Origin of the sequence: Vreelandella vilamensis (assembly GCF_031451755.1) — a bacterium.
Classification (GTDB): domain Bacteria; phylum Pseudomonadota; class Gammaproteobacteria; order Pseudomonadales; family Halomonadaceae; genus Vreelandella; species Vreelandella vilamensis.
This window is the reverse complement of record NZ_JARWAN010000008.1, coordinates 56,534-114,204: the sequence shown is the minus strand read 5'-3', so window position 1 is coordinate 114,204 and position 57,671 is coordinate 56,534. Positions and strand designations below refer to the sequence as shown.

The window sequence follows — 57,671 nt, the reverse complement described above, 5'->3', positions numbered from 1 at the left end:
TGGCTTTTCTCTACGCGGTTTTGCTGTTCTACAAGCGCTTGTTGAGCGCGTGTCAATGCGGCATCCAGCGACGCCAGAAACTGCTGATAATTGTACATGCTGGCGGGGTCAATGCCTTGCCGCATGGCCGTTTGAAGGCGCTCGCTATACTCCGCACGGTAGCGATGTAGCGCTTGTAGTTGCGCTTGCGTTTGCTGCTCGGTTTGGCGCTCCTTCGCCAGCACTTGCCCGGCTTGATCACGAGCATCTTTGGCGAGATTTGAAAGCATCTCGAGTTGCGATGTGCCTGTTTGGGACGTGCTCATGCTTGCCCTCCAGCGGCCTGTTTACCGGCCACGGCATCTAGTGCTTGCCGTGATGCCTGTATCGTCGCACATTCGTCAATATTCTGCTGTAAGAAGTGCTCAAGCTCAGGAAAACGCTTGACCGCTTCATCGAGTTGCGGGTCATGCCCCGGCGTATAGGCGCCAACGCTGATCAAGTCGCGGTTGCGCTGATAGCGCGAGAACAGGCGCTTAAAGTTCTGCGCATTACGTTGTTGCTGCGCATCGGTGATCGCGGTCATGGCGCGACTAATAGAGGCTTCTATGTCGATTGCCGGATAGTGACCCGCCTCAGCTAGTGTGCGTGATAGTACAATATGACCATCTAGAATAGCACGTGCTGAATCGGCGATGGGATCTTGTTGGTCGTCACCCTCGGTGAGTACCGTATAAAATGCGGTAATCGAGCCACCACCACGCTCCGCATTCCCCGCGCGTTCCACAAGGCTTGGCAGCTTGGCAAACACTGAAGGCGGGTAGCCTTTGGTGGCAGGGGGTTCGCCGATGGCAAGCGCTATCTCACGCTGCGCCATGGCATAGCGTGTTAACGAATCCATGATCAGCAGTACATTACGCCCTTGATCGCGAAATCCTTCGGCTAGGCGCGTGGCGTAGGCAGCACCCTGCAAACGCTGTAGCGGTGAGGTATCGGCGGGCGCGGCCACTACCACGGCACGCTGGCGTCCTTCGGGGCCGAGAATGTTATCGATAAAGTCTTGCACTTCGCGGCCACGCTCGCCAATCAACCCCACCACGATCACATCGGCTTGGGTATAGCGGGCCATCATGCCCAACAGCACGGATTTCCCCACACCGGAGCCGGCAAAAAGCCCCATGCGCTGGCCGCGACCGACGCTTAATAGCGCATTAATCGCACGGATGCCCACGTCGATTTGTTCATCGATCGGCGCGCGTGAAAGCGGGTTTAGTGGTGGGGTGCTTAGAGTGGCACGCGGCGCCTCTTCAGTATTTTCTTGACCATCCAACGGGTTGCCATTGCCATCAAGGACGCGCCCGAGAAGGCTTTCGCCTAGCGGAAAACGTCGTGCGCTGTTCCCGGCATCGCTTAGCGGCGAGACGCGTGCGCCAGGCATTAATCCGGATATTTCTTCCAGTGGCATTAAATAAAGCTTTTCACCGGCAAACCCGACGACTTCAGCTTCGGCATGATGTGCGCTCTGGCCGAGACGGCCATCGCTGCCGGGCAGTTCAATGTGACAAGCGCTGCCTACCGCCACTTTTAATCCCACTACCTCAATCACCATGCCAGTCGCGCGTACGACACGCCCGCTAACGCGATAGTGCGGTAGCTGGTCAACGCGTTTTAGCGTGCGTTGCAGTGCTGTTTGCCAACGCTGATGGTGGTGTGTAGCGGCAGTCGTCATGGTGTTACTCTTTCGCGTTCGCGTTATTCGACGATGCGTGATCGCTAGGCGTTAACGTATGACGCTGGCGCGTTTGCGACTGAATCGATCGCCAGCGACTTTCAAAGGTGGCATCAAGCTCACCTTGTGCGCTCGTTACACGGCAGCCGCCGCGAGCGAGTTGGTCATCGGGCTGTAGTTTCCAGTTGGCGGCACGCAGTTCGTCGCCTAGGTGTTGTTCCACAATCGCGTGGTCGTCCGGGTTTAACCACAGGCGTTGTTGACCCACTAACGGGGGCTCGGTGTGCAACAGTTGACGCACGGTATTGAGGATATGCTCGGGCGAGACATCTAACGCATCGCTAGCGAGCTTTTTTCCGGTAGCAAGGGCCAAGTCAACCAGGTCATGGGCCACGGTATCGTCGAGCAACGCAAGCGCCTCGTTAAATTCTTGGGTCAGCGTTGTCAGCGGCGTAATAGTCTGTTTTATCTGCTTCTCAAGCTCTTTGTTTGCTTGCTTGCGACCTTCTTCAAGCCCTCGCGTACGCCCCTCTTTCTGCCCGCGCTCAAAGCCGGCTTGGTAGCCTTCTTCTTCGGCCTGACGACGCACTTTATCGTAGAGGGTTTGGCGCTCTTGCTCTTCACGCTTGCGCGCGGCCTCTGCGGCTTTTTTAGCCGCTGCCACTTTGCGTTTATGCTCGGTGGCGGGCGATGCTGGCTCGCCGGACTGGCTCTTGCGCTGCGTGGGTTGACTTAGTTCGTCCATTTGCCAGCGCCGCCAATGGCCATGACGGTCAAATTCGGCGGATTGAAAATCAGACATACTCGTCGTCCCCGCCGGCTAAGACAATTTCGCCGGCATCGGCTAAGCGGCGTACCACCTGAAGAATGGCTTTTTGCTCGGTTTCCACTTGTGAAACACGGATGGGGCCGCGCGCCTCCATGTCCTCGCGTACCAAGTCTGCCGCGCGCTGCGACATGTTGCGCAAGAACTTGTCGATCAAGGCATCTTCTGCCCCTTTGAGCGCGACCACCAGTGAATTGGTATCCACTTCCTGAAGTACCATTTGAATCGCGCGGTTGTCGAGGTCGAGTAGGTTCTCGAACAGGAACATCTCGTCGATAATCTTTTGTGCCAAGTCTTCGTTGTGCGCGCGGACGGTTTCGATGGCGGTCTCTTCCTGAGAGGAGTTCATCAGGTTGAGAATCTCGGCAGCGGTTCTTACGCCGCCCATTTTGCTGCGCTTGAGGTTTTGGCCTTCCAGCATATTGCTGAGTACTTCAGTGAGCTCTTGCAGCGCGGCCGGCTGAACGCCGCTAAACGTCGCGATACGCAGAAGAACGTCATTGCGCAGTTTTTCGTCAAAAAGCTCTAAAATATCGGAGGCTTGGTGGCGTTCTAAGTGAACCAAAATAGTGGCGATAATCTGCGGGTGCTCATCGCGGATGAGTTCAGATACCATCGAGGCTTCCATCAGGTTGAGCGCATCAATGCCTGAGTTTTCGCCGGTGGTTTCGAGAATATCCTCAATCAAGCTAGACGCGCGCTCGCTGCCCAGCGCTTTGGTCAACACCGAGCGAATATGGTCGCTGGAGTTGAGGTTCAATGCGACGAACTCTTCTGTTTCCTCGTGGAACGCTTCAAGCACGGCTTTCATGTCTTCGTGAGAGACCTGTTGCAGCTTGGTCATTTCCATACTGATCTCTTGCACCTCGTTAGCGCCGAGGAACTTAAAGACTTCCGCGGCGCTGTCCTCGTCGAGGGCGAGAAGTAAGATGGCGCTTTTGCGCGCGCCGGTCATTTCTGCGACTGCACTGCTCATTTCGAATTCATCCAGCTGCGAATGATCATGGAGACCATGCGGGGGTCTTCTTGGGCCATTTCACGAAGATCATTGAGGTTGTGCTCATAAAGCGACGTTTTACGCTTACGTTTGGGCTTGCGGTACGTCTCATCCGCATCTTCACCACCTTCCGTGCTTTCCCCGCTTTCCTCATCGTCGTCTTTGCCCACGCTTGTGTGCAGCGTGCCGCCGCCTGGTGCTGCGGCCGCCATGACCGGCATCTGTGTGTAACGCTTGATTAACGGTCTCAAAATCAGCAAGTAGAGTAGCAATGCGGCAAGGGCGACAAGCAGATAACGGCCGAGAGTTGAGGCCATTTCCAGCATCTCGGGGCGCTGCCACCATTCTCTGATGTCTTCTTCTACACGCTCTTGGGCAAAAGGCGTGTTTACCACGTCAATGGCGTCGTCGCGCGCGGGTGAAAAGCCCATGGCTTGGCGAACCAGGCGCTCAATTTGCTGCACTTCCACGTCACTTAGCGCTACTTGCTCCCACTCGCCTTCTTCGTTCATCTCTTCACGATAGTTGACAACAACGGCGGCGGTTAAGCGCTCGATTTGCCCTAGACGGTGCTGTATATGCTCGACACTGCGATCGACTTCGTAATTAATAACGTCATCTTGGTTCAGACGGCGCAAATCGCCGGGGTTGTCGGCGTTTTCCTCGTCTTCGTTATCATCGGGTGCGTTGATAGGGGAAAACGCAACGCCTGGCGGCGTGTTGCTTAAGGCGCCAGGAATGCCGGTCGCGAGCGGGTCTTCGCCATCAAGGGAAAGGTTTGTCTGGCGGCTGCGCACAGCGGCTTCATTGGGCGGCTGGTTGGGCCCGTAAGTTTCGGAGGTTTGCTCGCGACGTGAAAAATCAATGGTTGCCGCGACCTGCGCGCGAACGTTGTCGCTCCCTAAGATAGGCGTCAGGATGTTCTCTATGCGCCGTTGGTAAGAGCGTTCAACTTCGGCGATGTACTCGAGTTGTGAGCCGTCCAAGTCGTTATTGCCGCCCGTATCCGCCGAGAGCAAACGACCGTCTTGGTTGACCACCGAGACATCTGCCGCCGCGAGTTCAGGCACGCTGCTTGATACCATGTGGACAATTGCGCTCACTTGGCCTTGGCCTAATACACGGCCAGGCAAAAGGGTGAGCACTACCGAGGCTTTGGCCGACTCACGATCACGGATAAACACCGATGGTTTCGCCATCGATAAATGAACACGCACATTTTCGACAGGCCCCAGCGATTCAATTGACTGGGCTAATTCACCCTCTAGACCGCGTTGGTAATTGACCTGTTCGGCAAATTGGCTAATACCGAACGCTTGGTCATCCATTAACTCCAAGCCAATATTGCCTCCTCGCGGTAGGCCTTGCTCAGCGAGCTGCAATCGTAACGTGTGCACATTTTCACTAGGCACTAGCAGGGCTTGTCCACCGTCGCTAAATTGGTATGGGACGCCGCGAGTGTCGAGCTCGGTAATAATGCGTCCACCATCGGCTTCACTGAGATTGCTGTAAAGCACGCGGTATTCAGGGCTACTTGCCCACATAAATAGCGCCGCGATAATTGCCACACTCGCCGCGCCTGCAATGAGAAGGACGACCAAGGGGTTGCCGCGAAGCTGTTGTGTGACGCGCTCAAACGCAGACGGGGCAGGCTTGTTGCTCGCCTGTGCCCCGTCTGGCTGGGAAGTTTGTGTCGTGCTATTTTGACGGCCCGTCGCTGTGGCGGTTTCGCTCATGCGCTCCTCCGAGAAGGCAAGCAAAACCGCTCACGACCCAGGCACATCACCAAAGAAGGCATAGGCTATATCCGTCAATCGCGATTGTCCGCTATTTTAGTCATGCGGAATTATGATGGACGCCATTATCCGGTGGCACGTCGAGCCTAAAGGAACGAAAAGCCTAGGTTTTTATACGCATTTGTTCGCATGAGGAAACTGACACCGGTGTTAGGCTTCATACATTATTTCATTTTTTAGCGCTTGAGGCATGTTTATGAGCTCACCGGCGATTCAATCTGCGTTGCAACAGATGCAACAGCTAGCCAGTCAGGCCAGTCAGCAACCCCTTCAGGGGTCGCAGCTTTCGACAGCGGCGGGGCAAGGGAGCTTCGGCAGTGAGCTTCAAGCGTCTATTCAGCGCATCAACCGTTTACAGCAAACGGCTAATAGCCAAGCCGTGGCGTTTCAGGCTGGCGATTCTGATTTAGCACTCAATGAAGTCATGGCGGACATGCAGAAAGCAAGCGTTGCTTTCCAAATGGGGATGCAGGTCCGTAACCGCGTGGTGTCCGCCTACAGGGATGTGATGAACATGCAGGTATAATGGCGCAATATTGGCCGTGTTATGCTTTCAAGTCCACCAGCCCGCCTTGTAACTCATTGAGGCGTTCGGCGATCCGTAATACTTCTTCTGCGGGAATTTGGCGAATCACTTCACCCGATTCACGGTCAACAACGCGTGTCACAACGCGTGTGTTCTCTTCGCTTAAATCAAATTCCAAGCCGCGTTGACTCATCACCTCGTTGATCCGTTGCAGCGGCTCAACCAGCGACGCCGGTGTTGTGACGGCGCTATTGCTTTCTGCTTGAGACAGCTGAGAGCCCGCTGCCGGTAGTTTATCCAAAGCGCTCTCAAGGCGTTGCCGAGGTGAGATATCGTGCAACGACGACGTCGAGAGCATATGAGTCGCGTCAATCAATGGTGAGCTCATATTAATTCCTCTTTTTAGTGCTCGTAGAGTGACTAGGTTAAGCACACCTTTTGAGCGTTTTTTATGAACTTTTTTTTGTGAACTGAAGTTACCTATCGGCAACATTTTTCAGATCTTTAAATTTACAAAACTTTAAATTTTGTCACATCATACAGAGTTTCAGCGCGTTTCTTCTGCACAGTCCTCCAATACAGCCTTCCAATACAGTTCTCCTGCACAGTCCTTGAAGCCATTCTCAAAACAGTATAGTGCTTAGCGCCAACGCTGCCAGGTAGTCACGCGTCTGGCTTGTGTTAATCGCTGGGTGGTGCTAGGCGCTGATGTGCATGGTGTAAATCGCCGTCAGGTAGAAAAGCAAAGGTGCTGTGGGCTAGACCATTGATTTCCGTATTAAGCGAGCTTGCCGATTGGTTATAACGCTGCATGCTGGCGGCGCTATCTTGGGTGGCGCGCTCGATTTCATTGATCGCTTGGCTGATTTGCTGAACACCGACATTCTGCTCTTGGGTCGCCGCGCTAATTTCACCCATGAGGTCGTTAACGCGGTAACTGGCTTCGCGAATACTGTCCATTACCGAGGCGGCTTCATCCGCGTTCGTGCAGCCGGTCGTGACGCTGGCTTGTGCTTGAGAAATCATGTCTTGCACTTGCTTTGCGGCCTTGGCGGATTGCTCGGCTAGTCCTCGTACTTCTTGGGCGACCACGGAAAACCCGCGCCCATGCACACCCGCGCGTGCGGCCTCAACCGATGCATTAAGGGCTAATAAGTTGGTCTGAAACGCGATTTTATCGATGGTGTCGACCATGCCGGCCATGTTTTGTGTTTGTTGCGTCATATTGGCAATGGCTTGGTTAAGCTTTGCCACGATGCGGTGGCCGTGTTCGACCTCTTCCACATTGCTGAGAGAGGCTTGGCTGGCAAGCTGAGCATTTTCTGCGCTCTGTGCCACGGTGGAAGATATCTGCTCGGCGCTGGCCGCGGTTTGTTGCACGGCGCTTGCTTGCTGTTCGATGCGACTCGCCATTGCGTGGTTGCTGTGGGTTAAATCGTCAACAGAGGGGCGTACCACCTCTACGCGGTGGCTGATTGAGGTAATGAGCGCTTCTAGCGATTGGCGCATAAAGCCCATGGTGGCCAGGGTGTGATTCATATCGCGGCGGTTGATATTACCCGGCTGAGCGGTGAGATTGCCTGCGGCGAGCTGTAATGAAAAATCGGCAGCAAGCTCCATAAAACGTGCTTGTCGCCGATGTGTTAGCCAGTGATGCACGCCAAGGACTGCCCCTGCCGCTACGCCGGTGGCCGCTATCCACCACGTTGAGTTTGTTTGCGTTATGTTGGCGCTGACGCCAATGGCCGCGACCGTCAGCGCAATGGCAATGCTGGTGATGGCGGCGCGTTGGTCTTGATTTCCGGGCGATGACCGGGCGGGCAGCAACCAGCGGTGCAAGCCCCGCCGGTAGGCAGTGCCGTGTTTGACCACGTAGCGCTTCTCCCCGCGCTGAAGGCTTTGGTATACCTGTGAGGCATGGGCGATTTCTGTTTCTTTAGCTTTTACACGAATGGAGACATAGCCTGTGATCGCTCCTTGGCTTCTGACCGGCACCACGTTCGCGCGTACCCAGTAGTAACTGCCATCTTTGCGCCGGTTTTTGACCACTCCCGTCCAATAGTGCCCATTTTGTAAATCGTGCCACATATCGGCGAAGACAATGGCCGGCATATCGGGATGACGCACAATGTTATGCAGTGAGCCGTGAAGCTCTGCATATGTGTAACCGGAAATGTCGATAAAGCGCTGATTGGCGTAGGTGATGCGACTAGTGAGGTCAGTTTTGGAGATAAGAACGTCGCCGTCCTGAATCTCTTGGAGCGCTGGGTCGGTGTTAAGCGTGTTAAGTGTGGGCATAAAATCTTCCTTGCGCGAACGGCTCGTCAAACTGAGAGAGCAAAATGAGTAAACGCGAATGACGAAAAGCTAGATAAAACCAATTGTTATATTTAGTAAATGACGTGACGTTTTGTACACGGCTGTTGAGGATTTATTCCGTTGAAAGGGCAGAAGCTTGATCTACGTCAGACTGAATTTGCGTGCGCGGGTGATGAATAGGCATCCGCCTAAGCGTGCTGAAGTTTTAAGCGAGAAATATTAAGTCAGCTATGCGTTAGGTATGACGGTTCTGGTATCCTGCAGCGCTCTGCATTAAGGCATTCACCTTAACCGCTAGAGGTATCGTTAAGGGATATATACGTAAGCGAGGCGAGGATGTCAGCGCAAGAAAATGAATATGAGCGGGTCGTAGGGCCGGTTGCAATTGAGTCATTGCTTGAGGGATTGATTGAAAGCGGTGGCGTTTCGCTATGCTTAGACGAGCCTGACGCGCGACCGGAGCCAATTGTGCTGATGGAACAGCATGCTGAAAAAGCATTGGTAATGGACCTTTCTTCGGTCGATCATTTGCTTGCTCGCTTGCAAAACGACACGCCCTTCTTTTTGCGCGGTCAAGCGCAAGGCAAAGTGGTGCGTACGCCGTTGCTTGAACTTACTGAAGCACGCCACGTAGGCGGGCGCTATTTATGCAGTAGCGAATATCCTAAATATCTTGATGTGTTGCAGCGCCGAGAAACCTTTCGTGCTGAGTTACGCATGGGGATGGAGGTGCCGGTCACGCTCTTTGGGCATGACAATTTGGCTGTCCAGGGTGAGCTTTGTGACTTATCCCAAGATGGCTGCCAAGTTGAGTTACCCATGACCGCCAGCGGTATTCTCGCGCAGGCGGGCGCGGAGCCGCTGAAAATGGGGTTTAAGTTCCCTGACGGCACTTATTTTGAAGTCCAGGGCGAAGTACGTCACCGCAAAACGGACCCTGACCATCAGTTGCTAAGGATTGGCTTTCGTTTTACGAATTGCAGCACTGAGCAAGAGCGGCAAATTTGGTATTTCGTCTGTGAAATTGAGCGTGAGGCGTCACGTTACAAGAAAGATAACCAGGCAGGGCGGCAGCCATCGCCTCTTTTTGAAGCGCCCAAAAAACGCAGCAGCAGCGGTAATATTGGTCAACGCGAGCTCAAAAACTACGCGACTCCGATGGCGCGTCGTCTGGCGAAAGTGGCCGCGTATCTCGATTCGCAAATGCTGCTATTACAAAACGGCAGCGACGTGAACTCTCGTCAGCTTTCTCACTACGCTGACCGGCTGCTGGTGCTGCATGAGGAAGACAGCGAAGCCTTGTTATTCGCCACCCGTTGCATGGCGCGCGAACCGCTTTTAGTGCGCCACAGTCTCTCCGTCGCCATTCACTTGTTGGATTTGGTCGGCACCAGTATTCCTCAGGACTTGCGTAAAGCGATCGCTGCTAGCGCCATGGTGCATGATTTGGGTAAAGCGCTCGTGCCACAAGTGCTTTTTCAGGCGCCTAAGTTTGAAGGGACGCATCGCAGCGTGATGAGCGAACATGTCGAATTGATTTTGTCGCGGCTAAATAACTGTCACTGGCTGTCAGCACGTATTGCCCAAGCCGTGATTGGTGGCATTAATGAGCGTATGGATGGAAGCGGCTACCCAAAAGGTCTAAGCGGCAGCCAGCTGCATGAGTTGGCAAAAGCCAGCGCGATCATCGATGTGGTCGAGGCGATGCGCCGTGACCGAGCCGATCGGCCTGCACGTACCGCCCAACAAATTTACCGTCACTTACTGCGCCATCCTCATCAGTTTGACCCGAGCTGGATGAAGCGTTACATCGAGCACTTCAAGGCCTTACCCATCGGCTCCTTGGTGCGTTTCTCAAGTGATCAGTTGGCTTGGGTGCTACGCTTAGATGCAAAAGGCAATGCGACTGAAGTGCAGATTGCAAAAGAAGCTGAACCCCCTTCTAACGAGAATTTAGGGGCGATCATCCGTGGAGATGTGACTGAAAGGCTAGGGCGACCTGTTAGCGAAGTGGCGGTGTCTACCTAATCTCGAGAGAATGCCAAAAATAAAAAATCGAGCGTCGCATTAAAGTCACCGTAGGTGGCGTCGATATGATAGTTACCAGCGGTTTATTTTATGACAGGAGTTTGTGTTTATGACTTACTCACGTGGCGCCAATGCCTACGGGCGAGGAGCCAATGCGTATGCCAGAGTCGGTGTCGAGAGCGGTGTGATGTCGGCCGACCCGCATCAGCTAATTGTGATGCTCTTTGACGGCGCTCAAGCGGCTATCCGTGCGGCGCGTATCCATATGCAAGCAGGCAATATCGGCGAGAAAGGCAAATCTATCTCAAAGGCGCTCGACATTATCAATAATGGTCTCGCCGCGGCGCTCGACCAAGAAAAAGGCGGTGAAATTGCTGAGCGCTTGGGTTCACTATATGAATACATCGCACGGTTATTGCTGGCTGCCAACCTGCGCAATGATGAAGAAAGCCTAAATCAGGCGGAGCAGTTGCTTGAAGATATCGCCTCAGCGTGGCGAGAAATTGGCCAACAGCAAAGCGCATGAGGCATGCATGTCAGCGTCTAACTCCGTTCACGACCAGGTAACGCAGCAATCATTGCTCGATGCTTATGCTGCGCTGCTTGATAGTGCTGCCTACATGCATGAGCTTGCGAATGCGGAAGAATGGACAGCGCTTATCGAACAGCGCACCCATTATGTCATGCTGGTGGAAAAGTTAAGGCAGCTCGACAGCACTCTGACGTTAGATGAGCGGGCGCAGAGGAGTAAAGCCGAGCTGTTAGAGGCGATCCTTGAGCACGATGTCGAAATCCGCCGCCAACTTGTTGCACGTCGTGATGAGTTGGGAAAACTGATTGGTATCTCCCAACGCCAGCGTAACTTGCATCGTGCGTATGCACCGCAGCAAGGTAATTCGGATGCATTTTATGCGCTAGGCGAGGCGGATACGAAGAGGTCAACGTGAGCGGTATCACGCCGTTAATTGATACCTTAATGCACCAAGTGCTGGGCAAGCGCGGGGATTCCTCGCCGCGGGTCTTAAATGAGCCGGTGCGCCCTGTAGACTCGGGTGAGGGGCCTCGTGCGGTGCATAGCGACTCACGCCTGGATGCACGTGCTTCTGACCCGCGTTTAACCGATCTGCGTCGTTTACCACCTCAGTTGGATATGCCACGTCAAGGGGTTCGTGGCGAGTTGCCTCCCCAAGGCCCTGGGTCGACGCAAACGCATTTTAGCCCTGCCGCACGCAGCATCGCCGATGTTTTGCTGCGCTTTCCTGCTCCCCCCTCGGTGTTACGGCCTGAAGCGCCGTTAATGTCGACAGCTGAAACTTCCTCGCCGCAGTCTGTTGCCACACGGCTTGAGGCGAGCATTCGCGATAGCGGTCTGTTTTACGAATCACACCTTAAGCGCTGGTTTCAGGGCGAAGGGTCTCGGCAACAGTTATTACGTGAACCTCAGATGCAGCCGGGTGTCCGGCCCACGTCTTCACTGGCTAATTTGCCGTTGGGGAATGCTAGTGGTTCGGCGGCCGGTACCGGAAGCTCGGGGTGGGGCGCGATTAACAACTCACTTTCGCCCAACGGGGCGCCACTTTTGTTACCGTCGCCCGTTCCTTTTGTGGTGCCGGAAAGGTCAAACCTAAACCTGATGCTTCAAGGGCTTCTCGGCGGCCAACTGGGGCAGGGTGGCTCCAGCAGTCCCGGCGGAAACGCCTTCATTCAGCCCGGTAGCGTGCTATTGCCAGTAACGGGCAATGCCGAAGGGGCGGCGGGGAGGGGTATTAACCTGCCGGGTGGCGCCCCGCTAAATGGGACGCCCGACGCCGCACGAGGGGAGTTAGCAGGGGCGCGTGAGATGCTGGAAATGGGGGTGGCGCGGCAATCCAGAGACGTGGTGAATGAAGGCCTGCAAAGCCTAGTGCGCCAGCAGTTAGAGATGTTGGTGATGCCGACGATTCGCTGGGAAGGTGATGTGTGGGCGGGAATCTTCATGGCGTTGGTGGTCAATCTACCCGGTCGTGAAGAAGAGAAAAGCGGTGAAGAAAAAGGCAACGAAGAGGCAGACAGCTGGCGTTCGGAAATGCGCCTTGAAGTGCCTAATTTAGGCGAATTAGAGGTGGCTTTATCGTTCTACCGGGGGGTGTTAAACGTTGATCTCACCACTGCGAGTGAGGCGGTTTATCAACGCTTAGAGGAGGGGGTGCCTGCGCTTGAAAAGCGTCTATCCGCCTTGGATTTGCGTAAAGTGCAAGTGCACGCGCGCCACATAACGCCAGAGGACGCCAATGAACTCTCCGGGTGAGCGACGGCGTCAGGCGGTGGCGTTAGCGTATCAAAGTGATGATAGGGCGCCGCGTGTTGTTGCCAAGGGGTATGGTGAGCTGGCGGAGCGTATCATGGCGGAAGCCCAGCGCCAGGGAATTTATGTACACGATGCCCCAGAGTTGGTCGCACTTTTGATGCAGCTTGATATAGATGAAGAAATTCCTGCCAGCCTTTACCAAGTCGTAGCGGAGCTGCTTGTGTGGGTATTTGAGCTTTCTACAGAGGGGGTTCAACCGCGCGATGCGTCTGAGTAGCCAATATCGCCATTGTATGTAACCATGAGGCGAATAGAGGTTCCCTATAAAGGGGGCTACAGAACGGGTAAATCATGTTTTTACCGTGTCGTTTTCATAGGGCAGCATGAGCCAAACCAGCTTTCTCGACGAAATCCAGGAAATCAATTTAGCCTACTTGCTACTTGCTCAGCGGTTGCTGGGAGAAGATCGCGAGGTGGGGATGTTTCGTCTCAAAATTGACGCCGAGATGGCGGATCTTCTTTTGGCGCTCAATGCACGGCAGCTTACTCAGCTGGCGCGCACCAATCAGCTGTTATGCCGCCTGACGTCCGTCAGCGCCGAGCAGCTTCGCCAAGTAACACATAACCCGCGTGACCAGGGGCTCGCTGGGTTGCATACCTCGCTACTGTTAGCCGGTGAAACACCCGAGTCACTGCCTAAGCATTCAAAGGCGTCTTCTGCAAAAACATCCGGCTCAGGTGGGGAGACTCAGTGAGTCAAAAAAGCTTGGTGGATGAAATGCACCAGGTGCAGCTAGCGATTGAACTGATTGAGCTAGGTGCACGGTTGCAAGTATTGGAGACGGAAACGGAGCTAAGCCGCACGCGTTTAATTAAGCTCTATAAAGAAGTGCGCGGTATGTCACCGCCGAAAGGCATGCTGCCCTTCTCGGCTGACTGGTTTATTACCTGGCTTCCGAATATCCACTCGTCGCTTTTTTACAATATCTATACACGCTTGATGGAAAGCGGCGATTGCGAACGTATTGATGCGTTTGTGAAAGCCTATCGCTTATATGACGAGCAAATCACGCTAGAGGGTGTCGAGCCTGCGTTGGGATTGACCCGCGCCTGGACACTTGTGCGCTTTTTTGAAAGTGACCTGTTACAGCTGAATGCCTGCACTCGCTGCTGGGGCCGCTTTGTGACGCACGCGCATAGCCCCGCACAAGATTACGTGTGCGGTATATGCCAGCCACCCTCACGAGCGGGAAAAACCCGCAAAGCTTCCGCTAAAAAAGGGGCAAACTAGCGCCCCAACGTTTCCATTGCGATTCAAGTTGGACAAAAAAGTGCCGACTTTATAGATGCAACGCAGTGGTAATGGTACTTTTTCATCAGCGCTATTATTAAAGTATTGCGCGTTTATTCGCTGCCGAAAGGCTCTTCTGGCGACAAAAGAATAGCAAGGAAATTGCCTGTGCTTATTCCTCTAGGGTATTTAGTAGTTCTGTTATCCGTATTTGGCGGCTATGTTTTGGCGGGTGGCAGCCTCGGGCCGCTTTTTCAACCACTAGAACTTTTAATGATTGGTGGCGCAGGCGTCGGGGCATTCATTGCCGCCAACAACGGTAAAGCGTTAAAGGCTACCTTTAAAATTTTCCCCAAGCTAAAGCGCACAAAAAAATACAACAAAGCCATGTACATGGAATTAATGGCGCTGCAATTTAAGTTGTTGTCTAAAATTCGGCGCGAAGGGATGCTCGGGATCGAGCGAGATATTGATGATCCGCAAGAAAGCCCATTGTTTCAAGAGCATCCGGCTTTACTCGCTGACCCGCATATCATGAATTTCCTCACTGATTATCTGCGTTTGATGGTGAGTGGCGGCATGGAGCCCATGGAAATTGATGAACTCATGCTGCATGAAATTGAGGCATTTGAACAGGAGTCGCACATTCCCATTGACGCTATTGCCAAAGTAGGCGATGCCATGCCCGCGTTTGGTATTGTGGCGGCGGTGATGGGGGTGGTGAAAGCGTTAACGTACGCCGATGCTGGCCCCGAGCAAATGGGTGAAATGATTGCCCACGCGCTAGTGGGGACGTTTCTAGGGATTCTGCTCGGTTATGGTTTTGTGAATCCCGTCGCAAGTTACTTGGAGCGTCAAGCGAAAGAAGCGGAAAAAATGCTGCAATGCATCCGCGTGACGTTGCTGGCGAGTTTGCACGGCTATGCTCCCCAAATTGCCGTCGAGTTTGGCCGTAAGGCTTTGTTTACTGCAGAGCGGCCCAGCTTTAGTGAGCTGGAAGAATACGTGCGCGATGCTAAAAAGGCTGGCAGTGCATGAGTCAAGGTGGGGATCGGCGTCCAATTGTTATCCGACGCAAAAAGGTGGTACACGCTCACCACGGCGGGTCATGGAAAATTGCCTTAGCGGATTTCATGACGGCGCTCATGGCGCTCTTTCTGGTGATGTGGATATTATCCACCGCCAACGAAGAGGAGCTTCGTGGCGTTTCAGAGTACTTCAGTACGCCGCTAACCACTGCTATTACGGGAGGGAATCGCTCAGGCAGTACCAGTGCAATACCCGGTGGTGGCCCAGACCCTATGCATGCGGATGGTGAGCGCGCCCGGATCGATACCCTTCAGCACACCCGCCCTAGCATGGAAGAGCGGCGCTTTTTCCGTGATGTACAAGAACGTATCGAACAAGCCATTGCGCTAGACCCTGAGCTTAACGAAATGCGCAACCAGATGCGCTTTGACCTTACCCGTGAGGGGCTGCGTATTCAGCTACTCGATACCGAGCAGCGACCTATGTTTCAACTCGGCAGTGATCAAGTCGCGCCCTACATGCGTGACTTGTTAAGAACGATTGCGCCGCTGTTAAGCGAGCTACCCAATGATCTGAGTATCAGCGGCCATACCGATAGTGTTCCTTATGGTGGCGGATATCGCGGCTATAGCAATTGGGAGCTGTCAAATGACCGGGCAAATGCGTCGCGACGCGAACTTATTGCCGGCGGACTTGACCCGGGTCAATTGCTGCGGGTTTCAGGTTTTGCTGACCGCGTTACTCTACCCGGCACGGAATCGGATAACCCGGTCAATCGCCGCATTGAACTCGTGGTATTGCTGCCAGAGATCGCCGACGCCATCCGCAACCCCAGCGTAATGTCGGAGATGTCGTCGCCGATTCCCCAGCAGTTCCCCAGTTTAGAGATAGAAACTGGCACAGAAGTGGACGCTTTGAATGATAACTTTTCACAACCGCTAGAGACCGCTGAGTAGCTGGCTGTTGACATAAAAATACGACGTACAAGGTGGGATGGTGCATGGATATCACGGATTTTTTTGACACCTTTTTTGAAGAAGCCGAAGAGTTGCTTGCGGATATGGAGCAGCACTTGCTGGAGCTGGATGTCGAAGATCCGGACAGCGAACAGCTAAACGCCATTTTCCGCGCCGCCCACTCGATCAAAGGGGGCGCAGGCACGTTCGGCTTTACGGCGTTGCAAAAAACAACGCATATTTTTGAGAATCTGCTCGACCATGCGCGTAAAGGCGAGCTCGCGCTACGGGCTGACCTCGTTGATACGTTTTTAGAGGCAAAAGACATCATGCACGACCAACTTAATGCCTATCGAAGCGAGGAAGAACCCGATCAAGAAACCTTTGAGCGTATTTGCCAAACGCTTCAGCAGATTGCGTTAGAGGAAATTGGTAAAAGCCTCGAAGCGGCAGAAGGCGCACCGGTTGCCAATGCTGCTTCATCAAGTGACACTAAAGCGGCATCTTCCCAAAAGGCATCGGAGGAAGAGGCTGGCGGCGCAGGTGATTCGTCAGCAGCGTCTGGCGACATGCTTAAAGTCGCCTTGTTAAACGTAGGGGAAAAAGACCGCACCCTGCTGGTAGAAGAGCTGGAGCAGCTGGGCGATGTGCAGTCTCACTCGGGAGATGAATCGCGCTACGAAATATTTCTCCAAGGCAACACCAGCGCGGACGATATTGAAGCCGTGATGTGCTTTATTATCGAGCCAGAGCAAGTTGAAGTTACCGCTATCGAAAGCGAGGCACCGGCGCTCGCTGACACTCCAGAACCGGCGCAAGCGCCGGTGCAAGCGAAGTCGCAAGACCCTGCCCCAGAAAAACCGGCGGAAGCTGCCCCAAAAGCCGAGAAAAAGCCCGAGAAGAAAGCCGAAAAGCCGAAGTCTAAAAAAGCCGCCGCCGAGTCCTCTTCAATTCGTGTTTCCGTTGACAAGGTGGACCAGATTATCAATCTGGTGGGCGAGCTAATCATTACCCAGTCAATGCTCGATCAGACGGTGAGCGACCTTGAAGACGCTAATAGTTCACTGCAAAACGGCATGAGCCTATTACAGCGTAACGCGCGGGATCTGCAAGAGTCGGTGATGTCGATCCGTATGATCCCGATGGAGTTTGTTTTCAGCCGTTTCCCCCGCGTGGTGCGTGATACGGCAGGTAAGCTTGGCAAAGAGATCGAGCTTGTCACCGAAGGTAAGTCCACCGAGCTTGATAAGAGTCTTGTGGAGCGCATTACCGATCCGTTAACGCACTTGGTGCGCAATAGCCTCGATCACGGCATTGAAATGCCAGACGAGCGTGAGGCCGTGGGCAAGCCTAGAACCGGTAAGTTAACGCTTGCCGCGCGTCATCAGGGCGGCAATATTTTGATTGAAGTGAAAGACGACGGCGCGGGCATGGATCGTGAGCGGTTGTTGGCCAAAGCGCGGGAAAATGACCTGAACGTGTCCGACACGATGAGTGACGAGGACGTTTGGCAGTTAATTTTTGCTCCCGGCTTTTCCACTGCCAAAGAAGTGACCGATGTGTCCGGGCGTGGTGTGGGCATGGACGTGGTGAAGCGAAACATCCAAGGCATGGGTGGCCGCGTCGAGATTCAGTCGAAAAAAGGCGAAGGCACCAATACGCGCATTGTGCTGCCGTTGACGCTGGCGATTCTGGACGGCATGTCGATCAAAGTGGGCGCAGAGAAGTTTATCCTGCCGCTTTCTGCCGTGCTTGAGTCATTACAGCCGGCCAAGGGAGACATGTATGCCATGGCTGGTGATGATGTGGTGCTTAAAGTACGCGATGAGTATCTGCCGGTTATCGCCATCCATGAAGTGCTTGACGTCGAAAACGCCATTACCGACCCGACCAAAAGTATCGCTGTTATTGTGCAAGGCGAGGGGCGTCGCTATGCCATGCTCGTTGATGAGTTAGTCGGCCAGCAGCAAGTGGTGGTGAAAAACCTCGAAGATAATTATCGCAAAGTGCCAGGCATTTCAGCAGCGACCATCCTTGGTGATGGTAGCGTGTCGCTGATTCTGGATATTACAGGGCTGCATCGTTTAAGCCAGGCGAAAAAAGAGTCTGGTAGACCGGTCAGTCAGCAAAACCCGAAGTACTTTAAGGAGGCAGAGCCGTCATGAGCCAGGCTAACAACGATGCGGTGCTGGCCGCCGCAGAAGCAGATAACCGTGAATTCTTGGTTTTCTCGCTTGGGGACGAAGAGTATGCGATTGATATTCTCAAAGTCCAAGAGATTCGTGGTTACGAAAACGTCACGCGTATCGCCAATGCCCCCGACTTTATCAAAGGGGTCACCAACCTTCGCGGTGTGATCGTGCCGATTGTGGATCTTCGCATTAAGTTCCATTTGGATAGCGTTGAGTACGGTGGTCAAACGGTCGTGATCGTGGTCAACGTCGCTGATCGTATTGTCGGCATCGTGGTAGATGGCGTCTCGGATGTGATGACCCTTACGCCAGACCAAATTAAACCCGCTCCCGAATTTGGCGTGACGTTGTCTTCGGACTTCCTTAGCGGTCTGGGCAGTCTCGAAGATCGCATGCTGGTGTTGGTGGATATCGATAAGTTACTGACCAGCGAGGAAATGGCACTAGTGGATAGCACCAGCAACAAATAACCGCAGTGGTGACGCAGGGAAGCGTTAAACGAGTGATCAAGTTGCGTCGGTATTATCGCGCTCGCGCTAGGAATGAAAAGCCAACGTTAAGTATTTAACAGATAAGTATTTAACACGCAGAGAGCGGTGTGCGTGACACAGCTAATAAGGCAACTAATGCAAAACTTGACGGTTCGGCTCAGCTGGATCCTCATTTTATTGACGTTTTCCGTACTGGTGTTACTGGCGTGTGGCGCAGGTTTTTACGCGCTGCAGCAAGGGGCGGAGATCGTGGCTAACGGGGGTGACACCGCGGCACAGCAAGCCGCGTTTGCTGAGGTCTCTCAAGGGTTGCAGTGGATGTTGGTTGCGCTGGTGTTGATCACCGCGGGGACGGTCATCGCGGTAATGTGGGGAGTGGCGGCCAACGTGTTGCGGCCGTTGGATAACTATGCACACCTTGGTGGAAGCGGTGGAAGCGGTGGAAGCGGTGGAAGCGGTGGAGCGTGTCAGCGACATCATGGATGAAATTGCCACCGCATCTGAAGAGCAAAGTCACGGCATCGGCCAGGTCAATCAGGCGGTGACACAGATGGATCAGGTGGTCCAACAAAACGCTGAATTGATGCAGCAAGCCGCCCTTAGCGCCAATGAGCTGGAAAATGAAGCAGCGCGCCTGCGAGACGCTGTTGAACGTTTTACGCTTCAAGCAGAGCACCCCCTCAAGCTAACGTAAAGCGCCCCGGCTCCCGGCTAAAAACGACAATACCCTGACGAAAAAAACGAATAAGTAAGGCATAAAATGCGCAATAATCAACCGGTGACTCAACGCGAAGTTGAGCTTAATGATGACGATTTTCTGGTGTCCCGAACCGATTTAAAAGGCTGTCTGACTTACGCTAACCCGGCGTTTATTGAGATCAGTGGCTTTGCCCAAGATGAGTTAATCGGCTCCCCACATAACCTCATTCGCCACCCTGATATGCCGCCGGCTGCGTTTGAAAATCTCTGGCAAACGGTTAAAGCGGGGGAAACCTGGCGTGGTTTGGTAAAAAATCGGTGTAAAAATGGTGATCACTATTGGGTGGATGCCAGTGTGTCACCCATCACGGAAGGCGACGACGTCGTCGGTTATGCGTCTGTCAGGGTTAAGGCAAGCCGTGATGCTATCGATTATGCAGAGCGCGTTTACACTGAGATGCGCGAAAATCAAAAGCCGCGCGTGTACTTGGATAAAGGGCGCATTCGAAAACGCGGTATCGTCGCGCGTTTATCGCGGGTGCGTCTAGACACGATTCGCGCCAAGTTAACCGCCATGATCGTGGTGGCGGGCCTTTTGCTGCTCGTGAGTAGCGGGATGGGGTTATACGGTTTACAGGTAGCGGGTGAGCGTTTAGAGCGGGTTAACAATGACGGCCTACTGGATGTGATTCGCTTGCAGCAAATCGACCAGACCATCGCGCAGGCGCGACAGGCGATGATTGAACCAGAGCGGATGACGCTTATCGACCAGCGCTTTGATATAGGCGAGGCAATAGAAGCACAAGCGGCTGAAGTGGAAACCGCATGGGAGGCGTATTACGGTCGCGAGGTAAATAGTGGCGAGCTCTCGCGTGAATTTGATCAGCAACTGCAAACGTTTTTAGCCCAAGGAATGAACCGCGCGGCTAACGTGCTCCAGTCAGAAGATACTTACGACGCTTTCGTTGGGCTTGATGACGTGATTCGCGTGATGAACCGCGATGGTCAAACGATTTCAACGCTGGTCAATCAGCTGATTGAGCAAAAACAGCGTGCCGCAGAAGCCATGGCCACCGACGCGGAGGAAGGGCAAACCTTGATGCTTTCCGCGCAGGCGGTAGTGACGATTGTAGGCTTGTTATTACTGGGGTTGATCGGGGTGCTGACCCTGCGCGCGATTACCCGGCCTCTGAACAGTGCCGGACGCTTCACCCTGCAGATCGCGGGCGGCAATTTGGCGGCGCAAGTGCCGGCACAGCGTCGTGATGAAGTGGGCTATTTGATGGACGCGTTGAATACCATGCGCAAAAGCCTCGGGAGCATTATTGGCGATGTGAAAAACGGTATTGATGTCGTCACACCGTCAGCGCGTGAGATTGCCAACGGCAATGAAGAGCTGTCAGCGCGCACGGAGCAGCAGGCAGCGGCCTTGCAGCAAACAGCGTCGAGCATGGAAGAGATGACCACGACGGTGCGTCAGAATAGTGAAAACGCACAGGAAGCACGGCGTTTAGCCGAAAACAACAACGCCCAAGTGACCCAAACAAGTGACTTGATGGGGGAGCTTGTGGCGAACATGGAACGTATTACGCATAGCGCTAATAAGATGACCGAGATCATCGATGTGATCGATTCCATTGCCTTTCAGACCAATATCTTAGCGCTCAATGCGTCGGTAGAAGCCGCGCGGGCGGGCGAACACGGGCGCGGCTTTGCTGTTGTCGCTGATGAAGTACGAAAGCTTGCCGGACGTAGCGCGGACGCTTCGGGTGAAATTCGCCAGCTTATTGATGGTTCTAACCGCGATATCAACGCTGGCGCCGGTCTGGTGAAGAAAGCCGAAGGGGCGATTACCGAGGTGATTCAAGCGACGCAAAGCGTGACACAAATCATGCACGAAATTTCCTCCGCGTCTGAAGAGCAGAGCAGCGGCATTGAAGAAGTTAATCAAGCCGTGGTCGAGATGGATCAGGGGACACAGCAAAATGCGGTGCGCGTGCAGGAAACGGCGCGGGCAGCGGTGGCGCTAGAGCAGCAAGCATCTTTGTTGGCGTTATCAGTGGAAGCCTTCCGTTTGAAATCAAGCGGTTCGTTGCGTCCAGCTGCGTTGCAGCATACTGTTAATACAAGCGCACATTCGCCTGACAATTTGTCGGGTCGTCAACATGAAGGCGATGTGCGCGACGAAACTCGGCCAACATTGTCGAATAAACGACAACCGGCCGTTGTGGATGATTGGGAGGAGTTTTGACACAGCAACGTGAAGGAACGGACGCCGGCCAGTGGGCGTCGAGTAGCCAAATCGAACGCGATCTGGTGCTGACAGACGCTGACTTTACACGTATTCGCGAGCTGATTTATCAGCGTGCGGGTATCGTATTGGCGGAGCATAAGCGTGAAATGGTCTATAGCCGCTTGGCTAAGCGGCTGCGCCATCATGGCCTTACGCGCTTTACTGACTACCTTTCGCGTCTTGAGCGCCAGCCAGATGCGAAAGAGTGGGAGGCGTTCACCAACGCGTTGACCACCAACCTCACTGCGTTTTTTCGTGAGGCGCACCACTTCCCGCTATTAGCAGAGCACATTAAGCATCAAACTGGCCCCGTGACCATCTGGTGTGCGGCCGCGTCTACAGGTGAAGAACCCTACTCAATTGCCATGACGCTCCTGGAGACGCTAGGCCCCAAGGCCAGCCAATCCAAAGTGGTCGCAACCGATATCGACACCGAAGCGCTGCAAAAAGCGCGCACCGGTGTCTATCCGCTTGAGCAGGTTAATAAGCTTGATGAGGTGCGTGTTAAGCGCTTTTTCCAAAAGGGAACCGGTCGCCGTCTGGGGTTGGCGCGCATACGCCCGGAAGTGTCGGAACTGGTTGAGTTTCTGCCGCTGAACTTGCTAGCACCACAGTGGCCGATCAAAGGCCCGTTTGATGCGATATTTTGTCGCAACATCATGATTTATTTTGATAAAGATACGCAGGCAAAAATTCTTAAGCGCTTTGCACCGATGCTAAAACCTGACGGCATCTTGTTTGCCGGGCATTCGGAGAATTTTTCTTATATCAGCAGCGAATTCAAACTACGTGGGCAAACGGTGTATGCCTTAGCACCTAAATAACGTGAGCACCTAAATAACGCGTGTCCAAGTGGTAGATGTATTACAAACAGCGTAGGGGCGTGTCAACCGATGATGGTGGCCAGCTTAACTCTCGTATCAACACGAAAGGAGGCGTGCATTGAGCGCATCTAAAATTAAAGTCTTATGCGTCGACGATTCAGCACTCATTCGCGACTTACTGACCGAAATCATCAACACTCAGCCGGATATGGAAGTGGTGGCGGTAGCCCCCGACCCTATCGTGGCGCGGGATCTCATTAAGCAGCATAACCCGGACGTGCTCACGCTTGATGTGGAAATGCCGCGCATGGATGGCTTGGACTTTCTTGAACGCTTGATGCGCTTACGGCCCATGCCGGTGCTGATGGTCTCTTCACTGACCCAGGCAGGCTCCGAAATTACCCTGCGCGCACTGGAATTAGGCGCACTGGATTTTGTCGCCAAGCCGAGCTTGGGCATTCGCACCGGCATGATGGAGTATGCCAATGAGATCGCGGAAAAACTGCGCGCAGCCGCCCGTTCACGCCCCCGCCAGGCGCGGCACAAGAACACGCCACCGAAACAAGAGCTGAAGGCCCCGCTGGTCTCTAGTGAGAAGCTGATTATTATTGGTGCCTCTACCGGCGGTACTGAAGCCATTCGTTCGGTATTAGAGCCGCTGCCTGCCAATGCCCCCGCCATTTTGATTACCCAGCACATGCCCGGTGGCTTTACACGCTCCTTTGCTGAGCGGCTTGATCGTCTGTGCCGCATGACCGTGAAAGAGGTAACCGATGGCGAGCGCGTTCTCCCGGGCCATGCCTACATTGCCCCTGGGGATCAACATATGGAAGTCGCGCGCAGCGGCGCGAACTACGTGGCACGCTTAAACGATGGTCCGCCGGTCAACCGCCACCGTCCCTCGGTTGATGTGTTGTTTCACTCGGCTTCTAAGCAAGCCGGGAAAAACGCCATTGGGGTGATTTTGACCGGCATGGGTAAAGACGGCGCCGCCGGGCTTTTGGAAATGCGCCAGGCCGGGGCTGAGACGATTGCGCAAAATGAAGAGACGTGTGTCGTCTTTGGTATGCCACGCGAAGCAATCGCCCTGGGTGGGGCATCCGAAGTGGCCGCCCTGGATGATATTCCCGGCCGCTTGATGTCGCTAGTGGCTGCCTCCGGTCGCGCGCAGCGCGTTTAAGGATGATGTTTGTAATGAGTCAGTACGCCGCTTAACTGATATTATAGATGAGAATTTTGCTGCTTCCACGCAATACACCCACACCGTCGTCATCGCACGAGCATGATGAGTGGGAAGCATTTTAAAAGCTGATACTGATAGAGGATGACCCATGGCAGATAAGAACATGAGCTTTTTGGTAGTGGATGACTTTCCTACCATGCGCCGCATTGTACGCAGCCTACTCAAAGAGCTTGGCTTTACCAACGTGGAAGAAGCCGAAGACGGTCAAGATGCGCTCAACAAACTGCGTGCTGGCAGCTTTGAATTTGTGGTCTCTGACTGGAACATGCCCAACCTTGATGGGCTCGAAATGCTCAAAGAGATGCGCCAAGACGATGCGCTCAAAAACCTACCAGTGCTGATGGTGACCGCGGAAGCCAAAAAAGAGAACATTATCGCGGCCGCTCAGGCGGGTGCTAATGGCTACGTGGTGAAGCCCTTTACCGCCGCGACCCTTGAAGAGAAGTTAAACAAGATCTTCGAGAAAATGGGTAAGTGAGCAGTAGGACGGCACGGCGTCTGAATAACGAGGAGACAACACCATGAGTCAGAATGAGCAGGACGGCTCAGATCAGCTGTCTGAGGAGGCCTCTGAGGAGCTTATCCACCGCATTGGCAAGCTCACGCGGATGTTGCGTGAGAACATGCGCGAACTCGGCCTAGACAAGGAGATCGAGAAGGCCGCCGAGGCAATTCCTGATGCGCGTGATCGTTTGCACTATGTGGCGGCAATGACCGAGCAGGCAGCTGAGCGTGCGCTCAATGCCATCGACCGTGCCCAGCCGATGCAAGATCAGCTCACTGAGCGAGCCGAGGCGTTGGATAAGCGCTGGGCGGAGTGGTTCGAAGCACCGAAAGAACTTGATGATGCCAAGGCGTTGGTTAAAGATACGCGCGGTTATTTAAGCGACGTGCCGGACATGACTGCCGCGACCAGTAAAGAGCTTCTTGAAATCATGATGGCTCAGGATTTCCAAGACCTGACAGGCCAAGTGATCAAGAAAATGATGGACGTGATCCGTGAGATCGAACATCAGTTGGTGCAGGTACTGATCGATAACGTGCCCGAAGCGCAAGCGCGGCAAACCATGCAGCGTAAGGCCGAGGATCAGTGGCAAAGCGACAAAGCGCGCCGCAATGAGGAACTCCTCAACGGCCCACAAGTTAAAGAGGACGTGCCTGACACCGTCTCTGGACAAGACCAAGTGGATGATTTGCTTGATGAACTTGGCTTCTAGGCGCGCGATGAATTGATCGCATCTGTGCTCGACACATTGGTAACTGGGTTCAGCCGCCCCCGTGGGCGGCTGAGTCCGTCTACGCCTCGCCAAATGGTAGATACCTTGCATGGCAGAAAACGATAGCGACGAGGAAAAAACCGAAGAGGCCACGCCCCGACGCGAGGAAAAAGCGCGCGAGGACGGTCAGGTTCCTCGCTCGCGCGAACTGACCACGTTTTTGATGCTGCTGGGGGGTGTCATTGGCCTTTGGAGCATGGGCAAGATGTTGTATGACCAGTTGGGTATGGTCATGGAGCAAGCGTTCTTGTTCGAGCGCCGCGAGGCGCTGGAAACCACCCCCATGCTAGTCTCGGCGCTGGATTTAGGCGAACGTACACTGTACGCCATTTTGCCGCTTTTTTTGCTGTTGGTGATTATTGCGCTGGTGGCCCCCGCCCTTTTAGGGGGCTGGCTTATCTCTGCTAAATCAATGCAGCCCAAGATTTCCAAACTCAACCCAGTGAAAGGGCTGCAGCGTATTTTTGCCCTGCAGGCGCTGATTGAACTGGCCAAAGCGCTCGCTAAAACGGTGTTGGTCGGCGGTGTCGGCGCGGCATTTTTATATTTTAATATTAGCAAGTTTTTATCGCTGATGGATCAGCCGGTGCAGCAGGCGCTGACGAATGCTTTGAACATGGCAGCGCAGGCGGCTGGGTTGATGGTGTTGACGCTGATCGTGGTGATTTTGATTGATGTGCCGTTTCAGCTCTACAGCCATGCAAAAAAACTGCGCATGACCAAAGAAGAAGTTAAACGCGAGCATAAAGAATCAGAGGGTGACCCTCAGGTTAAAGCGCGCATTCGCCAGCAACAGCAAGCCATGGCGCGTGGGCGGATGATGAGCCAAGTACCCGACGCCGATGTTATCATTACCAACCCGAGCCATTATGCCGTCGCATTGGTTTACCAAGAGGGCTCGATGGGCGCACCGCGTCTAGTCGCCAAAGGGGCGGATGCCGTCGCGGCGAAAATTCGTGAAGTGGGCGAAGACGCTGGCGTGCCGCGCTTAGAAGCGCCCCCGCTGGCGCGAGCTTTGTATCATCATGTTGATCTGGAAGAAGAAATACCCGCCCAGCTGTACAGCGCTGTGGCAGAAGTCATGGCTTGGGCGTATCGCCTGAAGCATGTAACCGACCAAGGAGGCGAGGTGCCCCCCACCCCTGACAACCTTCCGGTACCGCCGGAATTGGATAGCCGCCCAAGTCGCGGCAACGAGACACCGTCATGAAAGGGCTGAGTCAACTGCTGAGCCAGCGTGATCGTCTAAGCGATGTACGCATGAAGATGCTCGCCGGGCCGATCTTGATCCTCATGATTCTTGGCATGATGATCCTGCCGCTGCCGCCGTTTGTGTTGGATTTACTTTTTACCTTTAACATTGCGCTGGCGATCATGGTGCTGCTGGTCAGCATGTTCACGCAAAAACCGCTCGACTTTGCCGCGTTTCCCGCGGTACTGCTGTTTACCACGTTACTGCGCCTTTCATTGAACGTGGCCTCCACCCGTGTGGTGCTGATGAACGGCCACGAAGGCGGCGACGCCGCGGGTAAAGTCATCGAGGCGTTTGGTACCTTCCTCGTCGGCGGTAACTTTGCCGTGGGCTTGGTGGTGTTCCTGATTCTGGTGGTGATCAACTTTATGGTAATCACCAAGGGCGCGGGGCGTATCGCCGAAGTGGGCGCGCGCTTTATGCTTGACGCCATGCCGGGTAAACAGATGGCGATTGATGCCGATTTGAACGCTGGGCTGATCGGCGAAGAGGATGCCAAGCAACGCCGTGCCGAAGTGTCCCAGGAAGCCGATTTTTACGGCTCCATGGACGGTGCCAGTAAGTTCGTGCGCGGCGACGCCATGGCGGGCCTGGTGATTATGGTGGTTAACATCATTGGCGGACTGCTGATTGGTATGATGCAGCACGACATGAGCTTTGCCGCTGCGGGGGAGACCTACACGTTGCTGACCATTGGCGATGGTTTGGTTGCGCAGATTCCCGCGCTGGTCATCTCCACCGCGGCAGGTGTTACCGTCTCGCGGGTAACGACCGACCAAGACGTTGGCCAGCAGATGCTGAGTCAGCTGTTCGTTAACCCGCAAGTATTGATTCTCGCCGCTGCGGTGATGGGGCTTCTGGGGATGGTTCCCGGCATGCCTAACCTAGTGTTTTTGATTTTCACTGCGCTGCTTGGTGGTTTGGCTTGGTTTTTGATTCGGCAAAAGAATCAGCTGTTGGTGAAAGAGGAAATCTCCGCGGAAGCGCCGCCGCCCTCCCAAGAGGCACCCGAAGCCAGTTGGGAAGATGTGCAGTTGGTCGATACGCTAGGCCTGGAAGTGGGCCACCGGTTGATTCCGCTGGTTGATTCGCGCCAGAAAGGCGAGCTTTTGGGGCGAATTAAAAGCGTGCGCAAAAAGTTTGCCCAAGAAGTCGGTTTCTTGCCGCCGGTGGTGCATATCCGCGATAACTTGGAGCTGTCGCCTAACGCTTATGTGCTGACCATGAAGGGGGCGGAAATTGGTCGTGCCGAAGCCCACCCAGGCAAGTGGCTGGCGATTGACCCTGGCCAAGTCTCGGGCGAGCTGCAAGGCACGCCGACACAAGACCCGGCGTTTGGCCTTCCCGCGGTCTGGATCGAAAGTAACCAGCGCGAACACGCTCAGGTGTATGGCTATACGGTGGTGGACGCCAGCACCGTGATCGCCACCCATCTCAACCATCTTCTGCACCGCCATTCACCCGAAATGCTCGGGCGTGCCGAGGTGCAGAAACTTCTCGACAAGCTCAGCGACGAACAGAAATCGCTGGTCGAAGAAGTGGTGCCCAAGGCGATTTCGCTGACGGTGCTGCAGCGTATTTTGCAGAACTTGCTCGACGAGGATGTCTCCATCCGCGATATGCGCACCATTCTCGACACCTTGGCCGAGTACGCGCCGCAACAGCAAGATGCCAACGAGCTCACTGCCCTGGTACGCGTGGCGCTTGGCCGTGCGATTACGCAGCAGTGGTTCTCCGGGCAAGACACACTCAACGTGATGGGGCTGGATGCGCAGCTTGAACAAGTGCTGATGCAGGCCATGAACGGCAGCGGCGCGCTGGAGCCGGGTCTTGCCGATACGCTGATGACGCAAGCCGAGCAGGCGCTGGAGCGCCACGAAGGCGCGGGAGAGCCGCCGGTACTGGTTGTGCAGCACTCGCTACGCGCGGTATTGGCGCGCTTCTTGCGCCGACGGTTACGCCACTTGGTGGTGATGTCGCAGGCAGAAATTCCCGATGATCGCACCCTACGGGTGATCACGCTGGTAGGCGGGCGTCAGTAATGGCGCTAACGTTTTTTATTCTACGGCCAGAGGGTGAAGCATGAGCGTAAGACGTTTCGTGGGCGCCAATAGCCGCGATGTAATGCGCCAGGTGCGCGAGTCGCTAGGCGACGACGCACTGATTGTCGCCAACCGCCGTACCGAAGGTGGGGTCGAAATTCTTGCCATGGCAGATTCGGCGGTGGATCATTTCGAGCCCGCGCCGGAAGAGCCCTCGACGGCGACGCCTGCGCCCGAGTCCTTCACCCCCGCGACGCCTCCGTCTGCCACGGCGACATCGCCGCCACCGTCTTCCGCCGCTGCTACTGCCCCCGACCCGCTGCAGGCGATGAGCGAGCGACTGCTCAAAGAGATGCAAGATATGCGCGCGCTGCTCGCCAGTAGCGGGCAGCCGGTCGAGGCGCATACGCCACCCAAAGGTTGGGCGCAGCGTCTGCACCAGTTGCTGTTTGAAGTGGGCTTTAGCGTTGAAATCGCCAATGAAGTGCTGGCGGGAATGCCGCCGGACTTCGCCGCGTTGGCAGAAGACAGCGAGCGCCCGCTGACGTGGCTGCGCGAGCAATTGATTAACCGGCTTTCGGTACTCAACGCGGAAAACGCCTTTTTTGATGAAACGGGTATCGTGGCCCTGGTGGGTCCCACCGGGGTAGGGAAAACCACCACCACGGCCAAGCTCGCCGCGCGCTTCGTGATGCGTCACGGCACGCGCCCGGTGGCGCTGGTCACCACCGATAGCTTTCGTATCGGCGCCCATGAGCAGCTACGCATCTACGCTCGGCTGCTGGATATCCCCATGTACGCGCTGGACGCTGAGCAACCCATCGATTCGCTTTTGGGGCGCCTGCAAGGCAAGCAATGGGTGATTATCGATACCGTGGGCATGAGCCAGCGCGATCAGCGTGTGATTGAGCAGATCGCCCACCTGCAAGGCGGCCGTTCGCGGGTACGGCTGGTGCTGCTGCTGAATGCCGCAAGCCAGCCGGAAACCCTTGAAGAAGTGGTGCTGCGCTATCGCCAAGCGGCCCGCGCGGCCGGGGCAGAGCTTGATGATTGTATTATCACCAAGCAAGACGAAGCGGGGCGTTTAGCGCCGGTGCTGGATATCATTATGCGCCACGGCATGCGCGTGCTGTTTGGTTCTCACGGCCAGCAGGTGCCAGAGGATATGAGCGTCGCCGAGGCTGATGGACTTATTGAGCAAGCGCTGAAAACGCGCACGCCGCGCTCCCCGTATGCCGACGACACGCCGAACGAGTCGTCGCTGGCGCTGCCGCGTTGGTCGCGAGATGTGCTGGGTCAAGGGCGGCGGCTGTCATCGCTGTTAAGCCGCTTGCGTCAGCGTGTTGGGGGCTTTGCCCACTTGGAAGCAAGCTGGGATTTGGCCGCACTGCCGGCGGCCGTGCAAGATCAACGTCTGGATCAGCTGCTTGCAGATTTCCCGCCCGCCGGTGCCACGTTGGGAATGCAGTGGTCACCGCGGCGCAACGAGCGTAATTGCGATTGGGCAATGCCGGATATCGGCCTCGACCCGGATGGCGCATGGCTTGCGCTGACGTGGTTACAACACCGTCACCCGGCGGGTTGGCAGCCACGCTTGGCGGCCCTCACGGCGCAAAGCGGTGTCGCGGTGCATCTGCTGCCGCTGTTGCCGGACGCCGCGACGCGCGAGTGGCTGAATGCCGAGCGCCTTACCTGGGTTAGCCAAGTGCGCGCCTCGCAGCGGGTTATCTGCCGGGGCGAGCGCACCACGGTAAAGCCGCTCTTTGCTGAAAGCACCTTAACCCATCGTGTGGATGTGCGTTTTCGCGGCCAGCCGCTGGAGCTGTGGGATGTTTACACCGAAGTAGAGAGCGACGACGGCGAGGCGCTTTTGGCGTGGTACGGGGAAGTCCGCGACCCGGAAAGCGCCAAGACCGTGGTGCGCCGCTACTGGCTAACGCCACGTCACTTAGGCGCCGATGTGCTGTCGCTATTGGTCACTCAGCTGCAAGGTGAGGGGTTGGCGCCGTTGACCCGTCGCGCCTGGCAGCAGCTCAAACAGGATGATGGCGGCGAAGTTAGCGCTGAAGTGCGCTTACTGATGGCAAGCGGCTGCGCCGCCGTGGCGGCGCACCTGGATGTGGCCACCGACGAAGCCGCGGCCTCACTACGCAGCGATTTGCTCGGCTTGCTTGGTGGTCGGCGTCGGCGGCGCGATACGGCGCTGTTGGATGCGCTGCTGTATGCGCTGATGGCCCGCGATGCGATTCGCCAGCTAGGGAGCGTTAATCGGGAGGGTGTCGTGTGACGGGCTCGCAAGATCAAGCGTCGGGGCTGCGTAAATGGGCCAACCTGCAGCGTCAACAGCAGTCGGATGCGGCCGGTGACGTGGTAGACGACCCGCAGGCGATCGAAGAGGAAGCGGTAGACAGTTCGGTCGAAAATGCCGAGATGCTGGGCGAAACCGAAACCGAAACCGAAACCGAAACCGAAACCGAAACCGAAACCGAAACCGAAACCGAAACCGAAACCGAAACCGAAACCGAAACCGAGTCGCGCGAGGAAAGTGCGCCGGACGAGCAAGCCGCGACTGCCGCGGCCGGCGCAGAGCCGGAAACGGTAGCGCCGCCAAAGCCCAAAACGGTGTTGATGGTGGTGGGCTTACCTTCCCCCAGCACGTTGCAAGCGAATCGCGTTAAGGCGCGGTTAGGGCAATGGTCAGCGCTGGGGCGGCGATGGGCCGGTGACCCGGATGACTGGGACGTGCGGGTCGTGATGCCCGATGATCCCGCCTTGCACCGCTTGGCACGCGAGCACTCGCGCTGGGCGCTTTGGGTGAGCAGCCACGCCGATGCCTTCGCGGATACCTACCGCACGTTGCGCCAACTGCGTCATGCCGGTGGCCCCAGGCGGCTTTTGGCGCTGCACGAACCTCACTTGCCGCGCGCCGGGCTGTTGGATAATTTGCACGCGGCCGCACAGACTTATTTAGGCGTTGAGCTGCTAATTTTGGCCCAATAGACGCCGTTTGGCGTAAGCTTAAGTGATGAGATAACGAAAACGAGGCAAACGCCATGCAACGACACCATGATAGGCAGCGTTGGGCAAGTATCTTTGCCTTGTGCGCAGTGCTGTTAACGGGTGTGGCCCAGGCCGCCCCGGGTAGCTGGGTGGCGCAGGTGCCGGGTATGATGGTGGCGATGAGCGACCGTCAAAGCACCTCTCAACACGCCGCGCCGTCGCCGGATGCCCCCGTTCAGGGCGGGGAAATCAACCGCATTCAATGGCGTTTTCAACACCCGCCGGGGCAGACGGTCAACGCTTGGCTGTGTCAATCTGAGCGCTGTACAGCGTTAACAGGAATGCGCGGAAGCACGCAGGCGTTTGCTGGCGAGCCCGCCGCGGCGCCGCTGCATTTTCGCTTCACATTGCCCGCGGGAACGCGGCCGGTGCGGGTGAGCGGCATGCAAGTTATCGTCAATTACCAGTGAAGGTGCCAGCCGCGAGGCGAAACGATGTACACAGCACAGGGTAGATTTGAACAGCAAGATCAACTGACTCAATACATGCCACTGGTGCGACGCCAGGCGTTAACACTGCAGGTGCGGCTGCCAGCGAGCATCGAACTTGATGACTTGATCCAAGCCGGCACGGTGGGGCTGTTAGAAGCATTAAGCCGTTTTGACGCCAGCCAGGGGGCCACCTTTGCCACGTTTGCCAGTCAGCGTATTCGTGGGGCGATGGTGGATGAGCTGCGTACCCGTGACTGGTTACCACGCAGTGTGCGCCGTTCCGCGCGGGCAGTGGATGGCGCCGTGCGTGAGTTAGAACAGCGTCTTGGACGCGCGCCGGAAGAGCACGAAATTGCCGCTGAGATGGAGATACCGCTTGGCGAGTATCAGCAGCTGCTTCACGACACCAATAGCGGGCAGCTGCTGCCGTTTGAGGCCCTAGTGGAAGAGAGCGGTGAACCCGCCGCCGGCGAAGGCGCGCAGCGCCAGCCGTTTGAACAGCTGCTCGACAGCCAGCAGCGCGAACGCCTCGTGGCCGCCATTGACATGCTGCCCGAGCGCGAAAAGCTCTTGATGGCGCTCTACTACCAAGAAGAGCTGAACTTAAAAGAGGTGGGAGCGGTGCTCGGCGTGACCGAGTCGCGGGTATCGCAACTGCACAGTCAGGCGGTGAGCCGTCTACGCGCAAAACTAAACGATTCCGCCTAAGCGGAGCCGATAATCATCCTCGCCGTGCCGAGGGTACGACATTTTTTGACTTCAAGTGACCGGCAAGGAGCCGTTGATGAACCCTTCAACGCTAATCGGTATGTTTGCCAGCATTGTCCTGCTGGTGAGTGTGCTTTTTTTTACCGCAGAGTCGCCCGAGAGCTTTCTCAATTTGCCGGGGCTGGCGATCGTGATTACCGGCACACTCGCCGCGACGTTTATCAGTTACCCCCTGCGCGAAGTGCTGCGCGTGGTGCGTTTGGTGGGGGTGGTTTTCCGGCGTGAAAATACCTACGTGCGTGACGACATCAAAGAGCTTGTGGACATGTCGCGGTTGTGGTTCAAAGGCGATGTTCGCGCGGTTGAAGAGGCGCTGGAGTACACTCGCAACCCCTTTTTGCGTACCGGGATTCAGCTCGTGATTGCCAATACCAAAGAAGACGAAATCTTCGATATGCTGCGCTGGCGGATCGCGCGGCTTAAGGCGCGCGAACACGCCGAGGCGCAAATCTTTCGCACCATGGCCACCTATGCCCCAGCGTTTGGGATGATCGGCACCTTGGTGGGGCTGGTAAATATGCTGGAAGTCATGGATGCCGGCGACTTAGAAATTATCGGACCGCGTATGGCCGTGGCGCTGTTGACCACCTTTTACGGCATTTTATTGGCCAACCTGATCTTTAAGCCCATCGCGGTGAAGCTTGAACGTCGCACGGAAGAACGCTTGATCACCATGAACATGGTGCTGGAAGGGATCTCGCTGATTACCAAGCGTCGGCTGCCCTCGTTTATTGAGGAGACGCTTAACTCGTTTATCGCGAACTATCACGATGAAATTCGCGACCCTAACGTGAAAACGCGTAAGAATAAGGGGTAGCGGCCATGTTGGACCGCGATACGCGCCGCACGTTGGAGCCGTCGCCCTCAGGAGATGGCGACGATGAAAGCTGGCTGACCAGCTACCTTGACGTGTTAACGCTTTTAATCACGCTGTTCGTTTTGCTGCTTGCACTCACCCCCCCAGGGGGCGGCGAAGCAAGCGATAGTGATCGTATGCGCCCGCCCAGTGCGATGCCCTCGATGTCGCTTGCGACCATGGCAACCGGGATACAGCCTCGCCACGATGGTTTGCAGCCGCAGTTTTCCGGCCTGACGGTGCCGGGCGTCAATGTTGAGCAGGGGCGTGAGGGCATTACCTTGCGTATTGATGACAGCCTGCTGTTTGCCAGCGGCGCTGCACAGCTGACGTCGCAGGGGCGCGGGGTGATTGACAGCTTGGTCGAGGTGTTAGAATCCTTTGACGGGCAAATTTCGATTGAAGGCCACACCGATAATATTCCCATTTCGACCGTACGTTTCCCTTCTAATTGGGAGCTTTCCGCGGCCCGGGCGATTGCCGTGCTACGCCATTTACAAGATGAGGGGCTTAACGCTTCTCGTATGCGGGCCGTTGGCTATGCTGACACCCAACCCATGGAAAGTAACGACACACCAGAAGGTCGCGCGGCTAATCGGCGTGTTGAACTACTACTGCGCCAACCGGTAGGTCGGTAATCTGTTTTCGAGGCAACGCTCTTGACGTCATTGTGTGCAAATAACTCGTCAGCCAATCCGTTCTCTACCCGCGCATTAGCTGCCCAAGCTGCCCAAATTCAGCCTTTTGGCGCGGTGGTAGCGGTGGATAGTGCGTGCCGTCAGGTGCACTCGGTAAGCGCGAACCTGGGCGCGTTACTCGACATTGCGTTGCCCGCGCCCGATACGCTTTCCTTGGCGTGTCTTCTAGGCAAGCGGTTGAGCCAGCGTTTGCGTCGTGCCATGCAAGGACGTGAGCATTTGCCGGCACCACTCACCTTTGTGCGCCAAACGCACGGGCGCAACAAACGCTACCAGGTTCATGCACTGCGCAGCGGTTCGCAGGTGTTGGTCGAAATCGAGCCGCTGCAACCGCTTGGCAAGTGGCGCTTGCTTGGGGCCGTTAATGAACGGCTGATGCAGCTCGCTGATGCCACACACCAGGAAGAGTTACTTGATAACCTGGTGAAGTCGATCCAAGAGTTAACCGGTTACGATCGGGTGGTGGTGTGCCATTTTGATAGCGATTGGCATGGCTTTATTCTTGCCGAGGCACTCGGGGGGCGGTTGCCTACGCTCCTGGGTCAGCGCTTTCCCGCCAGCGAATTCCCCGTTGGCTTGCGCCATGCCTACGAGCGCAACCCTATTCGCTATATTCAGGATATTGAGGCGCCTGCCGTGGGGTTTTTACCCAAGCCGACGGCGCCTTCACTGGAAGATAGCCTGTTACGTGCCCCTGCCGCGGATCGCGTGCGTTACTTACAAAAGCTGAATGTGCGCGGCTCACTAAGCCTCGCCATGCAAGGGGATGCCGGGCTTTGGGGGATGGTTGTTTGTCATGCGGCGACGCCTTACCCCACGCCACCGCCGGTGCGCGATGCCGTGCGGGCGCTGGTGCAGATGGCAACACAGCGCTTATTGCTGCTGCAGGCGCGGCAGGAAGCGCGCTACCTTCAGCGCGTGCAAGATAGCCTGGTACTCTCCAGCACTACCCGGAAAGAGCCGCAAAGCCCCGCGCAGCTATTGAAGGCGCAGGCCGAGACCTGGATGGCGCTTTTTCGCGCCCACGGCGTAGCGCTCTGGATTGACGGCAATACCTACCTAGCAGGAAGTGCCCCGGCGCCTACCATGATTAGCCAACTCGTCAAACGATTGGCGCGCACCCATGACCATGCTGGCCCCTGGTGCAGCCGTGAGTTGGCGAAAAACCCGCTGACCAGCTCCTTGGCGATGGGCGAGCATTGCGGTTTGCTGGCGGTGCCGTTACCGCTTAACTTGGAAGCGCGTGGTTGGTTGCTCTTTTTTCGTCCGCAGCAGGTTGAAGCGCTTTATTGGGCCATGCAGCTTTCGCCCCGTGACCCTAAGACTCATCACCCTAAGACCCATCACCCTCACCCTTCACCGAGCCAACCGTCTGTGCTGACGCTACCTTCGCCGTGTGCCGCCTGGTGCGAAGAAGTCATCGGCAAAAGCGAGGCGTGGCAGCGCGTTGAGCGGTTAGCCGCGATGGATTTGGGCGAAGACCTGACGCTGGCGATATCGGCGTATGAGATCAGCAAGCTAAACGGTTACTTAGAGCAAGAGCGTAAAGCCCTGGCAGACGCCAATCAGCGCCTAGAGCAGCTGGCACATTTTGACCCCTTAACGCAGGTATGGAACCGCTACCGTATTGAACAGGCCATCGACGCTGAGCTGGTGGCGGCGAAACGCTATGGAGCGCAATTTGGGCTGCTGTTGTTTGATGTGGATCACTTTAAAGAGATCAACGATACGCATGGCCATGCCTTGGGCGATGACGTGTTGATTGCCCTGGCGAGCTTGGTGGAGAACTCACTGCGTGGTTGCGACCATTTAGGCCGCTGGGGCGGTGAGGAGTTTGTTGTGCTCGCTAAGCATGCCGATATTGAGGCATTAATCGGCCTCGCAGAGCGCCTACGCGAGCTGATTACAACGCTCAACGTTGAGGGGCTGCACAAACCGCTAACGGTCAGTATCGGCGTGGCCGAATGGCAGCCGGATGATAGCTGCAAAAGCATGGTAGCGCGGGCGGATAAGGCGATGTACCGGGCCAAGCATGAGGGGCGAAATCGAGTGGAAGTTGCGACGAGGGAGGTGTCGTGACGTTACGCTCATTAATTGGAAACTGGATGTCACCACGGCGTGCCACTTGGAGCGCGGGGGTGATGTTTGTGGGCTTGTTGCTACTGGTAGTGTGGGAAATGCGCCACTTTTACCACAATCAGCAACAGCAAGCGCAGGCGCACACCGCCGCCAATGCCGAGATGGTCGCGCAATGGATGGAAAGCGTGCTTGATGCGTCGCGGCACTCGCTGCAAGGCGTGGCCGAGCTTTACCGCCTCAGGCAAAACCAAAGCCTAGCGCAGCAAGATCTAGCGAATCTGTTAAATCGCCGCCGCGATAGCCTGAGTGTGTGGCAAGACGTTGCCGTGCTGTTACCGGAAGGAGGTATCGTGGCAGCAACGGCGCCGGGGTCGTTTTCTTTTGACGACTCGCCATGGCTGCAAGCGCTGGCCTCCAATGATGCCGGGTCGGAAAGTGCGGTATCACCGCTTTACCGTGAGGCAGACAGTGGCACGCCGTATCTGCTTCACGCTCTGCGGATTGAAAACGGTGGCGGCGAATTGGAGGCCTTGGTGGTTGCCCGGCTATCGCCTGGCTATATCGTTCACGTGGTGAATCAGATGCCGGTGCGCCGCGGTGAAAGCGTAGCGATATTAGATATAACGGCGCGCGTAGTGATTCAGCGTAGCGATCAGCAGCGTGAGGCCGAAGCGCTACGGGGGAAAGCGGTTAGCACCGAGCAGCTGAACGCCTTTTTGGATTCCTCCGTTGTGAGTGATAGCTGGGTGCGTCAGTCACCGCTGGACGGGGATCAACGGATGTTCACCGGGCGCAAGTTGCAAGCGGCCCCGTGGCTTGTGATTGTCGGCGAAAATACCACCGTTTACCTGCACGACTGGTGGCGACGTTTTTGGGCGCTGTTGATCGGCATCCTCTTGCTGTTGGCACTGGGATCTCTCACGCTGCGCCACTACCGGCAACTTTATGTTGCCGAGCAAACCTTGCGCGAACACCGTAACCGGCTATCAGAGGAAGTCGCCGCGCGCAAAGAAATGCAGCAGGCCAGTGAGCTAAAAGCGGCACAGCTTAAAATCGCGGCCTTGGCGTTTGAAACACATTTGGGCATGTTCATCGCGGATGCCAATAATCGTATTGTGCAGGTCAATGATACGTTTAGCGAGATCACCGGTTATCGCGAAGAGGAAGTGCTCGGGCAGACGCCGGCGCTGTTAAATTCCGGGCGCCACGACGCCGATTTCTATCGCGCCATGTGGCAGCAACTTGACGAGTCTGGTCGCTGGCAAGGGGAAGTGTGGAACCAGCGCAAAAGCGGCGAGGTTTACCCGCAGTGGCTCACCATTAGCGTGGTGCGCAACGATGCCGGTGAGGTAACGCACTATGTGGCCACGCTTAGCGACATCACTCAGCGCAAAGCCGCTGAGAAAGAAATTCATCAACTGGCGTTTTTTGATTCCCTGACGGGGCTGCCCAACCGGCGTCTGCTGATCGACCGGCTAGAGGCCGCGCTGAAAGACACCCAGCGCGAAGGCCACTACAGCGCGGTGATGTTTATTGACTTGGATAACTTTAAAACCATCAATGACAGTCTTGGCCACTATTTGGGCGATGCACTGCTAAACGCCGTGGCCGCGCGGCTATCCGGCATTATCCGTGATAACGATACCGTGGCGCGCTTAGGCGGCGATGAGTTTGTGGTGATGCTGCACAAACTCGGCAGCAATGAGCAGGCGGCGACGCATAGCGCAGAAGCCGTGGGGCAAAAGTTGCTTAAAACGCTACTGGAGCCAATTGACGTTGATGGGCACATGCTGCAAGTCAGCGGTAGTATCGGTATTACCCTGTTTCACGGCGAGGAGGTGGGCGTTAGCGCGATTCTCCAGCAAGCTGACCTTGCCATGTATCAAGCGAAGGCCGCCGGGCGCAATGCCCTGCGCTTTTTTGACCCGACGATGCAGGCGGCGGTGATTGACTGCGCGCAGCTTGAAGCCGACTTGCGCCATGTGATCGAGCGCCAAGAGTTAACGCTATTTTACCAAACCCAAGTGAACGCGCATGGCGATGTTGTGGGCGTTGAGGCGTTGGTACGCTGGGAGCACCCTAGCCGCGGCGTGGTCTCGCCGGGAGTCTTTATCCCCTTGGCGGAAGAGAGTCACCTGATTGGGCCAGTGGGGGCGTGGGTGATGGAAACGGCCTGCGAGCAGCTGGCACAGTGGGCGCGTGACCCCTCAACCGAGCCTTTAAGCATTGCCGTGAACGTCAGCCCCAATCAGTTTCGCCAAGTGGGATTTGTCGAGCAGGTCGAAACGGTGCTGGCGCAAACCGGGGCGAACCCGCAGCGGCTTAAGCTTGAGGTTACCGAAAGCTTGCTGATGGAAGATTTAGAAGCCGTGTGCGAGCGCATGGAGCAGCTGCGCGAGCTTGGTGTGCGCTTTTCGCTGGACGATTTTGGCACCGGTTACTCGTCGCTTGCCTACCTGAAACGGCTGCCGCTGGATCAGCTTAAAATCGATCAATCCTTCGTGCGCGATGTGCTTGATGATCCTGCGGATGCGGCCATTGTGCGCACCGTGATTGCGCTCGCGCACAGCTTAGAGCTTGAGGTCATCGCCGAGGGCGTTGAAACGCAGGCGCACCGTGATTGGCTCTATTCCGAAGGCTGCATGGCGTACCAAGGTTATTGGTTCTCGCGACCCGGGCCGGTGGAAACGCTGTCGCTATAACACGCGGTTTGCATTCGCGTGAGGGCAGCATCGGCGCCGTCTAGGCTGAACGTCATGTGCCATGGTTCGCGTTCGTCCTGCTCGGAGGTCGACATTTCAAAGGCAAGAAAAAACTGCGCGCCCTCGCGCATGTCCGTCAATACGGTGTCCAGCGCGTTGATATAAAAGTGCGCATAGAAGCCGTCATCTCCGCGCTGGGTAATGAATTCTGCAACCGCTTGACGGATCTCGCCATCATCCACGCGTACCAACGCTGGCACGACGTTTAGCGTATCGCTGTTGCCTTGGTGCTCCTCCAGCGTGACGCGCATTTCCAACCAGGGTAAATCGCACACATCGCGTGTGGCGTTCACACTGAGGGTCGCATCGGTATAACTGTGATCTTCCACGGCGCGAAAATGGCGCTCATCGCCGAGGGTGAGTGTCATGGATTGCCAGTGAGCGTGGCGCTGGGCATCGCTTACATTAAAAGACGTCGCGAACGCGAGAGCCGGCAGCAAACTGATGCCAATGATTAGGCGGCGTAGCAGCGGGCGTAAGAGGCGTAAAGGCATGCGGGGCTCTTTGTCCAAACAGCTGGATTGAGGAAAACGGTGCAAAACAGCAGCCTATAATGGTTAACGCTCAGGGAAAAGCTAACGCGCTGATTTTTCTATATCTAGTAGATTTTTTACCAAAAGATAGCCTATATGGTGGCTGTCAAGTCTATACTTCACCTCGGTTCGCCGTATAATGCCCTTCAATTTCCGCTCTACTGTTCTCAGTCGCCACGTTCCCGTCGGGAAGGAGTTAAGCCCCATGAGCACTGCTGCCAACGCCGTCAAAACGTCCAAAGATGTTCCGCTACAAGCGCCGTCGCGGGAAATTTGGGACGCCAAATATCGGTTAAAAAATCGCCATGACCAGCCGGTCGATCAGGACGTAGACGCCACCTTCGAGCGCGTCGCGCGCGCGTTAGCAGCCGTGGAAGAGGATCAGGCGGAAGAGTGGTTGCCCAAGTTCCGCTGGGCGCTGGAAAACGGTGCGGTTCCCGCGGGCCGGATTCTCTCCAACGCCGGCGCAGAGGCGTACAAGCCCGCCGTGAGCCTGATCAACTGCACCGTGTCGCGCACCATTCGCGATTCCATGCGCGATATTCTCGATTCCGTGGTCGACGCGGGCATGACGCTGAAATCCGGCGCGGGCATTGGCTATGATTTCTCGACGCTGCGCCACAAAGGGGCGTTCGTGTTTGGCGCGGGCGCGGGCACCAACGGCCCGCTAGCGTTTATGGATATCTACGACAAGATGTGCTTCACCGTCGCCTCAGCAGGCGGGCGTCGCGGCGCGCAGATGGGAACGTTTGATGTCGGCCACCCGGATGTGCGCGAGTTTATCCAAGCCAAGCGCGAAGCCGGGCGTTTGCGCCAGTTCAACCTGAGCCTTTTGATCACCGATGAGTTCATGGAAGCGGTGAAACAAAACGCCGACTGGCCGCTGGCTTTTCCGCTGCACCCGGGGGAAAAAGAGGACGTCAACCCAGAAGATTTGATTTACCGCGACTGGCCGGTGATCGAAGAGGGGTACACGGTGGACGACGAAGGCCGCGTCGCTTGCCGCGTTGTTGAGGTGATCAAAGCCCGCGAGCTATGGGATACCATCATGGCATCCACCTACGATTACGCGGAGCCGGGCTTTATCCTGATCGATCAGGTCAATCGTATGAACAATAACTGGTTCTGCGAAGATATTCGCGCGACCAATCCCTGCGGAGAGCAGCCGCTGCCGCCGGAAGGCGCATGCTTGTTGGGGTCGATCAACCTGACCAAATTCGTCATCGACCCGTTTGGCCAAAAGCCCCGCTTTGATTGGGAGCGCTACCGTAAAGTGGTGGCGATCTTTACCCGCATGCTGGATAACGTGGTCGAGATCGCCGGCTTGCCGCTGGCGCAGCAGCAGCGCGAAATCGAGCACAAGCGCCGCCACGGCATGGGCTTTTTGGGGTTAGGCTCTACGCTGACCATGCTTAAAATCCCTTACGGCTCTAAAGCGTCGCTCGCTTTCACCGAAGAAGTCAGCCGTCACCAAGCCATTGAGGGTTGGAAGCAGGCGCTAGAACTCTCCAAAGAAAAAGGCATGGCGCCGGTGCTGAGTGAGGAGCACACCATCACGCCGAAGATGATGCGCGAGCGCCCGCAACTGAAAAAAGACGGCTACGAAATTGGCGACAAAGTGCCGGGGCGCATTTTGCATGCCCGCTATAGCCAGTACATGGCCAAAGTCGCCGAGCACGAACCGGAGCTGGTGGCGGCCCTTGCCGAGCACGGCGCGCGCTTTACTCACCATAGCTCGATTGCGCCGACCGGCACGATCTCGCTCTCCATGGGTAACAATGCCTCCAACGGCATTGAGCCGTCGTTCTCGCACCGCTATTTCCGCAACATTATTCAGTCGGGCAAAAAGACCAAGGAACAGGTGGAAGTGGTCTCCTTTGAGCTCGCAGCGTACCGCCATTTTATTGCCGCTGACGCAGTCGAAAGCGATTTGCCGGACTACTTCATCACCGCCGATGCGGTCACGCCAGAGCAGCACGTCGCTGTGCAGGCGGCCGCGCAGCAGTGGGTCGATTCGGCAATCTCCAAAACGGTCAACGTGCCGACCGATTTTCCCTTTGAGCAGTTCCAAGATCTCTATCTGCAGGCGTACGAAAGCCGCTTGAAGGGCTGCACCACCTTCCGTTTCAACCCGGAAGCCTTTCAGGGCGTGTTGGTCCGCGAGGACGATCTTAAAAACACCACCTATGTGTTTGAGCTGGAAAACGGCGAAACCGTCGAGCTTAACGGTGATGAAACGGTGGTTTACGATGGCGAAGAGCACAACGCCGCTAACCTGTTTGATGCGTTAAAAGAGGGCACTTACGGCAAATGGTGATAGCGAATGTCACCTGAACGCATCCCCCTTTTGACTAGTAGTGGAGAGTAAAATGGCCGTTGAAATTACCTCGAAGATCGTCGGTTACCGCATCAAGCAGGATGAGCCTGTTATGCCCGAACCGGCGCTGCAGGATGAGAACCCGCTCACGGTACGCATCCCCTCGCGCCCGGAGGGCACACTGGAAGCCGTTTCGGAGAAAATCTCTTACGTCGGTGCGGAAGGCCGTAAGAAAGTCTACCTTTTGGTCTCGTTTATGCCCGTTGAGGGCGTGGTCGGCGGCAAGCGCGTGGTGATCGAGCGCCCAGTGGAGTTTTTCTTCCCTTCCGGGCAGCTCTCAAGTGAACACCAATGGATCACCGCCACCATGCGCAGCCTGTCGTTGGCGGCTCGCGGTGGTTACGTTACGCAAGCGGTCGCCGACTTGCGCAAGGTCGCGTGGGATAAAGGCTTGGTGCGCTGCGGTTGGAACCGTTGGGGCAAACCGATGTTTCACGATTCGGAAGTGGCGGCGATTGCTTGGTCGATCCAGCAAATTCTTTATCGTCGTGGTTTCCTCGATCAAGACGGAAACCAAGTGCCGGTAGAGTCACTTGTTGAGCGCTATCAGCACCGTATGCAGCACGGCCACGCCTGGCAGCCGCCGGTTGACGAAGAAGAGAGCGTGCCTAACGGGGCGGTCGAGCCGATTGGCGCAGGCTCAGAGACGGAAAGCACGCCAAAAAAGCCTAAAGGCAGTGGCCCGGCCACGGTCGGCCACTGCCCCGAATGCCGCGGCGAGCTGATTATGATGGACGGTTGTCCTACCTGCTACGCCGGCTGCGGCTGGTCCAAATGCGGGTAACGCCTTGAGAGTGTTGGTGAAGATAGCTTTGCGTTTCGTTTCCCCTCGCACGTGCGGGGGGAAATTGTTTTGGGCGCTCAGCGGGCTTTTGGGGCCGTTGCCCTTGTCCGCCGATACGCTGTGGCTTGCAAACGGCGACCGTATCACGGGCACGGTGCTTCGCCATACGACGAGCGCGTGGCAAGTCGATACCGAGGCGGCCGGTATCTTAAATATCGCGGCCGAGCACGTGGCGCGAGTGGTGTGGAGCGGCGCCGAGGTACCGATGAGCGACCCGCTGGAGTTGGTAACTACGCCAGCAAGCAACCTCCCAGAGAACCGGTCCTTTTCCTCCAGTGGCGGCGTCGATGTGGCCCTTGAGTACGAGAACAGCGCCGTGGATACCCACGAAGTCGATATTGACCTGCGCCAAAATGTGGCCCAGGGCGTTTGGCGCCACCGCTGGCGGGGTCGCTATCATCGCGAGTACCGTGATGGCGAACGGCGCGATAACGATTGGGAGCTGGCGTATTCGCCGGAGCGTTTCGTGTCTCGCCAGCGCTTTTGGCATGGGCGCGTAAGCGCAAAGCGTGACTGGGAGGAGGATATCTCGCGGCGCTTTGCCCTCGGGCTAGGGCCGGGGTATCAGTTCTGGGATACCGAGCAGAGCGCGTTTTCGCTCTCGGCGCTGCTCACTCGCAACCGTTTTAGCTATGCAAACCACCCCGAGGAGCGCTTTTACGCCTGGGCATTGCAGTGGCAGTTTAATCGCTACTTCTGGCAGGAGCTTTTTGAGCTTTACGCCACCGGCCGCACCGGCCGCGCTTTCTCCGGCGCCACCGGCTTTCAATTTAACGCTGAAACCGGCGTGCGCTACCCGCTCACTGAGTGGATGTCGCTCAATATGGCGGTCGAGGCCGACTGGGTTGAAAATAGCGCCGAAGATCTGCGCGATACCCTCTACCATATCGGCCTCGGAGTGAACTGGTAATTTAGCGCGCCAGCAGCGGCTTGAGAAACCGCCCGGTGTGGGATGCGTCCATCTTCGCGACCTGCTCGGGCGTACCTTCGGCGATGATTTTCCCGCCGCCGGAGCCGCCCTCTGGGCCTAAGTCGATTAGCCAGTCGGCGGTTTTGATCACGTCCAGGTTGTGCTCGATGACTAATACCGTGTTGCCGTGGTCGCGCAGGCGATGCAACACCACCAGCAGTTGGCGAATATCCTCAAAGTGCAGCCCCGTGGTGGGTTCGTCGAGAATATACAGCGTTTTACCGGTATCGCGTTTGGCCAACTCGCGCGCGAGTTTTACCCGCTGCGCTTCGCCACCAGAGAGCGTGGTGGCACTCTGGCCAAGGTGAATATACGAGAGCCCTACATCGAGCAGCGTTTGCAAACGTCGGGCGATGGCGGGCACCGGGCTGAAAAATTCCAGCGCATCCTCCACCGTCATTTCCAGCACTTCGTGGATGGTCTTGCCTTTGTACTTGATGTCTAAGGTTTCGCGGTTGTAGCGCTTGCCTTTACACACGTCGCAGGGCACATAGATATCCGGCAGGAAGTGCATTTCGACCTTAATCATGCCCTCGCCCTGGCAGGCTTCGCAGCGCCCGCCTTTGACGTTAAAGCTAAAGCGGCCAGGCTTATAGCCCCGTGAGCGTGCTTCCTGGGTGCCGGCAAATAATTCCCGAATCGGCGTGAAGATGCCGGTATAGGTAGCCGGGTTGGAACGCGGTGTACGGCCGATGGGGCTTTGATCGATATCAATGACTTTGTCGAGTTGATCAAGCCCGTCGATGTGTTGGTAGGGCGCCGCCTTGAGCGTGGTCGCGCGATTGAGTTCGCGAGCGGCAATTGGCATCAACGTGCCGTTGATTAGCGTCGACTTGCCCGAGCCGGACACCCCCGTGACGCAGACAAAACAGCCCAGTGGCAGGTTGAGCGTGACGTTTTGCAGGTTGTTGCCCGTGGCGCCGCTGAGTACCAATTGCTTTTCCGGGTTGCCGGGAATACGGTATGGGGGCACGGCGATCTCGCGCTTGCCGGATAAGTACTGGCCGGTAAGTGAGTCAGGGTTGTCCATCACCTCTTGCGGGGTGCCCTGGGCGACAATTTCGCCGCCGTGAACGCCCGCACCGGGGCCAATATCCAAGACGTGGTCGGCTGCGCGAATGGCTTCTTCGTCGTGCTCGACGACGATCACGGTGTTACCCAAATCGCGCAGGCGCTCTAGGGTTTTTAAAAGCCGGTCGTTGTCGCGTTGGTGCAGGCCGATGGAGGGCTCATCGAGAATGTACATTACGCCGACCAGGCCGGCGCCAATCTGGCTTGCCAAACGGATGCGCTGGGCTTCCCCGCCGGAGAGGGTATCGGCACTGCGCTCCAGGTTAAGGTAATCCAGCCCCACGTTGACCAGAAACTCAAGCCTTGCATGGATCTCGTTGACGATCTTTTCCGCGATTTCGCCCTTGCGACCGGGGAGCGAAAGCGCGGCAAAATAACGCTGGGCTTCGCCAATCGGAAAGCGGACGATTTCGGCAATGTTGTGATCATCGACGTAAACGTGGCGCGATTCCTTACGCAGCCTTGAACCTTGGCAGGTGGCGCAGGATTGCACGGCGATGTACTTGGCCAAGTCGTCGCGCACCATGCTCGATTCGGTTTCGCGGTAGCGCCGCTGCAGGTTGGGTAGCACGCCCTCAAACGGGTGCTCGCGAATGACCTTGCGCCCGCGGTCACTGACGTAGCCAAACGGAACTGCCTCGTCGCCACTGCCGTGAAGGATGATCTCCTTCTCGTGGGGGGCGAGGTCTTGCCAAGGCGTTTCCAGGGTAAAGCCGTAGTGCTCGGCGAGTGCTTGTAGCTGGGTAAAGTAGTAGACGTTGCGCCGATCCCAGCCCTTGATCACACCCTCGGCAAGCGATAGCTCCGGGTGGCTGATCAGCTTATCCGGGTCGAAATACTGCTGTACGCCGAGGCCCTCGCAGGTGGGACAGGCGCCCGCTGGGTTGTTGAACGAGAACATGCGCGGCTCAAGCTCGGCGAGGGAGTAACCGCACACTGGGCAGGCGAAACGCGAGGAGAAGGCAATGTCTTCGTGGCCGCCGTCCATAAAGTGGATCATCGCCGTGCCGTCGGCAAGGTTCAGCGCGGTCTCAAACGACTCCGCAAGGCGCTGGGCGATGTCATCGCGCACCTTGAAACGGTCGACGACGACGCTGATATCGTGTTTTTTACGCTTATCCAGCGGCGCGATGTCGTCGAGTTCGAGCACCTGGCCGTCGATCAGCACGCGCACAAAGCCCTGAGCACGCAGTTCAGCGAGAAGCTGCAGGTGTTCGCCTTTGCGTCCCTTAACCACGGGGGCAAGCAGCATCAGCTTGGTGCCCTCCGTCAAGTTCATCACCTGGTCAACCATCTGCGAGATGGTTTGCGCTTCTAAGTCTTCGCCGTGTTCGGGGCAGCGTGGCGTACCCGCTCGCGCAAACAGTAGACGCAGGTAGTCGTAAATTTCAGTGATGGTGCCGACGGTAGAGCGCGGGTTGTGCGAGGTGGATTTCTGCTCGATGGAAATGGCTGGTGAAAGCCCTTCAATGTGGTCGACATCGGGCTTTTCCATCATCGACAGAAACTGCCGCGCATAGGTGGAGAGTGATTCCACGTAGCGGCGCTGGCCTTCGGCGTAAAGGGTATCAAACGCCAATGACGATTTACCCGAGCCAGAGAGCCCGGTGATCACAATCAGCTTGTCGCGGGGAAGCTTAACATCGATCTGCTTGAGGTTATGGGTGCGGGCACCCCTGACCAGAATGCTGTCCATTAACACCTCGTGTCGCGCAGCAAAAGAACGATTATACGTTTCTTATACCCTGTTCGGCAAAGTGAGTGAGGTTTGATGCAAGTGGAGAAAGGTTTTCGTTGGCCGTTTCTACGAGTCGTTTCCAGTGCTGAGGCAACGCGCTAGAATAGCGGACTATCTCAGCGTATTGTCACCCTCGCTGATCAAAACGTTGGTTCCCCACGTTCACTGCGTGTTTTCATACATACGTACTTTTATACGTACTTTGATATAGACGTTTACACAGACGTTCAACCGTTATTGCCACAAGGATTCTATGCGTAAGGTTTCCGCACTGTTGCTGGCCTCTGAGCGCCGTGCTATTAGCGGTCTCGCCGGGCTCTATGCGTCGCGTATGCTCGGGCTTTTCATGGTATTGCCGGTGTTGGCGATCTATGCCGATGCTTTAGCAGGTGCCACGCCGTTTCTTATCGGTTTGGCACTAGGGATTTATGGGTTAACGCAAGCGTGCTTGCAGATTCCGTTCGGCTGGCTTTCTGATCGCTATGGGCGCAAGCGAATGATTGCCTTGGGGCTTTTGTTATTTGCCGCGGGGAGTGTAGTCGCCGCGTTAGCGGATTCGATTGCCGGGGTGATCATTGGGCGTGCCTTGCAGGGCAGCGGCGCGGTCGCAGCGGCTATTATGGCGCTGCTGGCGGATCAGACCCGCGAGCAAGTGCGTACCGCGGCGATGGCAACGATTGGTTTGTCGATTGGTCTCTCGTTTGCGCTGGCGATGGTGCTAGGGCCGTGGCTTGCGGCGTGGCTTGGGCTTGCCGGGGTGTTTTGGTTTACTGCCGCGTTAACGCTCGTGGGGCTTTTGGTGCTGTGGCGCTGGGTGCCGCCGGCACCACGACGGGTTAAGCATCGTGATGTGGGAATGGACCGCCAACAGCTGCGTCATGTGATCACGCGCCCGGATTTATGGCGGCTAGATCTGTCGATTTTTACCCTGCATTTAGTGCTAATGGCGATTTTTGTCGCCGTACCGTTTCGCTTGATCAATGCCGGTATCAGCATTGAGCACCACGGCTTGGCTTACTTGGGTATTATGGGCGCGGCCTTTGTGTTGATGATTCCGATGGTGATTATTGCCGAGAAAAAGCAGCGCATGAAGCTCATGTGTCTCGTGGCGATTGGCGCGATGGTGCTGAGTTTGGCGGGTCTTGGGTTGCCGGTCTCGCAAGGCGCTGGGCTATTTGTCTGGCTATTGATATTTTTCACCGGCTTTAACTTGCTAGAAGCGACGCTGCCTTCCATGCTCAGTAAGCTCGCTCCGGCGGGGGCTAAGGGTACGGCGATGGGGGTGTACTCCACCGGGCAGTTTCTCGGCGCTTTTTTGGGCGGAACGCTCGGCGGGTGGCTTGCGCATACGTGGGGGTTAGAGGCGGTGTTTCTCGGCGCCGCCGTGCTGGCGTTTTTGTGGTGGGTGGCGATGTGGTCAATGCCCTCGCCGCCGCCGCTCTCAAGTGAAGTGGTCGCTTTGAGCGAGGAACACCCGGATACGCTAGACGCCTTGTTGGAGCGGTTAGCTGAGGTAGCCGGCGTAGAGGACGTGATGGTAGTACCCGAAGAGCGGTTGGCCTACTTAAAGGTCAACCGCCAGCAGCTGGACCAAGCGGCGTTATCACGGCTTTTATCGCCTCCCAAGCACTAGCCTTCATTTGGCAGTAAACGCATCAACAGTCGATGCATCATGATTTAACGACAGCTTTATAAAGACACACGAGGAGCAGCTTTTATGGCGCGCGGCATCAATAAAGTCATTTTGATTGGCAACTTAGGCCAAGACCCTGAAGTACGTTTCACCCCATCGGGCACCGCGGTGGCGAACCTTAACTTAGCGACGACCGATACCTGGATGGACCGCCAAAGCGGTCAGCGCCAGGAGCGCACCGAGTGGCACCGCATCGTGCTGTTCAATAAAACCGCCGAGATTGCCCAGCAGTACCTGAAAAAAGGCTCCAAGGTTTATATCGAAGGGCGCCTGCAAACGCGCAAATGGCAGGACCAAAACGGTCAGGACCGTTTCACCACCGAGATTGTCGGCAACGACATGCAAATGCTGGATTCACGCGGTGGCGGTGATTTCCAGGGTGGCGGCATGTCGCAAGGCAACTATCAAGGTGCTCAGCCAGGTGGCGGCTACCCGCAGCAGAATACCCCGCAAGGGAACCAGTACCAGGGCGGTGGTCAGCCTGCGCAAAACGCGCCTCAGCCCGCACCGCAAGGCGGTCACCCCAATCAACAGGGTGCTCCCGTGCCGCCGCCGCAAGGCCAGCAGAACAATCAACAACACAGCCAACAAAACAATCAACAAAACAGTCAGCAAAACAATAACTACGGCGCGCCGGACCCGGGTAATTTTGACGATTTCGACGACGAGATTCCATTTTAGCGCATGGTTTGAGACGGTCGAATGACGTTATTGCCGCGATAGGGGGAGAGGCGATCGTGAAGCTGCTGATTTTAGATGCGGGCCACTGTTTGAGCCTGGCGTTGGCGCGGGAGGCGAGTCGTCGCTCGGATACCGAGCTGGTGATTGAGCAAGAGACCGACCTAACACCCGAGCGCCTAAAGCGTGTGGCCCCGGATGCGGTCATTATCCCGCCGCTGGCGCACCCGCTTTCCATGGCGCCGGCCGCGGTTACCGCGCACGCCGATGCGGTAGATGCGTGCCTGAAAGCTTGCTGCGCTCAAGGGGTGCCGTTGGTGTGGTGCGTGTCGGATCAGCTTTATGAAGACGGGTTTGACGTGCCGATTGATGAACACGTTGTCCCAGCGCCGCGAGATGAAAGCCTGCGCCGTTTGGTTAAAACCGGTGATCGGATTCGGGCCGACTATCCGCGCCACTTGATCGTGCGTTTGGGGCCGCTTTTTGCGTTAGAAGGTAGTCACGCGTGGGTGAATGAAATTATCGATAGTTTGGTGGTGGGCGATAACGTGCGGGCGGCGGAAGACGTCATTTTTTGCCCCACCTCGGCGGATGCGGTCGCGTTAGCGCTGGTGGGCATGCTGCAGCAGCTTTGTTGCGGCGCTAATGCCTGGGGCGCGTATCACCTGGCAGGAACTGAGCCGGTCAGTGCTTTTACGTTTACCTCAATGGTGCGTACGCAGTTGGCCACGCACTTAGAAGGGCGTGGTGAAACGATTACGCTCGGCAGGGTAGAAGCGCTGAATCATCACCACGATGCCAAGCTTCGCCGAGTATTGAACTGCCGCCGCGTGTTGGATGTGTTCGGTGTTCACCAAAAGCCGTGGCGGTTAGAAGTGGGAAGGCTTCTCGATGCGTGGTGCTTAACCCGTGATGCGCAAGAAGAAAATGGCGCGGAGGGTGCTTCTTTATGAACACCGTGCGTAGCGCGATTTTTTATCTGGGGTATTTCACCGCGATGTTGATATGTGGCGTGCTATTTCTACCGATCTCCCCGTTTTTGCCACTTTCTGCCCGTTATCGGCTACTTAACCTTTACAACCACTTTATTGTGGTCTGGTTTGGCATCGCGTGCGGCGTACGCTATGAGATCAAAGGTCGGGAAAACTTACCCAGCGGCGCCTGCGTGATTCAAGCGAACCATCAATGTGAGTGGGAAACGGTATTTTTGCAGGTGATGAAGCCGCCGGTCTGCACGGTGCTCAAGCAGGAGCTGTTAAAGTTTCCCATATTTGGTTGGGCACTGCGGTTATTGCACCCGATTGCATTAGACCGCTCTAGGCCAGCGCGGGCGATGAAACAGGTGCTAACGCAGGGGGAGGCGCGTTTAAGAAGTGGGCTTTCGGTGCTGATCTTTCCCGAGGGCACGCGGGTCGACCCAGGCCATCGTCGGCGCTATAACAAAAGCGGTAGCGTGATTGCTTGCCGCGCTGGGGTGCCGGTGCTGCCGGTGGCGCACAATGCCGGCGAGCGTTGGCCGGGGCGTCATTGGGTGAAGCGCCCGGGGATGCTGCGGGTGCGTATAGGGGCGCCGATTGATACGAACGATAAAACTCCGGATGCGGTGATCGCAGAAGTGGAAGCTTGGGTGGAAGGGCAGCTTAAGGAGATCTCCGAGGTGCCACGCCCCGAGTAAGCGAACACTTATGGCGCTTTGCGGTTCGGTCCATCGAATGCCAGGATAAAAAAAACAGCGCGGCTGCATCTGCAGCGGCGCTGTTTTTATCGTGCTGGTTTTTATCGTACTGGGTTCGTCGCGCTTGGCGGTTAGTCGACGTGGCGCTGGAACACCAAGCAAGCGTTGGTGCCGCCAAACCCGAAACTGTTCGATAGTATCCGGTTTAACGTCACGCCATCGCGGCGCTGAGTCACGATGTCAAAGCCGTCAGCCTGCTCATCGAGGTTTTCGATATTGGCAGAGGCGGCGACAAAGTCATTTTTCATCATCAGCAGCGAGTAAATCGCTTCCTGCACACCGGTGGCGCCCAGAGAGTGGCCGGTAAGCGATTTGGTCGAGCTCATCGCGGGCGTGGTGTTGCCAAAGACCTCACGTACGGCTTTGAGCTCGGCGACATCGCCGACAGGCGTGGAGGTGCCGTGGGTATTGATGTAGTCGATATCGCCGTCAACCGTGGCCATCGCTTGGCGCATGCAGCGCATTGCGCCTTCGCCGGAGGGCGCGACCATATCGTGGCCATCTGAGGTGGCCCCGTAACCGACTAGCTCGCCGTAAATTTTGGCGCCGCGGGCTTTAGCATGCTCAAGCTCTTCGAGCACCAGCATGCCGCCACCGCCGGCAATGACAAAGCCGTCGCGAGCCTGATCGTAGGGGCGCGAGGCTTTTTCTGGCGTGTCATTGTAGTGGGTCGAGAGCGCACCCATGGCGTCGAAAAGGCACGACAGCGTCCAGTGTTCTTCTTCACCGCCGCCGGCAAAGACCACATCCTGCTTGCCCATCTGGATCTGTTCCATGGCGCTGCCGATGCAGTGTGCCGAGGTCGCGCAGGCCGACGAGATCGAGTAGTTCACGCCTTTGATTTGAAACGGCGTGGCCAGGCAAGCCGACACGGTGCTGCCCATGGTACGCGTAACGCGGTAAGGGCCAACACGACGCAAGCCTTTCTCGCGCAGTACGTCGGCGGCTTCCACTTGGTTGGCGCTTGACGCCCCCCCGGAGCCAGCGATCAGGCCCGTACGCTCGTTGGATACGTGTTCAGCCGTTAAACCAGCGTCTTCAATGGCTTGAGCCATGGAAACATAGGCGTAGGCCGCTGCGTCACCCATAAAGCGCAACAGCTTGCGGTCGATGAGCGCTTCAAGGTCAATATCCACGCTACCGGCGACGTGGCTTCTAAAACCACGTTCGACATAGTCGTCTTTAAAACGAATGCCGCTGCGCCCTTGTTTAAGCGCCTCTAGCACCTGTTGCTGGTCGTTGCCCAAGCAAGAAACGATGCCTAGGCCGGTGACTACCACTCGTCGCATGGGAGCCTCCTGTTAAAAATTCGCAGTGGAGGTAAATAGGCCAACGCGCAAGTCGTTTGCCTGGTAAATATCACGCCCGTCGACAGCAACGGTGCCGTCGGCGATGCCTAAAATTAGGCGTCGGGTAATAATACGCTTGACGTTGATGCGGTAAGTGACTTTTTGCGCATCGGGCAAAATTTGGCCGGAAAACTTCACATCGCCGCAGCCGAGCGCACGGCCACGGCCGGGGTGGCCAAGCCAGCCAAGGTAGAAGCCAACGAGCTGCCACATGGCATCTAATCCCAGGCAGCCGGGCATGACGGGGTCGCCAGGGAAGTGGCAGTCAAAAAACCACAGGTCGGGGGTGATGTCCAGCTCGGCGATCAGCTCGCCCTTATCGTGCTCTCCGCCATCTTCCGTAATAGCCGTAATGCGGTCGAGCATCAACATATTGGGAGCCGGAAGCTGGGCGTTTCCGGGGCCAAAAAGCTCGCCGCGCGAGCAGGCCAGCAGTTCGTCGCGATCAAAAGAGTGTTGCTTGGTCACTGAGTCGTTCCGAGTGTCGAGATGATTGTGGGCCTAGTCTACTTCCCGAAGCGAGCGAATGCACGTAGCGCCGTACTCTTTCCCTTTGCGCTTGAATGGCATCGTGCATGCGAGGCTTACTGTTCGGGGGTTATGGTGGCGTCAGGCAGCACGAAACGTTCGACCCATGGCAGTATTTCGCTTGCCGGCATGGGGCGCGCAAAGGCATAACCTTGGCCGTACTCGCAGCCGAGAGCCAGTAGTGCCCGCGCATGGGCGTAGGTTTCCACCCCTTCGGCAATCACGCGCCGCTGAAACGCTTTGGCGAGGCTGAGCACGCCTTTGAGCATGACCAGATCCTCTTCGTTGTCGAGCATATTGAAGACGAAGCTGCGGTCGATTTTAAGCTGACCGACAGGTAGATAACGCAGATAAGCGAGCGAGGCATAGCCAGTGCCGAAGTCGTCCAACGCGAAGTGGGCGCCCAGCCGTTGACAGTGTCGCATAATCTCCGCCACGCAGTGAATGTCGTCTAAGGCGCTACTCTCTAATACTTCGATTTCGATATCGCCTGGCTTCACCTGAGGGTAGCGTGAAAGCGTTTGTTGCAGCCAGTCGGCGAAGCCTGGGTGCTGCAGGTGAATGCCATCGATGTTGATGCTGACCGGCAAGTGCACGCCGCGCGCTTGCCAGGCGCAAAACTGCGCGATCGCCGTGTTTACCACCCATTCGCCCACGGCGATCGCGAGCGAGTGCTGTTGTAAGTCAGACAAAAACGCGGCCGGTGGTAGCAGGCCTTTATCGGGATGCTGCCAGCGAATCAGCGCTTCGACGCCAATGACCTCACCGGTCTGCATATTAATTTTGGGTTGATAGAAAAGGACGAACTCATCGTTATCCAGTGCTTGTTGCATCCGGGCGATGCTTTGATGATGGCCGCGTACGGCACGTTCGTGCGCGGAATCAAAAATGTGGTAACGGTTTTTGCCTAGCTGTTTAGCCTGATACATGGCGTGGTCGGCTTGGCGAATAAACTGATCCGGCTCGATATCATCGTGATCCTCGTTTGGTTGGCCAACGTAGTAAGCAACGCCAACACTGGCGGACACGCGAAGTTCATGACCGGCGAGCCACATTGGTTGATTAACGCGCTGAATAAGGGTCGTGATGACGCGCTGCATGGCGTCGTCGCTGTGCTGGTGCAGCAGCATGATGACGAACTCATCGCCGCCAAGACGCGCGACGGTATCGCCGTCTACCGTGCCGCGCAGCCGCTCAGCGATCACTTTCAATACCTGGTCGCCGAGAGGGTGACCGTAGGTATCATTAATTTCTTTGAAACCGTCAAGATCAAGGTAGGCAAGCACCACACGATGGCCGTGACGGCGGGCATTCGCCATGGCTTGGGCGAGATGCTGGGTTAAGCGCTCACGGTTGGGAAGGTCGGTCAGGCAATCAAAGTAAGCGAGATGCTCCAGTCGGTTTTCGTACTCTTTTTGGCGGGAAATATCGGTAAAGACAATGACATAGTGCGCACTGCGGTCAGCTCTGTTATCCACGCGTGAAATGGTCACAAGGGTGGGGTAGTGCTCGCCGCTTTTGCGCGTTTGCGTCACCTCGCCCTGCCACACTTCCTGCCCGTCGCTTAAGTGGTCGAGTAGCGTCGCGCGAGTGTGAAGAACTTCCTCGGCCCCTATCCCGGAGATAAGCGTAAACGCCGCGTTGGCATTCAGGATCATCCCTTCGCTATCGGCGAGCAGGATGGCGTCGTGGGCGTTGTGAAATACGCTGGCGGCCAAGCGCAGGTCTGACTCGGCGTGGCGCTCGGTGCTGATATCAATGCGTGTGCCGGAGGCTTTCAAGGCTTGGCCCTGGGCATTGCGGCTTGTGACCTTGCCGCGATCCAGTACCCACAGCCAATGACCATCGCGATGGCGTAGGCGGAACTCGCAAGAGTAGCTAGCGGTGTGGCCGCGTAAGTGGTTATTTAGCGCTTGTTCTGCCTCCTCAAGGTCATCTGGGTGGACCCAGCGCCGCCACTGCGCAACGCTAGAGAGGGTGAGCTCTTCGGGGGCGTAACCCAGTATCTCCGCCCAGCAGTCGTTAACGCGCAACTGCCCGCTGGCGACGTCCAGCTCCCAGGTGGCCGTGCGGGTGGCGTGCAGTATTTCCGTCAAGCGTTTTTGGTTGTGGCGAAGCTCACGGGTTTTGCGGCGCACGAGTTGGCGCAAGCGCAGGTTCCAGGCGATCACCCAGAGCGCGGCAACGATGACAATCAGCGCATGGGGCCAATAGTCGCGCCAGTTGATGCGTGCAGAAGGTAGCACCTGACCAAGCCACTTTTCATTGAGCCGATCCAGCGTGCCTTGTGCCCGGGCCTGGTCGATGCCTTTGTTAAGGATGCTCTGCAGCGGTTGATTGCCGTCGATCACCGCCATGGCGTTCAAACCGGTATAGAGCGGCTCGCCCACCCGCTTCATCTCATCGTTTAGCCCTTCACGGTAAAGATGGTAGAGCACGATTTGCTCGTCGCCGATCATGGCATCAGCCTCGCCATTAATCACCGCCTGGGCGGCATCGGCAAAGTTACGGGTGGAGACAAGCTCGACCTCGATATCGCTCTCTTCCAGATACTCTTCGGCGTAGTCGTCGCGTTGGGTGGCCACCCGGCGCCCGTCGAGGTCTAAAAGCCGTGCCATATCGGGGCGATCCGCGCGCACAAAAATCGCCGCTGGCACCTCGAAAATCGTTTGCGTGAAATCAAAATGTTGGTCACGGCTTTTGCTGTAGAAAAAGCTGGTAAGTACGTCGGCGTCGCCGTTTTGAATCTGGGCTTGGGCGGTGCTGAAGTCAGTGTTGACAAACTGAGCGTGAAAGCCGGCTTCGGTGGCGATCCAATGCGCAAGCTCCACCATCATGCCTTGGCGCTCGCCATCATCATCGACAAACTCAAACGGCGGGTAGGCGCGTTGGCTGACAAAAACGATGGGCTCGTTTGCTTCCAAATAGGCTTTTTCGGCGTCGCTTAACTGAATGCCGGGCTCAATGGCGTGAGCCGGGAAGGTGATCAGCCAGCCGATAAATCCGGCGGTAAGCCAGCGCAAGCAAAACGATTTTGCGGTGCAGTCCTTGCTTTCAGCCACGCGAAAGCCCCTCTTGGTGATGATGGTGCCGCCATTAGATTGATGGCATTCAGTAGCCTCGCGTAACTTTTGGCTTAGGTCTAGAACCTGGATCAACTTTTCGTCTACGTTTTTCGATGCGTTACCTAAGCGTTAAAGCGTATTGCTAATGGGTATCGCTAATGAGTATTGCTAAAGAACATTGCGCAAGGGGTTAGTGTTCCCTAAAATCATTGAACTCGCTTGACGGGGTGCCGGTGAATCCGGCTGAGATGGCGCAGGGCTTTCGTTGATGAACGATTCGCCAAGCGCTGGTCCCGTTGAACCTGATCCGGCTAATTTTCTGGCGCTATGCCAGAAAGGGTACCGGCGTAGGGATCAAGCACTGGCACGCGCCTTCCCGCGCACTCTTAAATTTTTTGCCAGTCCCTTCGCCTCCCTGGCCACCACCACGGGAGCATTCCACATGAGCAAGACACAACATTTTCTCGCCGAGACCGCCCAGGTCGACGCCGCCAGCGTCCAGCCGCTGCCCGGCTCGCGCAAGGTCTACGTTGAAGGAACACGCGCGGATATCCGCGTGCCTTTTCGCGAAATATCGCTTTCGCCCACCAAGACCTCGGGCATCGACGAAGAAAATCCGCCGCTGCTGGTCTACGACACCTCCGGCCCCTATACCGACCCGAACGCCGAAATCGATTTGAGAAAGGGCCTTCCCGAGCTGCGCCGTGGCTGGATCGAGGCCCGCGACGATACCGAGTTCCTCGCTGGCCCCACCTCCGAGTATGGTAAACGCCGCGCAAGCGACCCCATGCTGGCCCAGCTGCGCTTCGAGCTAAAACGCACGCCTCGGCGCGCCAGAGACGGAAAAAACGTCACTCAACTGCACTACGCGCGCCAAGGCATCATCACGCCGGAGATGGAGTTCATCGCCATCCGCGAGAACCAGCGTCGCCAAGCGCTCTCTGCCAAGTACGCGGGCACGGCGGAAGTCGAGCGCATTCTCGGCCATCAGCATCCGGGGCAGGGGTTTGGTGCTCGGCTTCCCGAGGAAATTACGCCGGAATTCGTGCGCGATGAAGTCGCCGCCGGTCGGGCGATCATCCCGTGCAACATCAATCATCCGGAGTCCGAGCCGATGATCATCGGGCGCAACTTCCTGGTGAAAATCAACGGCAACCTGGGCAACTCGGCGGTGACGTCTTCGATTGAAGAGGAAGTCGACAAAATGACCTGGGGCATCCGCTGGGGCGCGGATACCATCATGGACCTCTCCACCGGGCAGAACATCCACGAGACCCGCGAGTGGATCATCCGCAACGCTCCGGTCCCCATCGGTACCGTGCCCATTTATCAAGCGTTGGAGAAGGTCAACGGCATTGCCGAGAACCTCACCTGGGAGGTGTTCCGCGACACCCTGATCGAGCAGGCCGAGCAAGGCGTGGACTACTTCACTATCCATGCCGGCGTGTTGTTGCGCTACGTACCGCTGACCGCCAACCGCGTCACCGGCATCGTCAGCCGCGGTGGCTCGATCATGGCCAAGTGGTGCCTCTACCATCACCAGGAAAGTTTTCTCTATACCCACTTCGAAGACATCTGCGAGATCTGCAAGCAGTACGACGTAGCGTTCTCGCTGGGGGATGGCTTGCGGCCGGGCTCCATTGCCGATGCCAACGATGCCGCCCAGTTCGCCGAATTGGAAACCCTAGGGGAGCTGACCAAGATCGCCTGGAAGCACGATGTCCAGGTGATGATCGAAGGCCCCGGCCACGTGCCCATGCACCTGATCAAGGAAAACATGGACAAACAGCTTGCCGAGTGCGACGAGGCGCCTTTCTATACGCTTGGGCCGCTGACCACCGACATCGCGCCGGGTTACGATCACATTACCTCCGGCATCGGGGCGGCGATGATCGGCTGGTACGGCTGTGCCATGCTCTGTTACGTCACGCCCAAAGAGCACTTGGGCCTGCCCAATAAAGACGATGTTAAGACCGGCATCATTACCTACAAGATCGCCGCCCACGCCGCGGATCTCGCCAAGGGCCACCCGGCCGCCCAGCGACGCGACAATGCGCTCTCCAAGGCGCGTTTTGAGTTCCGCTGGGAAGACCAGTTCAACTTAGGCCTCGACCCCGACACCGCGCGGGAATACCACGACGAGACCTTGCCCAAGGACTCCGCTAAGGTGGCGCACTTTTGCTCCATGTGCGGGCCCAAGTTCTGCTCGATGAAAATTAGTCAGGAAGTGCGCGACACCTACCGCGACCGCGGGATGGAAGAGCAAGCGGAGAAGTTTCGCCGCGAAGGCGCCGAGCTTTATAAGCCGGTGTAGCGCGCTTAAGCGTTATACCCCACGCCACCTAGCGCGCTAATCGGGT

The 57,671-nt window shown here is 56.5% G+C and carries 49 protein-coding genes and 1 riboswitch (1 of these 50 cut by a window edge); of the genes, 37 read left to right on the top strand and 12 right to left on the bottom strand.

The window, feature by feature from the left end:
- The 5 genes in view from fliJ to fliF are tightly spaced (at most 4 nt apart) and all read right to left on the bottom strand, a layout consistent with a single transcriptional unit that may run on beyond the window.
- A protein-coding gene (gene fliJ, locus QC823_RS07045) for a flagellar export protein FliJ (RefSeq protein ID WP_309655654.1) crosses the window boundary here: on the bottom strand, positions 1–305 show its 5' portion. 163 nt of this gene lie to the left of the window's left edge; only the first 305 of its 468 coding nucleotides appear in the window; it begins with the start codon at positions 303–305; its stop codon lies beyond the left edge, outside the window.
- Complete coding sequence (gene fliI / locus QC823_RS07040; protein ID WP_309655653.1) at positions 302–1,708, bottom strand: flagellar protein export ATPase FliI; 1,407 nt, start codon at positions 1,706–1,708, stop codon at positions 302–304. Before fliI ends, fliJ begins: the two co-directional genes overlap by 4 nt.
- A 4-nt stretch (positions 1,709–1,712) precedes the next feature.
- Complete coding sequence (locus QC823_RS07035) at positions 1,713–2,510, bottom strand: flagellar assembly protein FliH (RefSeq protein ID WP_309655652.1); 798 nt, start codon at positions 2,508–2,510, stop codon at positions 1,713–1,715.
- The gene (gene fliG / locus QC823_RS07030; protein WP_309655651.1) at positions 2,503–3,510 is read right to left on the bottom strand and encodes a flagellar motor switch protein FliG; all 1,008 of its coding nucleotides are present in this window, start codon (positions 3,508–3,510) and stop codon (positions 2,503–2,505) included. Before fliG ends, QC823_RS07035 begins: the two co-directional genes overlap by 8 nt.
- Positions 3,507–5,267, bottom strand: coding sequence for a flagellar basal-body MS-ring/collar protein FliF (gene fliF / locus QC823_RS07025; RefSeq protein WP_309655650.1), 1,761 nt, complete (start codon positions 5,265–5,267; stop codon positions 3,507–3,509). The genes fliG and fliF overlap by 4 nt, the downstream gene beginning before the upstream one ends.
- Positions 5,268–5,523: 256 nt before the next feature.
- Here fliF and fliE point away from each other — a divergent pair, with 256 nt between their 5' ends.
- Positions 5,524–5,853 (top strand): flagellar hook-basal body complex protein FliE, encoded by a 330-nt coding sequence (fliE, locus tag QC823_RS07020; protein WP_309655649.1) that lies wholly within the window; start codon positions 5,524–5,526, stop codon positions 5,851–5,853.
- Positions 5,854–5,872: 19 nt separating this feature from the next.
- On the opposite strand, the gene QC823_RS07015 is transcribed toward fliE, so the two are convergent.
- Together QC823_RS07015 and QC823_RS07010 are read right to left on the bottom strand one after the other, a co-directional pair.
- On the bottom strand, positions 5,873–6,241 hold the full coding sequence (locus QC823_RS07015; RefSeq protein ID WP_309655648.1) for a flagellar protein FlaG: 369 nt from the start codon (positions 6,239–6,241) through the stop codon (positions 5,873–5,875).
- Positions 6,242–6,534: 293 nt separating this feature from the next.
- Positions 6,535–8,151, bottom strand: a complete 1,617-nt coding sequence (locus tag QC823_RS07010) for a methyl-accepting chemotaxis protein (RefSeq protein ID WP_309655647.1) — start codon at positions 8,149–8,151, stop codon at positions 6,535–6,537.
- A 357-nt stretch (positions 8,152–8,508) separates the two neighbouring features.
- Between QC823_RS07010 and QC823_RS07005 the strand changes: the two genes are divergently transcribed.
- From QC823_RS07005 to QC823_RS06870, 28 genes are all read left to right on the top strand, one after another.
- A complete protein-coding gene (locus QC823_RS07005) occupies positions 8,509–10,200 on the top strand; it encodes a PilZ domain-containing protein (RefSeq protein WP_309655646.1) in 1,692 nt (563 codons plus the stop codon).
- A 109-nt stretch (positions 10,201–10,309) separates the two neighbouring features.
- Positions 10,310–10,726 carry a flagellar export chaperone FliS gene (gene fliS, locus QC823_RS07000; protein WP_309655645.1) on the top strand — a complete coding sequence of 139 codons (417 nt, stop codon included), beginning with the start codon at positions 10,310–10,312 and terminating at the stop codon, positions 10,724–10,726.
- A 7-nt stretch (positions 10,727–10,733) separates the two neighbouring features.
- Positions 10,734–11,147 carry a flagellar protein FliT gene (gene fliT, locus QC823_RS06995; protein ID WP_309655644.1) on the top strand — a complete coding sequence of 138 codons (414 nt, stop codon included), beginning with the start codon at positions 10,734–10,736 and terminating at the stop codon, positions 11,145–11,147.
- Positions 11,144–12,487 (top strand): flagellar hook-length control protein FliK, encoded by a 1,344-nt coding sequence (gene fliK, locus QC823_RS06990; protein ID WP_309655643.1) that lies wholly within the window; start codon positions 11,144–11,146, stop codon positions 12,485–12,487. The genes fliT and fliK overlap by 4 nt, the downstream gene beginning before the upstream one ends.
- On the top strand, positions 12,471–12,764 hold the full coding sequence (locus tag QC823_RS06985) for an EscU/YscU/HrcU family type III secretion system export apparatus switch protein (protein ID WP_309655642.1): 294 nt from the start codon (positions 12,471–12,473) through the stop codon (positions 12,762–12,764). Before fliK ends, QC823_RS06985 begins: the two co-directional genes overlap by 17 nt.
- Before the next feature lie 106 nt (positions 12,765–12,870).
- Positions 12,871–13,242 (top strand): flagellar transcriptional regulator FlhD, encoded by a 372-nt coding sequence (gene flhD, locus QC823_RS06980; RefSeq protein ID WP_309655641.1) that lies wholly within the window; start codon positions 12,871–12,873, stop codon positions 13,240–13,242.
- Positions 13,239–13,778, top strand: a complete 540-nt coding sequence (gene flhC, locus QC823_RS06975; protein ID WP_309655640.1) for a flagellar transcriptional regulator FlhC — start codon at positions 13,239–13,241, stop codon at positions 13,776–13,778. Before flhD ends, flhC begins: the two co-directional genes overlap by 4 nt.
- A 168-nt stretch (positions 13,779–13,946) precedes the next feature.
- On the top strand, positions 13,947–14,816 hold the full coding sequence (gene motA, locus QC823_RS06970; RefSeq protein WP_309655639.1) for a flagellar motor stator protein MotA: 870 nt from the start codon (positions 13,947–13,949) through the stop codon (positions 14,814–14,816).
- Positions 14,813–15,763: a flagellar motor protein MotB gene (motB, locus tag QC823_RS06965; RefSeq protein WP_309655638.1), complete on the top strand. Its 951-nt coding sequence runs from the start codon at positions 14,813–14,815 to the stop codon at positions 15,761–15,763. Before motA ends, motB begins: the two co-directional genes overlap by 4 nt.
- Before the next feature lie 44 nt (positions 15,764–15,807).
- Positions 15,808–17,928, top strand: coding sequence for a chemotaxis protein CheA (gene cheA, locus QC823_RS06960; protein WP_309655637.1), 2,121 nt, complete (start codon positions 15,808–15,810; stop codon positions 17,926–17,928).
- Positions 17,925–18,425 carry a chemotaxis protein CheW gene (cheW, locus tag QC823_RS06955; RefSeq protein ID WP_309655636.1) on the top strand — a complete coding sequence of 167 codons (501 nt, stop codon included), beginning with the start codon at positions 17,925–17,927 and terminating at the stop codon, positions 18,423–18,425. The genes cheA and cheW overlap by 4 nt, the downstream gene beginning before the upstream one ends.
- 270 nt (positions 18,426–18,695) lie before the next feature.
- Positions 18,696–18,932, top strand: coding sequence for a hypothetical protein (locus QC823_RS06950; RefSeq protein ID WP_309655635.1), 237 nt, complete (start codon positions 18,696–18,698; stop codon positions 18,930–18,932).
- A complete protein-coding gene (locus tag QC823_RS06945) occupies positions 18,877–19,140 on the top strand; it encodes a methyl-accepting chemotaxis protein (protein WP_309655634.1) in 264 nt (87 codons plus the stop codon). The genes QC823_RS06950 and QC823_RS06945 overlap by 56 nt, the downstream gene beginning before the upstream one ends.
- Before the next feature lie 66 nt (positions 19,141–19,206).
- Positions 19,207–21,396 carry a methyl-accepting chemotaxis protein gene (locus tag QC823_RS06940; RefSeq protein WP_309655633.1) on the top strand — a complete coding sequence of 730 codons (2,190 nt, stop codon included), beginning with the start codon at positions 19,207–19,209 and terminating at the stop codon, positions 21,394–21,396.
- Positions 21,393–22,262 (top strand): CheR family methyltransferase, encoded by an 870-nt coding sequence (locus QC823_RS06935; protein WP_309655632.1) that lies wholly within the window; start codon positions 21,393–21,395, stop codon positions 22,260–22,262. The genes QC823_RS06940 and QC823_RS06935 overlap by 4 nt, the downstream gene beginning before the upstream one ends.
- 118 nt (positions 22,263–22,380) lie before the next feature.
- Positions 22,381–23,442 (top strand): protein-glutamate methylesterase/protein-glutamine glutaminase, encoded by a 1,062-nt coding sequence (locus tag QC823_RS06930; protein WP_309655631.1) that lies wholly within the window; start codon positions 22,381–22,383, stop codon positions 23,440–23,442.
- Positions 23,443–23,593: 151 nt separating this feature from the next.
- The gene (gene cheY, locus QC823_RS06925) at positions 23,594–23,983 is read left to right on the top strand and encodes a chemotaxis response regulator CheY (RefSeq protein WP_309655630.1); all 390 of its coding nucleotides are present in this window, start codon (positions 23,594–23,596) and stop codon (positions 23,981–23,983) included.
- Between the two features lie 43 nt (positions 23,984–24,026).
- Entirely contained in the window at positions 24,027–24,722 is a 696-nt protein-coding gene (cheZ, locus tag QC823_RS06920; RefSeq protein ID WP_309655629.1) for a protein phosphatase CheZ, read from the top strand.
- A gap of 109 nt (positions 24,723–24,831) precedes the next feature.
- A complete protein-coding gene (flhB, locus tag QC823_RS06915; RefSeq protein ID WP_309655628.1) occupies positions 24,832–25,992 on the top strand; it encodes a flagellar biosynthesis protein FlhB in 1,161 nt (386 codons plus the stop codon).
- On the top strand, positions 25,989–28,076 hold the full coding sequence (flhA, locus tag QC823_RS06910; RefSeq protein WP_309655627.1) for a flagellar biosynthesis protein FlhA: 2,088 nt from the start codon (positions 25,989–25,991) through the stop codon (positions 28,074–28,076). The genes flhB and flhA overlap by 4 nt, the downstream gene beginning before the upstream one ends.
- Positions 28,077–28,116: 40 nt before the next feature.
- Entirely contained in the window at positions 28,117–30,363 is a 2,247-nt protein-coding gene (gene flhF / locus QC823_RS06905; protein WP_309655626.1) for a flagellar biosynthesis GTPase FlhF, read from the top strand.
- Positions 30,360–31,076, top strand: coding sequence for a hypothetical protein (locus QC823_RS06900; protein ID WP_309655625.1), 717 nt, complete (start codon positions 30,360–30,362; stop codon positions 31,074–31,076). Before flhF ends, QC823_RS06900 begins: the two co-directional genes overlap by 4 nt.
- Positions 31,077–31,129: 53 nt before the next feature.
- Positions 31,130–31,546 carry a flagellar protein FlhE gene (locus QC823_RS06895; protein ID WP_309655624.1) on the top strand — a complete coding sequence of 139 codons (417 nt, stop codon included), beginning with the start codon at positions 31,130–31,132 and terminating at the stop codon, positions 31,544–31,546.
- Between the two features lie 24 nt (positions 31,547–31,570).
- Positions 31,571–32,275: an RNA polymerase sigma factor FliA gene (locus QC823_RS06890; protein ID WP_309655623.1), complete on the top strand. Its 705-nt coding sequence runs from the start codon at positions 31,571–31,573 to the stop codon at positions 32,273–32,275.
- Between the two features lie 76 nt (positions 32,276–32,351).
- On the top strand, positions 32,352–33,152 hold the full coding sequence (locus tag QC823_RS06885) for a motility protein A (RefSeq protein WP_309655622.1): 801 nt from the start codon (positions 32,352–32,354) through the stop codon (positions 33,150–33,152).
- Positions 33,153–33,157: 5 nt separating this feature from the next.
- Positions 33,158–33,829 carry an OmpA/MotB family protein gene (locus tag QC823_RS06880; protein ID WP_309655621.1) on the top strand — a complete coding sequence of 224 codons (672 nt, stop codon included), beginning with the start codon at positions 33,158–33,160 and terminating at the stop codon, positions 33,827–33,829.
- 21 nt (positions 33,830–33,850) lie between these two features.
- A complete protein-coding gene (locus tag QC823_RS06875) occupies positions 33,851–35,968 on the top strand; it encodes a sensor domain-containing diguanylate cyclase (RefSeq protein ID WP_309655620.1) in 2,118 nt (705 codons plus the stop codon).
- Entirely contained in the window at positions 35,965–38,670 is a 2,706-nt protein-coding gene (locus tag QC823_RS06870; RefSeq protein ID WP_309655619.1) for a bifunctional diguanylate cyclase/phosphodiesterase, read from the top strand. Before QC823_RS06875 ends, QC823_RS06870 begins: the two co-directional genes overlap by 4 nt.
- Here the strand turns inward: QC823_RS06870 and QC823_RS06865 are convergent.
- Positions 38,625–39,224 (bottom strand): hypothetical protein, encoded by a 600-nt coding sequence (locus QC823_RS06865; RefSeq protein ID WP_309655618.1) that lies wholly within the window; start codon positions 39,222–39,224, stop codon positions 38,625–38,627. The genes QC823_RS06870 and QC823_RS06865 overlap by 46 nt on opposite strands.
- A 244-nt stretch (positions 39,225–39,468) precedes the next feature.
- On the opposite strand from QC823_RS06865, the gene QC823_RS06860 reads away from it, so the two are divergent.
- The 3 genes from QC823_RS06860 to QC823_RS06850 all read left to right on the top strand — a co-directional run bounded on the left by QC823_RS06860 (position 39,469) and on the right by QC823_RS06850 (position 43,394).
- A complete protein-coding gene (locus QC823_RS06860; protein WP_309655617.1) occupies positions 39,469–41,580 on the top strand; it encodes an adenosylcobalamin-dependent ribonucleoside-diphosphate reductase in 2,112 nt (703 codons plus the stop codon).
- A gap of 52 nt (positions 41,581–41,632) precedes the next feature.
- A complete protein-coding gene (locus QC823_RS06855) occupies positions 41,633–42,424 on the top strand; it encodes a ribonucleoside-diphosphate reductase (RefSeq protein WP_309655616.1) in 792 nt (263 codons plus the stop codon).
- 64 nt (positions 42,425–42,488) lie between these two features.
- Entirely contained in the window at positions 42,489–43,394 is a 906-nt protein-coding gene (locus QC823_RS06850; protein WP_309655615.1) for a DUF481 domain-containing protein, read from the top strand.
- Between the two features lies 1 nt (position 43,395).
- Here the strand turns inward: QC823_RS06850 and uvrA are convergent, their stop codons facing one another.
- On the bottom strand, positions 43,396–46,221 hold the full coding sequence (gene uvrA, locus QC823_RS06845; RefSeq protein ID WP_309655614.1) for an excinuclease ABC subunit UvrA: 2,826 nt from the start codon (positions 46,219–46,221) through the stop codon (positions 43,396–43,398).
- A gap of 295 nt (positions 46,222–46,516) precedes the next feature.
- Between uvrA and QC823_RS06840 the strand changes: the two genes are divergently transcribed.
- The 4 genes from QC823_RS06840 to QC823_RS06825 all read left to right on the top strand — a co-directional run bounded on the left by QC823_RS06840 (position 46,517) and on the right by QC823_RS06825 (position 50,309).
- Positions 46,517–47,896 carry an MFS transporter gene (locus QC823_RS06840; protein ID WP_309655613.1) on the top strand — a complete coding sequence of 460 codons (1,380 nt, stop codon included), beginning with the start codon at positions 46,517–46,519 and terminating at the stop codon, positions 47,894–47,896.
- Between the two features lie 84 nt (positions 47,897–47,980).
- Positions 47,981–48,637, top strand: coding sequence for a single-stranded DNA-binding protein (gene ssb / locus QC823_RS06835; RefSeq protein ID WP_309655612.1), 657 nt, complete (start codon positions 47,981–47,983; stop codon positions 48,635–48,637).
- A gap of 56 nt (positions 48,638–48,693) precedes the next feature.
- Complete coding sequence (locus tag QC823_RS06830; protein ID WP_309655611.1) at positions 48,694–49,587, top strand: sugar nucleotide-binding protein; 894 nt, start codon at positions 48,694–48,696, stop codon at positions 49,585–49,587.
- Positions 49,584–50,309, top strand: coding sequence for a lysophospholipid acyltransferase family protein (locus QC823_RS06825; RefSeq protein WP_309655610.1), 726 nt, complete (start codon positions 49,584–49,586; stop codon positions 50,307–50,309). The genes QC823_RS06830 and QC823_RS06825 overlap by 4 nt, the downstream gene beginning before the upstream one ends.
- Before the next feature lie 131 nt (positions 50,310–50,440).
- Here QC823_RS06825 and fabB read toward each other — a convergent pair whose 3' ends face one another.
- From fabB to QC823_RS06810, 3 genes are all read right to left on the bottom strand, one after another.
- Entirely contained in the window at positions 50,441–51,658 is a 1,218-nt protein-coding gene (gene fabB, locus QC823_RS06820) for a beta-ketoacyl-ACP synthase I (protein ID WP_309655609.1), read from the bottom strand.
- Between the two features lie 12 nt (positions 51,659–51,670).
- Positions 51,671–52,186, bottom strand: coding sequence for a 3-hydroxyacyl-[acyl-carrier-protein] dehydratase FabA (gene fabA / locus QC823_RS06815; protein WP_309655608.1), 516 nt, complete (start codon positions 52,184–52,186; stop codon positions 51,671–51,673).
- A 116-nt stretch (positions 52,187–52,302) separates the two neighbouring features.
- Positions 52,303–55,308 (bottom strand): EAL domain-containing protein, encoded by a 3,006-nt coding sequence (locus QC823_RS06810; protein WP_309655607.1) that lies wholly within the window; start codon positions 55,306–55,308, stop codon positions 52,303–52,305.
- A gap of 216 nt (positions 55,309–55,524) precedes the next feature.
- Positions 55,525–55,682, top strand: a riboswitch (TPP riboswitch).
- A gap of 71 nt (positions 55,683–55,753) precedes the next feature.
- On the opposite strand from QC823_RS06810, the gene thiC reads away from it, so the two are divergent.
- Positions 55,754–57,625 carry a phosphomethylpyrimidine synthase ThiC gene (gene thiC / locus QC823_RS06805; protein ID WP_309655606.1) on the top strand — a complete coding sequence of 624 codons (1,872 nt, stop codon included), beginning with the start codon at positions 55,754–55,756 and terminating at the stop codon, positions 57,623–57,625.
- The last annotated feature ends 46 nt before the right edge of the window (positions 57,626–57,671 follow it).

Excerpts from the sequence above, each read along its gene's own strand:
- fliI (WP_309655653.1), bottom strand. The coding sequence starts at position 1,708 with ATGACGACTGCCGCTACACACCACCATCAGCGTTGGCAAACAGCACTG.
- QC823_RS07035 (WP_309655652.1), bottom strand. The coding sequence starts at position 2,510 with ATGTCTGATTTTCAATCCGCCGAATTTGACCGTCATGGCCATTGGCGG.
- fliG (WP_309655651.1), bottom strand. The coding sequence starts at position 3,510 with ATGAGCAGTGCAGTCGCAGAAATGACCGGCGCGCGCAAAAGCGCCATC.
- fliF (WP_309655650.1), bottom strand. The coding sequence starts at position 5,267 with ATGAGCGAAACCGCCACAGCGACGGGCCGTCAAAATAGCACGACACAA.
- fliE (WP_309655649.1), top strand. The coding sequence starts at position 5,524 with ATGAGCTCACCGGCGATTCAATCTGCGTTGCAACAGATGCAACAGCTA.
- QC823_RS07015 (WP_309655648.1), bottom strand. The coding sequence starts at position 6,241 with ATGAGCTCACCATTGATTGACGCGACTCATATGCTCTCGACGTCGTCG.
- QC823_RS07010 (WP_309655647.1), bottom strand. The coding sequence starts at position 8,151 with ATGCCCACACTTAACACGCTTAACACCGACCCAGCGCTCCAAGAGATT.
- QC823_RS07005 (WP_309655646.1), top strand. The coding sequence starts at position 8,509 with ATGTCAGCGCAAGAAAATGAATATGAGCGGGTCGTAGGGCCGGTTGCA.
- fliS (WP_309655645.1), top strand. The coding sequence starts at position 10,310 with ATGACTTACTCACGTGGCGCCAATGCCTACGGGCGAGGAGCCAATGCG.
- fliT (WP_309655644.1), top strand. The coding sequence starts at position 10,734 with ATGTCAGCGTCTAACTCCGTTCACGACCAGGTAACGCAGCAATCATTG.
- QC823_RS06985 (WP_309655642.1), top strand. The coding sequence starts at position 12,471 with ATGAACTCTCCGGGTGAGCGACGGCGTCAGGCGGTGGCGTTAGCGTAT.
- flhD (WP_309655641.1), top strand. The coding sequence starts at position 12,871 with ATGAGCCAAACCAGCTTTCTCGACGAAATCCAGGAAATCAATTTAGCC.
- motB (WP_309655638.1), top strand. The coding sequence starts at position 14,813 with ATGAGTCAAGGTGGGGATCGGCGTCCAATTGTTATCCGACGCAAAAAG.
- cheA (WP_309655637.1), top strand. The coding sequence starts at position 15,808 with ATGGATATCACGGATTTTTTTGACACCTTTTTTGAAGAAGCCGAAGAG.
- cheW (WP_309655636.1), top strand. The coding sequence starts at position 17,925 with ATGAGCCAGGCTAACAACGATGCGGTGCTGGCCGCCGCAGAAGCAGAT.
- QC823_RS06940 (WP_309655633.1), top strand. The coding sequence starts at position 19,207 with ATGCGCAATAATCAACCGGTGACTCAACGCGAAGTTGAGCTTAATGAT.
- cheY (WP_309655630.1), top strand. The coding sequence starts at position 23,594 with ATGGCAGATAAGAACATGAGCTTTTTGGTAGTGGATGACTTTCCTACC.
- cheZ (WP_309655629.1), top strand. The coding sequence starts at position 24,027 with ATGAGTCAGAATGAGCAGGACGGCTCAGATCAGCTGTCTGAGGAGGCC.
- flhB (WP_309655628.1), top strand. The coding sequence starts at position 24,832 with ATGGCAGAAAACGATAGCGACGAGGAAAAAACCGAAGAGGCCACGCCC.
- flhA (WP_309655627.1), top strand. The coding sequence starts at position 25,989 with ATGAAAGGGCTGAGTCAACTGCTGAGCCAGCGTGATCGTCTAAGCGAT.
- flhF (WP_309655626.1), top strand. The coding sequence starts at position 28,117 with ATGAGCGTAAGACGTTTCGTGGGCGCCAATAGCCGCGATGTAATGCGC.
- QC823_RS06895 (WP_309655624.1), top strand. The coding sequence starts at position 31,130 with ATGCAACGACACCATGATAGGCAGCGTTGGGCAAGTATCTTTGCCTTG.
- QC823_RS06890 (WP_309655623.1), top strand. The coding sequence starts at position 31,571 with ATGTACACAGCACAGGGTAGATTTGAACAGCAAGATCAACTGACTCAA.
- QC823_RS06885 (WP_309655622.1), top strand. The coding sequence starts at position 32,352 with ATGAACCCTTCAACGCTAATCGGTATGTTTGCCAGCATTGTCCTGCTG.
- QC823_RS06880 (WP_309655621.1), top strand. The coding sequence starts at position 33,158 with ATGTTGGACCGCGATACGCGCCGCACGTTGGAGCCGTCGCCCTCAGGA.
- QC823_RS06865 (WP_309655618.1), bottom strand. The coding sequence starts at position 39,224 with ATGCCTTTACGCCTCTTACGCCCGCTGCTACGCCGCCTAATCATTGGC.
- QC823_RS06860 (WP_309655617.1), top strand. The coding sequence starts at position 39,469 with ATGAGCACTGCTGCCAACGCCGTCAAAACGTCCAAAGATGTTCCGCTA.
- QC823_RS06855 (WP_309655616.1), top strand. The coding sequence starts at position 41,633 with ATGGCCGTTGAAATTACCTCGAAGATCGTCGGTTACCGCATCAAGCAG.
- uvrA (WP_309655614.1), bottom strand. The coding sequence starts at position 46,221 with ATGGACAGCATTCTGGTCAGGGGTGCCCGCACCCATAACCTCAAGCAG.
- QC823_RS06840 (WP_309655613.1), top strand. The coding sequence starts at position 46,517 with ATGCGTAAGGTTTCCGCACTGTTGCTGGCCTCTGAGCGCCGTGCTATT.
- ssb (WP_309655612.1), top strand. The coding sequence starts at position 47,981 with ATGGCGCGCGGCATCAATAAAGTCATTTTGATTGGCAACTTAGGCCAA.
- QC823_RS06825 (WP_309655610.1), top strand. The coding sequence starts at position 49,584 with ATGAACACCGTGCGTAGCGCGATTTTTTATCTGGGGTATTTCACCGCG.
- fabB (WP_309655609.1), bottom strand. The coding sequence starts at position 51,658 with ATGCGACGAGTGGTAGTCACCGGCCTAGGCATCGTTTCTTGCTTGGGC.
- thiC (WP_309655606.1), top strand. The coding sequence starts at position 55,754 with ATGAGCAAGACACAACATTTTCTCGCCGAGACCGCCCAGGTCGACGCC.